We start from the raw sequence: 56,610 nt of genomic DNA on the forward strand, positions 1-56,610 counted from the left end.
GCGCTGTCCCGCCACCACCCCGACGTGGTCAAGCGCCAGCGCTGACCCGAGAGAACCAGTTTCGACCAGCACACCGACGTAGGGGATCCACGCGTGAGTTACCAGGCCGACCACAAGCCTCTGACCATCCTGATCGCCGCGGACACCTATCCGCCCAACGTGAACGGTGCAGCGCAGTTCGGGTACCGGCTCGCGAAGGGGATGACGGGTCGAGGCCACTCCGTCCATGTCCTCGCACCGGGCGTCTCCAACGGCAGGAGCTACACGGAACCCGGTGGCGACTGGACGGTGCACCGTCTCCGCTCGCACGGCGTACCGACGCACGACTACTGGCGTATCTGCTACCCCTGGGAGATCAAGCGGGACATCAGCCTGCTGTTCGACGAGGTCCAGCCCGACGTCGTCCACATCCAGTGCCACTACATGGTGGGGGAGTACACCCTCTACGAGGCGGTGAAGCGCGGCATCCGCGTGGTGGCGACGAACCACTTCATGCCGGAGAACCTCAACCCGTTCCTGCCGTTCCCCGCGTGGCTCAAACGGGTCATCGCCAGGAACTCGTGGAAGGACATGGGCAAGGTGATGGGCAAGGCCGCCGCGGTCACCACCCCCACGCCCCTCGCGGCCAAGGCCATGCACGACCACGCCTTCCTGCGCGAGGTCCTGGCTGTCAGCAACGGCATCGACTCCGCTGCCTACGAGGTGCAGCCGGGGGAGACGGTCCAGCCGCACGAGGATCCCACGGTCCTGTTCGTCGGCAGGCTCGCCGAGGAGAAGCACGTCGACGTCCTCATCGATGCCGTCGCGAAGACGCCGCAGCATCTCCGCGTGCGGTTGGAGATCGTCGGTGGGGGCGAGGTCAAGCCCGCGCTCCAGGCGCAGGCTGCTCGCCTCGGGATCAGCGATCGCGTCACCTTCCGGGGACTGATCGACGACGACGAACTGCGCCTGAGCTACATCCGCGCATCGCTCTTCTGCCAGCCGGGCACAGCCGAGCTGCAGTCACTCGTCACGCTCGAGGCGATGTCCGCTTCCACCCCCGTGCTCCTCGCGAATGCGATGGCGTTGCCCCATCTGGTGTCCGACGGTGAGAACGGGTACCTGTTCACCCCCGGTGATTCCGACGAGTTGGGCCGCCGCATCACCGAGATCCTCGAACAGTCGTCCGAGGACCAGCGGACGATGGGGGCGGCGAGCCGTGACCTCGTGCGCAGGCATGACATCACCACGACGCTCGAGACCTTCGAGGGCCTGTATTACGGCACCCTGTCGAGCGACCATCCCAGCGAGGCGCAACGCGCCGCCGCGGGATCCTGACCGGCGTCGCACCGGGACGGCTGCCGCCGTCTGTCTACAATGGGAGCCGCGACCGGGGTCCGGAGACGGCCCGACGGTCGCCACCAGGGGTGGACAGCCCCAGGGGGCTGTAGCTCAGCTGGTTAGAGCAGCGGACTCATAATCCGTTTGTCCTGGGTTCAAGCCCCAGCAGCCCTACGCATCGTCGGAGTGATCGGCGACCCCGACCCGAATGCGCCATCTCCGCGGAGGTGGCGCATTCTGCGTTGCGACGCCTCTTCCCTCCCTCGGATCCTTGCCTCAGGGGTACGTGCCTCCACTGGCGCCCTATGTTACTGGCGGGTAACATAGGGCTCGAGCGCAGCACGCGCCCACCACGCGGACAGCATGGTCGAGTGAGAGTGCCGGTCGCCGCCGACCGGAGTGAGGCGAATACCATGAGCAAGACGTCGATCGACATCAACAACCTGCCGTATGCGGACGGCGACTTCTACGCGTTCGAGGAGCTGCTGTCCGACAAGGAGCGCTCCCGGCTCGAGGAGATCCGGTCCTGGTTGACCGCCGAAGTCCGGCCGCACGCGGTGGAGTGGTGGAACCAGGGCTCCTTCCCCCAGCAGCTCATCCCGAGGATCGCCGAACTGGATCCCGTGAGCCCGGTGTACCGGCAGGGCTACTCCAACCTCTTCGCCGGGATCACCCACGCCGAGTTCACCCGCGCGGACACCTCGATCGCCACGTTCCTCGGCGTGCACGACGGTCTGTTCACCGGATCCATCGAAGCCCTGGCGTCGAAGGAGCAGCAGGAGGAGTGGCTGCCCGACATCTACGCGCTGAAGAAGATCGGCGCCTTCGGCCTGACGGAACCGCTCGGTGGATCCGATGTCGCGGGAGGAACCCGGACCACGGCACGCCGGGACGGGAACTCGTGGGTCCTCAACGGCGCCAAGCGCTGGATCGGTAACGCGACCTTCTCCGACTGGGTGGTCATCTATGCCCGCGACGTCGCGGACAACCAGGTCAAGGGGTTCCTGGTCGACACGAAGACACCGGGCTTCTCCTCGACGAAGATCGAGAACAAGATCGCCCTGCGGATCGTCGAGAACGCGGATATCGTGCTGGACGACGTCGTCATCTCCGACGACTTCCACCTCAAGGGCGCGAACAGTTTCAGGGACACCAACAAGGTGCTCAAAGTGACGAGGCTCGCGGTCGGCTGGCAGGCCGTCGGCCAGCAACTCGCCGCGTTCGACGTCGCCCGCCGGTACGCCGTCGAGCGCGAGCAGTTCGGCCGGCCCATCGCCAGTTTCCAGCTCATCCAGCAGCAACTCGTGCAGATCCTCGGTAACGCGATGAGTTCGATGGGGATGATGGTGCGTCTGTCGCAGCTGGAGGATGCGGGTCAGGCGAAGGACGAGCAGTCGGCGCTGGCGAAGGCGTTCACCACCGCCCGCATGCGCGAGAGTGTCGCGGCCGGCCGGAACATCCTCGGCGGGAACGGGATCGTGGCCGACTACGAGATGGCGAAGATCTTCTCCGACGCCGAAGCCGTCTACTCCTACGAGGGCACGCAGGAGATCAACACTCTCGTGGTCGGCAGGTCCATCACGGGGATCGCCGCCTTCGTCTGACACGACGCCGGGTCAGCCGTCGAGCGGCAGGAGGACGGACGGGCGGCGGTCCGTGACGAAGGCGAGCGGATCGACGTACTCCTCCTCGACGCGGACTCCCCAGTGGAGGCACGGTCCGCCGCAGTGGCTCCGGACCGTGCTACCCGGGATCGCCGCGGACCGGCTCAGAACCACCGTGGCCACCACCTCGCCCACGCCCACCGCCTGACCCTCGACCAGGGTGGTGTTCACCGGTTCGAAGCTGCTCCTCCGGCCATCGCCATGGTCGATCGTCAGGACGCCGCGGTCCACCACCGTCCCCGCGAAGGCCACGACACCGTCCGCCGGACTGCGCACCTCGGCCGGCAGGCCGCGCGTCGACAGGTCCACACCCCGGTGTCCGGGCTTCCAGTTCTGCGAAGGTTTCTCGAAGGGTCGCAGCACGGCGGGTACCGGAACGAGGGGCCACGACCAGGCGGCGACGAACGGGTCCCGTCCGACGTTCGCGACCACTGGGACTGATCGCGCGGCCGACCCGACCGACGGGACCGATCGAGCGACGTGTGCACCTGCAGGCGGCGGGACGGCGGACCGGACCGACGCGAATCGGACGGCGGTTGACCCGACCGACGCGAATGGGACGGCGGTTGGCCCGACCGACGCGAATGAGGGACCTGCCGACGCGACAGGCTGCGCAGGAGGGCAGACCGGGATCAGCGCCAGCAGGAAGAGGGGCAGCACCCGGCCCGCACGCCAGGCGGGTCCTCCCCCGGCCGTCCGGCGGTCTTGGGCGCGCTCACTCGGACCGGTGCCGGCTCGGGTCACGGGATGGGTTCCGGGGGAGTACTCGCTCATGGGACCAGCGTCCCTGCGCGGGGTGCCCGCAGGGACGCCGTGCCGCCATATGTGGACAACGCCGGGGAGGCCCGCCGGCCGTCGCGGGCGGGCTGCGATGGGGCTACTTGCCCGCACCGCGGCCCGTCGGTCGCCCTGGAGGGCTGTGCCGCTGTAGTACACTCGTACAAGCAGTCTGCTGCTCCGATCCCGTCATGCCTCTGGCTCCGCCGGGCTCTGGGAAACCGCAGGCTGACTACGCGTACCTGTTATCCGATGCTCTCCACGAGCGCGGAATGCCCACCCCGCGGTCCGGCTGAGTCCGGTGGGGGAGGGTGTGTCCCCGACGAACAGGTGCCAGGACGTGGTGTCCACCCCGGCCACCACCGAGATAACCGTCAACAAGCTTCAGGCGGCGCCCTGCGCCCGAGCCGGAGCTGAAGAAAGGCATGACATGCCAGTCGTCACCATGCGCCAGCTGCTCGACAGCGGCGTCCACTTCGGTCACCAGACCCGCCGTTGGAACCCGAAGATGAAGCGCTTCATCTTCACCGAGCGCAACGGCATCTACATCATCGATCTCCAGCAGTCGCTGGGCTACATCGACCGCGCCTACGAGTTCGTCAAGGCCACGGTCGCCCACGGCGGGACCGTCCTCTTCGTCGGCACGAAGAAGCAGGCGCAGGAAGCGATCGCCGACCAGGCGATGCGCGTGGGCCAGCCCTACGTCAACCAGCGCTGGCTCGGTGGCATGCTCACCAACTTCCAGACGGTCTCCAAGCGCATCCAGCGCATGAAGGAACTCGAGGAGATCGACTTCGAGGACGTCGCCGGTTCGGGTCACACCAAGAAGGAGCTCCTGCTCCTGAAGCGTGAGCTCACCAAGCTCCAGAGCAACCTCGGCGGTATCCGCAACCTGACCAAGGCTCCCTCGGTCGTCTGGGTCGTGGACACCAAGAAGGAGCACCTCGCGATCGACGAGGCGAAGAAGCTGAACATCCCCGTCGTCGCGATCCTGGACACCAACTGCGATCCAGACGAGGTCGACTTCCCGATCCCGGGCAACGACGACGCCATCCGCGCCGTCAACCTGCTGACCCGTGTCATCGCGGACGCCGTGGCCGAGGGCCTGATGGCTCGCCACAACCGCTCCGGCAACGGCGAAGCCACGGCTGACGAGCCCATGGCCGAGTGGGAGCGCGAGCTGCTCCAGGGCACTGCGGATGCGCCCGCTGCCGAGCCCGCAGCAGCCGAGGCCGCAGCGGCCGAGGCACCGGAGGCCGCAGCCCCCGAGGCGCCCGCCGGCCTGCAGGCGCCCATCGCGGAAGAGGTTCCCGACGCGGTCGCTCCCGCGACGGAAGCCGCCGTCGACACCAAGTAGTCCACGGTGCGGAAGGGGTGTGGGTCGAACCACGCCCCTTCCGCATGTTCGGCAGGTGTTCACCCCGTGGCACCTGTACGGCGGGCCGCGGCCCGCACAAGCTCTTCGTAGATCCACCTCACCCTAGGAGTGCACATGGCTAATTTCACAGCCGCTGACATCAAGGCCCTGCGCGAGCGCACCGGCGCCGGCATGATGGACGTCAAGAAGGCCCTCGACGAAGCCAACGGCGACGCCGACAAGGCCCTGGAACTGATCCGTATCAAGGGACTCAAGGGCGCCACCAAGCGCGAGGGCCGTTCCACCGCCGAGGGTCTTGTGGCCGCTCGCGTGGACGGCAACGTCGGCGTCATGGTCGAGGTCAACTGCGAGACCGACTTCGTCGCCAAGGCCGGCCCCTTCATCGACTTCTCGAACAAGGTGCTCGCCGCAGCGATCGAGTCCGGTGCCACGGACGTCGAGACCCTCCTGTCCTTCGAGCTCGACGGCAAGCCCGTCTCCGAGCACGTCATCGAGGCCGGTGCCCTCCTCGGCGAGAAGGTCGACGTCCGCCGCATCGCGCGCGTCGAAGGCCAGATCGTCGACGCGTACCTGCACAAGACGTCCAAGGACCTCCCCGCCCAGGTCGGCGTCCTGTTCGCCGTCGAGGGTTCCGGTGACGCCGCCGTGCAGACCGCGCACGACGTCGCCGTGCACATCGCCGCGTACTCGCCGACCTACCTGACCCGCGAGGACGTCCCCGCGGAACTCGTCGAGTCGGAGCGGCGCATCGCCGACGAGACCGCCCGTGCCGAGGGCAAGCCCGAGCAGGCCCTTGCCAAGATCGTCGAAGGCCGCCTCACCGGCTTCTTCAAGGAGGGTGTCCTGGTGGACCAGGCCTTCGCGAAGGACGCCAAGAAGTCCGTCGCCGCCGTCCTGACCGAAGCGAACGCCAAGGCCACGGCCTTCGCACGTTTCCGCGTCGGGGCCTGACCCCCAGGGCAGGCAGCAGCATCCCGGAAAGGGCGGCCGCCTTCGAGGTGGCCGCCCTTTCCTGCGCCCGGGGAGGCGCCCCGTATCCTGTAACGGGTCCGGCAACATCCCCACCCCCGCATCACCGGCCGTCCGACCAGGACCGGCCCCCAGTTCTACGCCCGGGAGGCACTTCATGGACACCACGTCAACCATCCGACCGGGTGGTACCGAGGGCCGGCGCCGGGTACTCCTGAAGCTCTCCGGCGAGGTCTTCGGCGGTGGCAAGCTCGGCGTCGACCCCGAGACCGTCCGCTCGGTCGCCCAGCAGATCGCGGCGACGGTGGGCGAGGTCGAGGTGGCCATCGTCGTCGGCGGCGGCAACTTCTTCCGCGGCGCGGAACTGTCCCAGAGCGGCATGGACCGCTCGCGGGCGGACTACATGGGCATGCTCGGCACGGTCATGAACTGCCTGGCCCTGCAGGACTTCCTCGAGCAGGCCGGGGTGGAGACCCGCGTGCAGAGCGCCATCACCATGGGGCAGGTCGCCGAGGCGTACATCCCGCGGCGCGCCATCCGCCACCTGGAGAAGGGCCGTGTGGTCATCTTCGGGGCGGGCGCAGGCCTCCCGTACTTCTCGACCGACACGGTCGCCGCCCAGCGCGCCCTCGAGGTGCACGCGGACGAGGTCCTCATGGCCAAGAGCGGCGTCGACGGTGTCTACACCGCCGACCCCCACAAGGACCCGACGGCGGAGAAGCTGGAGACGCTCTCCTACGACGAGGCCCTGCGGCGGGACATCCGTGTCATGGACCAGACGGCCATGACGATGTGCAAGGACAACGACCTGACCATGGTGGTGTTCGGCATGGAGGGCGAGGGCAACGTGACGCGGGCCATCCGTGGCGAGAAGCTCGGGACACTCGTCACCGCCTAGCGGTTCCGAGGGAAGAGGGCAACGGTGTCTGCGGCCCTGCCGGGCCGCGGGACGGCCGTGAACTAGGATTGACCACTGGAACGGTTGCCGTGCAGCCGACTGCGGAGCGAAGGAGACATTGTGATCGAAGAGACCTTGCTGGAAGCCACCGACAAGATGGACAAGGCCGTGGAGGTTGCAAAGGACGATTTCGCGACGGTCCGCACCGGACGCGCCAATGCCTCCCTGTTCTCCAAGGTGGTGGTGATGTACTACGGCGCTCCCACCCCGCTGCAGCAGCTCGCGTCCTTCCAGAACCCCGAGGCGCGCACCCTGCTCATCACGCCCTTCGACCGCGGAGCGCTGAACGACATCGAGCGCGCCCTGCGCGACTCGGACCTCGGCGCGAACCCGTCGAACGACGGCAACGTGATCCGCGTGGTCCTGCCCGAGCTCACGCAGGAGCGCCGCAAGGAGTACGTGAAGCTGGTCAAGACGAAGGCGGAGGACGCCAAGATCTCCATCCGCAACGTCCGACGGAAGGCGAAGGACGGCATCGACAAGGCCGTCAAGGACGGCGACGCCGGTGAGGACGAGGGCTCGCGCGCCGAGAAGGAACTCGACGCGACGACGAAGGCCCGCGTGGACCTCATCGACGAGCTGCTGAAGCGCAAGGAAGCTGAGCTGCTCGAGGTCTGATGGCAGATCTCGATCCTCCCGGCGCGGATCGCGCGCACGAGACCCGCTCCGCCGTCGGGACAGAAGAAAGCCGCACGGGCGGCGCGGTGTCGGCCCCGGCGCAGGGGCCGACCACCCATACCAGGGCACCGTCTCGCGCCGGTCGGTCCAGCCACGGACTCTTCCGTCGCCGCCGGCCCATCCGTGAGCCGGGCAAGCCGTCCCGTGCCGGGCGCAACCTTCCCGCCGCGATCGGTGTGGGCGCGGGTCTCCTGATCCCCGTCCTCGTGGGCCTCTTCTTCCCGATCGTCTTCGTCGGGATCGTCACCCTGTTCGCAGCGGTGGGCGTGTGGGAGATCAGCCGCGCCCTCGAACTGCGGCGGATCCACATCCCGCTGGTACCGACCATGGCGGGGACGATCGTCCTGCCGTTCTCGGCCTATCTCGGCGGCGCCGAGGGCCTCGCCGGAGCTGCGGTCGCAGCCGTCGTCGTCCTCTTCCTGTGGCGCGCGGCGAGCCCGGCGCCGGATGCCGCCAGGAGCCTGATGGCCGGTACCTTCACCGTGCTCTGGGTGCCCTTCATGCTCAGCTTCGCCATGCTGCTCATGAAGGTCGACGGCGGGAACCTCGTCATCGCGACACTCCTCCTGCTGGTCGTCGCGAACGACACCTTCGGGTACCTGATCGGCGCCTTCTTCGGCAAGCACGCCATGGCCCCGAAGATCAGTCCCAAGAAGTCCTGGGAGGGATTCGGCGGTTCGATCGGCGGCGCCCTCGTGGTCGGCGGGCTCTGCGCCGTCCTGCTTCTCGATCAGCCCGTCTGGATCGGGTTCGCCCTCGCGGTCGCCATCGTGGCGGCCGCGACCGCCGGCGACCTCGCGGAATCGATGATCAAGCGTGAGCTCGGCGTGAAGGACATGGGCACCATCCTGCCGGGCCACGGCGGAGTCATGGACCGCCTCGACTCGATCGTCTTCGCCTCCCCGGTGGCCTACCTGCTGTCCGCTACATTGATACCGGGGTTGCTGTAACCGCTGGTCGCGGACCGATCCCGGGGGGCGAAGGCCCAGCACGGTCTCGAGTATTTCAGCGCAAAGGACGTCAGACGATGGATGTGGCCCGGCCGAGCAGCTCCCCCTTCGCGCGGGTGGGGCGCCGGGAGGTCGGCTACGACACGGGCCAGGTGGACCGCTTCCTCACGAGGGCCCGCGGCGACTACAACGCCGACGACCCCGATTCCCGTTCCGTCACGAGCAGTGAGGTACGGGGCCAGTCCTTCCGCCCGACCCCGGGCGGCTACGAGCCCCAGTCGGTCGACGCCGCGCTGGACCGGCTCGAGGACGTCTTCGCCCGGCGGGAACGCGACCGGCTGATCGCCGCGCAGGGCGAGGACGCGTGGCTCCGGCAGATCGGACGCACCGCCGCGGTCCTGCGCGGGCGGCTGCACCGTCCGCACGGCGAACGCTTCCGCCGCCCGGCGAGGAAGAACGCCCCCAGCTACGTCGTCCAGGACGTCGACCGCCTCTGCGACGAGCTCCTGCGGTACCTCGAGCAGGATCTGCCCCTGAGCGTCGACGTCGTCCGCCGCGCCGTGTTCCGCGAGGCCCGTGGTGCGGACGGCTACGAGGAGAACCAGGTGGACGTGTTCCTGGACCGCGTCGTCGAGCTCATGGCGGGCATCGACTGACGCCTCCGGGTCACCCACGCCGTGGGCAGGAGCTCTCCGCAGCGGCGGGACGACGAGGCCAGGACGGTTCTCAGCCGCTCTGCGCCGGTGGCTCGGGCGTGTGCAGGCGGGCCAGCACGCGCGACGCCGACGCGGGCCTGCGTCCGGCCGTCGCCCTCGAGACGAGCACCATGGTGAGGAACGCGGTCGGGACCGTCCAGAGGGCGGGCTGGCCCAGCCAGACCCAGCGGTCGTCCGCTGCCGGCCCGAGGGCGGCCGTGACGGCGATCGCCCCGCCGCAGAGCACGGCGCCGACCAGCATCCCCGCGATCGCCCCGGCATCTGTCAGGCCCCGCCACCAGATGCCCAGCAGCAGCAGCGGGCAGATCGTGGAGGCGGTGAAGGCGAACACCGATCCCACGCTGCCCGCCAGTGCCAGGCTGTCCGTCAGCAGTGCGACCACGAGCGGGATGAGCGCCGAGAGCAGGGCTGCCCTGCGGAAGCCCCGCACGCTGCCCTGGAAGAACTCCTGGCTCACCACGCCGGCGAGCGAGACCACGAGTCCGCTGGTCGTCGACAGGAAGGCGGCGAACGCCCCGGCGGTCACCAGCGCGGACAGGAGGTCCCCGGTGGCACCGTCGAAGATCCGGCCCGGGAGCAGGAGCACCGTCGCGTCCGCGGCGCCCTCCGCCGCCAGCTCGGGCGTGTGGATGCGCCCGAGGATCCCGTAGACGGTCGGGAAGAGGTAGAAGACCGAGAGCAGGCCGAGCACGATCACCGTGGTCCGGCGGGCGGAGGCACCGTCGGGGTTCGTGTAGAAGCGGACGAGGACGTGCGGCAGGCCGAGCGTGCCGAAGAGCAGGGCGATGACCAGCGAGATGGTGCCGTAGAGGGATGCGTCCGCCGTCGTGTTCAGATCCGCGGTGAAGGCGCCGCCGCCCGCGGTGATCGGTCGGCCGTCCGCGCCGAGGCGGAAGAGGATGAAGGCCACCGGCACGGCGAGCGCCGTGAGCTTGAGCCAGTACTGGAAGGCCTGCACAAAGGTGATGGAGCGCATGCCCCCGGTGACCACGCTCAGGCACACCACGACGACGACCGCGAGCGGACCCACCCAGGACGGCAGTCCGGTGGTGATGCGCACGGTCAGGGCGGCGCCGTGCAGCTGCGGAACGATGTACAGCCACCCCACGACGACCACGAGCATGCTGGTCACCCGGCGGACGAGGAGGGAGTCCAGGCGCGCCTGGGCGAAGTCGGGGATGGTGTACGCGCCGGACCGTCGCAGCGGCGCGGCCACGAAGAGGAGCAGCATCAGGTAGCCGGCGGTGTAGCCGATGGGGAACCAGAGCGCATCGACGCCGGAGATGAGGATGAGGCCGGCGACGCCGAGGAAGCTCGCCGCCGAGAGGTACTCGCCGCCGATCGCGGAGGCGTTCCACCAGGGCCGCACGGTGCGCGAGGCCACGTAGAAGTCGCCCGTGGTGCGCGAGATCCGCAGGCCGTAGATGCCGATCAGCACCGTGCTGAGGGCCACGAGCACGAGCGCCGTGTACCCGACGGCGGGGCTGAGCTCGAGACTGCCGCTGTCCAGCGCGTCAGTCATCGTCCACCAGGTCCTGGAAGCGGCGCTCGTTGCGGGATGCACTGCGCACGTAGAGGACGGCGCACCCGATCACGAGCGGATAGATCCCGAGGCCCAGCAGGAGCCAGGGGATCGGCACGGTCAGGATGGTAGCCCCGGTGATGTCGGGGAAGACGGCGAGCAGCACGGGGATGCCGATCAGGATGACCAGGAACCCACCCGCCACCACCAGTGCGAGCCGCAGCTGCGAACGGATGAGGGAGGCGACGAACAGCTGGCCCACCTCCGACTGCTCGGCCATCTCCCGCGCCACGGGGAAGGTGGCGCCGGTGGCCCGGGCCGCGGTGCGCGGGGCGGTGACGCGGACCCGACGGGGAACCGTCGGCTGCTCGTCCGTCACCGTCTCAATGGCTCGGGCGGAGACGCGTCGCCTCGAGCTTCTCCCGGACGTCGGGGAGGTGGCGGCGGCTCACGGGCAGCTCGGCATCCCCGACGAACAGGCTGGCCCGGCCCGCCCCGATCCTGACCTTCCGCACCTGGTCCATCGCCACGAGATAGGAGCGGTGCGTGCGGAGGAAACCCGCGTCCGCCCACTGGCGTTCGAGGTCGTTGAGGGGGATGCGGATCAGGTAGCTCGCCTCCGAGGTGTGCAGTCGGGCGTAATCACCCTGCGCCTGCACGTATCGGACGTCGTCGCGCCTGATCATCCGGCTGATCCCGCCCTGGTCCACGGTGATGACCTCGGGCGCGGCCGTCGAACCCTCCATCAGTTCGCAGACGCGACGCACGGATTCCGCGAGGCGCTCGGTCCGCACGGGTTTCAGGAGATAGTCGACGGCGCGGAGTTCGAAGGCCTCGAGCGCACGGTCCTCGTCGGCCGTGACGAACACGACGGCGGGCGGGCGGCTGAAGCGCGAGATGACGCGGGCGATGTCCAGCCCGGAGAGGGCGGGCATGTGGATGTCGAGGAACAGGGCATCGACGCTGTGCTGCTCGAGCGCCCGCAGCGCCTCCGCGCCGCTCGACGCACGGTGGATGGTCCCGATCCGCGCGTCCTTGCCGAGCAGGAAGGCCAGCTCCTCGACGGCGGGGAGTTCGTCGTCGGCGACGATGACATTGACCATGTATCCTAGGTTACGCGCCTCAGGCCCGGTGATCCGGCTGCGACTTCGGCACGCGCAGGGTGATGAGGGTACCCGCGCCGGGTGCCGTGTCGATGACCAGTCCGTGGTCGTCGCCGTACACCTGGCGCAACCGTGAGTCGACGTTCCGCAGCCCCACGTGGACGTCCTCGGTGTGGCCGGCGAGGACGGAGCGCAGGTGGTCGGGATCGATCCCCACACCGTCGTCCTCGATGGTGACCTCCGCGTACGGCCCGTCGTCGTGGGCCGTGATGGTGATGTTCCCGACGCCGTCCTTGGAGTCGAGCCCGTGGCGCACCGCGTTCTCGACGAGGGGCTGCAGGCTGAGGAACGGGATGACCGTGCTCAGCACCTCCGGTCCGATCTCGAGGGTCACCTTGAGCCGGTCGCCGAACCGCGCACGCTCCAGCAGCAGGTAGCGGTCGATGCTCCGCAGTTCCTCGGCCACGGTGGTGAAGTCGCCGTGGCGGCGGAAGGAGTAGCGCGTGAAGTCGGCGAACTCGACCACCAGCTCACGGGCACGCTGGGGGTCGGTGTTGATGAAGGACGCGATGGCGTTGAGCGAGTTGTAGATGAAGTGCGGGCTGATCTGCGCCCGCAGCGCACGGACCTCCGCCTCGGCGAGCAGGCGCCGGGAGGAGCCGAGTTCGGCGAGTTGCACCTGCGTGGACACCCAGCCGGCCAGCTCGTTGGTGGCCCGGACGAGTCCGGCGTTGACGTCCCCGGCGAAGGCCCCGACGGTGCCGACCACGCGGTCGTCGACCCGCACGGGGGACAGGACGAGCTCCCCGAGGTCGGTCAGTCCCGCGGCGTCGAGCCGCTGCCGCCGGAAGATCTGGGTCCGCCCGCTCTCGAGGACCTGCCGGACGAGGGGCATGACGTCCGGGGCCGGCCCGCGGCCGCCGTCCCACGCCAGCACGCCGGCGTCGTCGCTCATCATCAGGACGTCGCAGCGCAGGAGGCCGCGCAGGTGCCGGCTCGCCTTGGAGGCGCCGGACGCCGTCAGCCCCTCGCGCAGGTGCTCGGAGGCGAGTGCCGCGGTGTGGAGGGTGGCGTACGTGGCGCGGTCGGCATCGGAACCGAGGTCACGGGAGGAGCGGGAGAGGCGGAAACCGAGCGAGGCGACGACGGCGAGGGTGATGACGGCGACCGCGCACACCAGGGCGGTGTCGACGGCGGCGCTGAACATGGCACCACAGTAGCGTCCGTGGCACGGACGGCCTCGACCGTTCGGCGCGCCCTGCAACCGTTCACCGCACCTCGCCGCTCACTCACCGACGCGTCCGCGCGGTTCGCTGGTGGGGCCCGACGACGTCGTCCACAGTGATGGGTGTCACACCGACGTGCCTCCCTGCGCGGCAAGGATGCCGCCGTCGCGGTCGGTGGGGCGACCGAGAAGGAGGAACCATGGGTTCGCACCCAGTAGAGCCGGACGCCGGTTCCGGTGCTGCCGTCGACTTCACCGAAGTCCAGCAGACCGAGCAGTTCAAGGAACTGCGCAAGCGCCACCGCAGCTTCGTCTTCCCCATGGCAGTGTTCTTCCTGCTCTGGTACTTCGCCTACGTGCTGCTGGCCGACTACGCCCACGAGTTCATGGCCACGCCCGTGTTCGGCAACATCAACGTGGGCATCATCCTGGGCCTGCTGCAGTTCGTCAGTACGTTCGCCATCACCATGTGGTACGTGAGCTACGCCAACCGCCGCCTCGACCCCATCGCCGCGAACCTGCGGCATGAACTCGAGGAAGCAGCCCCCGAGGTATTCGTCGACCCGTCAGGTGGAAAGAAATGAGCACCATCACCGCCGGGGGCATCCACGTCCCCCTGCAGACCGCCGAGGTCACCACCGTCGGCTCGCCGGTCCTGAACATCGCCATCTTCGGCCTCTTCGTCGCGATCACGCTCGTGATCGTGCTCCGGGCGAGCCGCAACAACAAGACCGCGGCCGACTACTATGCCGCCGGACGCTCGTTCACGGGTGGCCAGAACGGTACGGCCATCGCCGGTGACTACCTCTCGGCGGCGTCCTTCCTCGGGATCGTCGGAGCGATCGCCATCAACGGGTACGACGGCTTCCTCTATTCGATCGGCTTCCTCGTCGCCTGGCTGGTGGCCCTGCTCCTCGTCGCGGAACTGCTCCGCAACACGGGCAAGTTCACCATGGCCGACGTCCTGTCCTTCCGGCTCAAGCAGCGTCCCGTGCGCATCGCGGCGGCGATCACCACGCTCGCGGTCTGCTTCTTCTACCTGCTGGCCCAGATGGCCGGTGCCGGTGGGCTCGTGTCGCTGCTCCTCGGCATCAACGACCGTCTCGGCCAGTCGATCGTCATCACGGTCGTGGGCGTCCTCATGATCATGTACGTGCTGATCGGCGGCATGAAGGGCACCACCTGGGTGCAGATCATCAAGGCCTGCCTCCTGATCGCCGGTGCGTTCATCATGACCATCTGGGTCCTCGCGCTGCACGGCTTCAACCTGTCCACCCTGCTGGGTGCGGCGATCGAGACCTCGGGCAACGCAGCGATCACGAGCCCCGGCCTGCAGTACGGGCTGACGTCGATCACGCGCCTCGACTTCCTGTCCCTGGCGCTCGCGCTGGTCCTCGGCACCGCCGCCCTCCCGCACGTGCTCATGCGCTTCTACACCGTCCCCACGGCGAAGGAGGCCCGACGCTCGGTGGTCTGGGCCATCTGGCTCATCGGCGCGTTCTACCTCTTCACGCTGATCCTCGGCTACGGCGCCAGCGCGCTGATCGGCTCCGAGCGGATCCTCGGCGCCCCGGGCGGGGTGAACTCGGCGGCACCGCTGCTGGCGTACGAGCTCGGCGGGTCGATCCTCCTCGGACTCATCTCGGCCGTCGCCTTCGCGACCATCCTGGCGGTGGTCGCAGGTCTCACCATCACCGCCGCTGCATCGTTCGCGCACGACATCTACGCCAGCGTCATCCGCAAGGACAGGGTCGATCCGGACGGCGAGGTCAAGGTGGCGCGCCGCACGGTGGTCGTGATCGGTCTCGTCTCGATCGCGGGTGGAATCGGGGCGCAGGGTCAGAACGTGGCGTTCCTCGTGGCCCTCGCCTTCGCGGTGGCGGCCAGCGCGAACCTGCCGACCATCCTCTACTCGCTGTTCTGGAAGCGGTTCAACACCCAGGGCGCCATCTGGAGCATGTACGGCGGCCTCGGCTCGGCCATCCTGCTGATCGCCCTCTCGCCCGTCGTCTCCGGTGGCGAGAAGTCGATGATCCAGGGTGCCGACTTCTCCGTCTTCCCGCTCAGCAATCCCGGGATCGTCTCGATCCCGCTGGCCTTCTTCCTCGGCTGGCTCGGGACGGTCCTCTCCCGCACCACGGAGGACCCGATGAAGCAGGCGGAGATGGAGGTCCGCTCGCTGACCGGCGTCGGAGCCGAGAAGGCCACCGACCACTAGGCACGCGACGCGTAGGACCGACGAGGCCGCCCCACCTGCTGGTGGGGCGGCCTCGTCCGTCCGGTGATCCCGCGCTTTCAGGGGCAGGCGGGGCCGGGCGGGACACGAGGGGGTCCTGACGGGCGTGGAGGCCGGAGGTCGGCCCGTGTCTCCTCACCCCAGCGCATCGCCGAGGCACTGCAGCCAGGTCCGGAAGTGCTCGGGACCGTCGAAGTGGGAGCCCGGCACCGCCGCGACCTCCGGTGCCGCGTCGGCTCCGTCGACGACGAGGCAGTGGCCGCCGGCGGCGGCCGCCGCTGCGAAGGCGGGCAGGTCGCCCCGGTCGTCGCCGGCGTAGGCCACGACGACCAGACCATGCCGCCGGATGATCGACCGCAGGGCGGTGCCCTTGTCCTGGTCCACGGGCATGCGGAGTTCCTCGACCATCTTCCCGGGCTCACGCCTCAACCCGAAGGTCTCCGTCGCCCGACGGAGGACGGGCGTGATGCGGCTGATCGCAGCTTCCTGGTCCGGGGCGCGCCGCCAGTGGACGGCGACGGCGAGGGACTTGTCCTCGACGTGGATGCCCTCGATGCCGTCGAACTCCTCGTGCAGGAGCGCGGTGGCCTGCGCCACGGCGTCGTTCCACCGATCCGCCTCCGGCACCTGCTCGACGCCGCCGGCCGTCAGGCGCTCGAGGCCGTAGGAGCCGTGGAGCTCCACGCCGGGGATGCCTGCACGGTCCGCGAGGAAACGCACGGGCCGGCCGGAGAGCAGGGCGACGAGGGGGAGTCTCGTGGCGAGATGCGCGAGGATGGCCGCTGTGTCCGGCAGGAGGTCACTCGCTGCGGGATCATCGGTGATGGGGGAGAGGACCCCGTCGAAATCCATCACCAGCCCGGCCTTCGGTCCGCTCGTCAGTGCGCTGATGACCTGGTTCGCTGATTCCATGCATCGACCCTAGCGGGACGTGCGAGGCAGCGGTCGGCGTCGTGTGCGACCGGTGCGCCCCACGCCGTCGCCGCACCGGGCGCGCCCGTGCCGCCGGCGTCGGCCGCGCCGATGCCTCCCGGTCAGGATGCCTGCTGCGGTCCGCGCGCGAGGAGGGGCTCCACCCGGAAGGGGATGAGCTCGCCCATCGCCAGGGACGTGTCGCAGCGCTCCACGCCGTCGCAGGCCAGGATCTTGCCGTTGATGCGGAAGAGGTCCTCGGCATCGACGGCGACCACGCGCACCAGGATGTCCGCCTGGCCCGTCACGCCGAAGGCCTCGATGACCTCGGGCACGGCCGCGATGCTCCGCGTGATGGCTGCCAGCTTCTGCTGCTGGACGTGCACGTGGATGAAGGCGGTCAGCGGGTAGCCCAGCGACACCGTGTTGATACGCCGCTCGAAGGACAGGAAGACGGACTTCTTCTCGAGCTGCGCCATCCTCGCCTGCACCGTGTTGCGCGAGAGCCCGAGCTTCTGGGCGAGCGCGACGACGGTGCGCCGGGGGTCCTTCGCCATGGCCTGCAGGAGGCGCGTGTCGGTGAGGTCGAGGGGTTGCATAGTGCGCAACGCTAACACGGCCGCTGCGCCCGGAATAGTGCACTCTGCTCAGTCGATCAGGAATCGGTTGTGCCTCCTGTGCTGTGTGAGTAGGGTCACAACCACTCCGGGTAAAGGCGCCCGGAGCCCTTCCATCTGCTGATCGCGGGGGGAGGGTCTGTCTGCCAACGCGGAGGTAGCGTGCAATGACCGAGGACTCCACGCAGCCGGGAGCAGGACCCGACAGCGGGTCCGACCCGCAGGGGGCGGCGCCGTCGGGTACCGGCGGAACGGTCCATCCGGGACCGGGCCGCGAGGGTGCGGACGACCTCGTCCGGCTGGTCGACCACCACGGCGTGCGCCACCCGGACCGCCACTACGACGCGCTCGTCGCGGACGTCGACGGCGCCGCGCTGCAGAAACTCTACGAGGACATGGTGGTGGTGCGGCGCATCGACGCCGAGGCCACGGCCCTGCAGCGCCAGGGCGAACTCGCGCTCTGGCCGCCGCTGCTCGGCCAGGAGGCCGCGCAGATCGGCTCGGGGCGTGCGCTCCGCTCCGACGACTTCGTGTTCTCCAGCTACCGGGAGAACGCCGTCGCCTACTGCCGCGGCGTGGACCTCGCCGACATCCTGCGCGTCTGGCGGGGCAACGCGTCCTCGGGGTGGGACCCCTACACGATCAACATGGCCACCCCGCAGGTCATCATCGGTGCGCAGACGCTGCATGCCACCGGCTATGCGATGGGCATCATCAACGACGGCGCCGATTCCGTGGCCGTCACCTACTTCGGCGACGGCGCCACGAGCCAGGGCGACGTCAACGAGGCCATGGTGTTCGCCGCCAGCTACCAGGCGCCCGTCATCTTCTTCTGCCAGAACAACCACTGGGCCATCTCCGAACCGGTGGGACTGCAGGCCCACGTGCCGATCGCCCGGCGGGCGCCCGGGTTCGGCATCCCCTCGGTCCGGGTGGACGGCAACGACGTCCTCGCCTGCCTCGCCGTCACGCGCGAGGCGCTGGCGCGGGCCCGTTCCGGCGGAGGCCCCACCTTCATCGAGGCCGTGACCTACCGGATGGGCCCGCACACGACGGCCGATGATCCGACCCGCTACCGCGACGCCAACGAGCTCGAGGACTGGGCGGCCCGCGACCCGCTGGCCAGGATCGCCACGCTGCTCGACTCGCTCGGACTGCTCGGTGCGGATTACTCGGACGCGGTGAAGGCGAAGGCCGACGCCGTCGCCGCCGAACTGCGCGAGGGGTGCCTGTCCATGCCGGAACCGGCGCCGTCGGACGTCTTCCGGCACGTCTACAGCGAACCGAACTCCTGGCTGGAGCGCCAGCAGGACCACTACGAGCGCTACCTCGCCTCCTTCGCCCCGGCACCCCAGGAAGGGACCCGCTGATGTCCACCATGACCTTCGGCCGCGCGATCAACGCCGGCCTCCGCCGTGCCATGGACGAGGACCCGAAGGTGATCCTCATGGGGGAGGACATCGGCAAGCTCGGCGGTGTCTTCCGCATCACCGACGGCCTGCAGAAGGACTTCGGGGCCCACCGGGTCCTCGACAGCCCGCTGGCCGAGGCGGCCATCATGGGTACCGCCGTCGGGATGGCCTACCGGGGGTACCGGCCGGTCGTGGAGATCCAGTTCGACGGCTTCATCTACCCGGCCTTCGACCAGATCGTCTGCCAGGTGGCGAAGCTGCACTACCGCACGCAGGGCGCCGTCAGGATGCCCATCACCATCCGCGTGCCCTTCGGGGGTGGCATCGGTTCGCCCGAGCACCACTCGGAGTCGCCCGAGGCCTACTTCACGCACACCTCCGGTCTGCGGGTCGTCAGCGTCTCGAACCCGCAGGACGCCTACACGATGATCCAGCAGGCCATCCGGTCCGACGACCCCGTCCTGTACTTCGAGCCCAAGAGGCGCTACCACGTCAAGGGCGAGGTGGACGAGGCGGTCGATCCGGCGTCGTCGGACATGGGCGCGGCGCACGTGGTGACCCGCGGGACCGACGTCACCCTCGTGACCTACGGCCCGCTCGTGCCCACCGCGCGTGACGCCGCGATCGCGGCGTCCGACGACGGCGTCTCCATCGAGGTCATCGACCTGCGGTCCCTGGCGCCCATCGACTTCGCGACGGTCGAGGCGTCGGTGCGCAGGACCGGCCGCCTGGTGGTCACGCACGAGGCGGCGCAGTCCGGCGGGCTCGGCGCGGAGATCGCCGCGAGCATCACGGAGCGCTGCTTCGACTTCCTCGAGCACGCACCCGTCCGCGTCACCGGATTCGACATCCCGTACCCCTACTCGAAGCTCGAGTTCCACCACCTCCCGGACCTCGACCGGATCCTCGACGGCGTGGACCGGGTGCTCCGCCGACCGAACTCCCTGAGCGGACCCGCAACCGAAGGGGCGGCACTGTGAGCGCACCCGCGACCGACGCGTCGCCGACCACCGTCCGGGAGTTCCGGCTACCCGACCTCGGGGAGGGGCTGACCGAGTCCGAGATCGTGCAGTGGCACGTCACCGAGGGTGACACGGTGGAACTCAACCAGATCATCGCGGACGTCGAGACCGCCAAGGCCGTCGTCGAGCTGCCGTCGCCGTACGCGGGCGTCGTCGTCCGCCTGCACGAGCCCGCGGGCACCGTGGTGGACGTCGGAGCGCCGATCGTCTCGTTCCGGATCGCCGGTGAGCCCGAGGCCGTCGTCCGTCCGGTTCCCGAGGACGAGGTCCCGGCCCGGCGTGAACCCAACCTCGTGGGGTACGGGGCCGCTGTCGAGAAGGGCGGACGGCCGCAGCGGCGGAGCCGATCGACCGTTCCTGCCGCGGGTGCCCCGGTCCCGCAGGTGCCGGCGCTCGAGGCGACCGTCCTCCCCGCGACCGTCCTCCCCGCAGCGATCCCTGCGCCGACCTCGGCCCCGGAGCGAAGGCCGGCCCCTGTCCAGACCCCCGCGCAGGCCCGGACCGCGGTTCCCAGTGCGGCCCTCGCGCCCGGCCGGCCGCACCCGGCCGTTCACGACGTGTCCGTGGCGTCGTCGCGGACGGTCGTCGCACCCACCGACGAGCGGCCGCGCTCCACTCCGCCCGTGCGGAAGCTCGCACGGGACCTCGGGATCGCACTCGAGGACCTCGCGGGAACCGGTCCGGGAGCACTCATCACCCGGGCGGATGTGCTGGCCGCGCTCGCAGGCGCAGCCGGGCCCGCCGCGGCAGTGCTCGATGCGGGCACGGCACCCGTCGGTTCCCCCGAGCCGGCGCGGGCCGAGCGAGCGGCGGCGGCGCCGGGGGAGATCCGCACACCCATCAAGGGGATGCGGAAGCACACCGCGGCGGCCATGGTGGCCAGTGCCTTCACCGCGCCGCACGTCACGGAGTTCCTCACCATCGACGTCACGCCGACCATGGAGCTGCTGGCGGAGCTCAAGGGTTCCAGGGCGTTCGAGGGTACGAAGGTGACGCCGCTGACCCTGGTGGCCAAGGCCGTGTGCATCGCGGTGGCACGCAACCCCACCCTGAACTCGTCGTGGGACGAGGCGGCGCAGGAGATCGTGCAGTACTCCGCGGTGAATCTCGGCATCGCGGCGGCGACGCCGCGTGGCCTGCTCGTGCCGAACATCAAGGGCGCCCAGGGGCTTGCCCTGGTCGAGCTCGCCCGCGCGCTCAACGGCCTGACCGAGACGGCCCGTGCGGGCCGGACCCCACCGGCGGATCTTGCGGGCGGCACCCTCTCGATCACCAACATCGGTGTGTTCGGGATCGATGCGGGGACGCCGATCCTGAACCCGGGGGAGGCGGCGATCCTCGCGATGGGCGCAGTGCGCAGCATGCCCTGGGAGTACCAGGGCACGGTGGCCCTGCGGTCCGTCATGACGCTCAGCCTGTCCTTCGACCACCGGTTGGTGGACGGTGAGCAGGGCTCGCGCTTCCTGGCCGACGTCGGCACCATCCTCCGGAACCCGGCGATGGTCCTGACCATGGTGTAGCAGGAGGTCCGGGACTCCGGGACGTCCCGCTCGGACGTGTCGGGCGGTCCGACCGGTTGCCCGCCCTGCCGGATGTATCAGGGCGGGTGCCTCGCGGTCGGCGGCGGCGGTCAGACCAGTTCGAGGATGAGTTCCCGGACCACGGCGCCGCGCGCGGGTGCGAAACCCTGTGCCTCGCCGACCTGCTGGAAACCCCACCGCTCCAGGATGCGGATGGAGCTCACGTTGTCCGCGACGGCCCGGGCGCGGATCGGCCGCTCGGTCATCTCGTTCAGGAACTGCCCGACGGCGGCCGTGGTGATGCCCTGACCCCAGCGTGACCGGTCGATCCAGTAGCTGATCTCCGGGGCGTCACCGTCGTTGTACGCGAGGATGCTGCCCACCACCTGGCCGTCGGACAGGATGGTCCGCACCGTGATCCTCGAGTCGTTCAGGATGTCCTGCCAGTGGTGGTCGAAGACGCCGCGATCCGACGGGTTCTTCGCGCCGAAGGCCGCCATGTGGTTGGCGCTGGGGTCCAGCTGGTGCGAGAAGAACTCGTCGAGGTCGGTGGCTTCCACGGGACGTAGCGTGATCACGGCGGTACTTTCAGTTGTGGGCGACCCCGGCCGCTCCGCGCGACCGGGACTTCTCGTGGTTCAGCGTACTAGGCGGCCGGGCCGGCCGCTGGGCACAGCTGCGCTGCCCCGGCCCGGTGTCCTGCCCGGACGTCAGACGGTCAGCGCGGCCCACGCCATGTCCTGCAGCAGCTCCCGCAGGGCGCCGAGTTCGCGGCCCGTCCCCGTGCCGTGCGCCGTGTGGGGGGTCGAGTTGATGAGTCCGAACACGGCGTGGACCCGGCGGCGCAGCAGCGACCGCTCGGAGTCCGGCCGGTACGCGGCGAGCTCGTCCACCCAGACCTGGACGTAGCTGCGCTGGAGCGACCGCACGGCGCGTTCGTCGTCGTGGGCCAGTGAGCCGAGATCACGGTCCTGGACCCTGATGACGTCCGCGTGCCTGAGGGCGAACTCGACCTGGAAACGGATCAGTCCCCGCAGCGCCTCCTCGTGCGAGGGGGAGGAGTCGGCGACGGCCCTGCCTCCCTCGAGGAGGTCCTCGCTCACCCCGGTGAGCAGGGACGAGAGCACGGAGGGCTTGCCGGTGAAATGCCGGTAGACGGCCGGACCGCTGACGCCCGCGGCGGCGCCGAGGTCCTCGATGGACACGCCGTTGTAGCCGCGTTCCGCGAACAGCTGCGCCGCTGCGTCGAGCAGGGCTGCGCGTCGGGTGGCCTTCGCGATGCTCCGGCCGGTCACGCGGTCCTCGGTGGGCAGTGCCTCCATGCATTCCTCATCATCCCGGGGGTCTTCCCCTCATTCTGATGGACATTCAGGTTAATGACCACTAACCTGATCCCGGTTAGCGAATGCTAACTGAACACTGCGCGAGGAAGTAGTCGATGGAGACACTGACGTCGAAGGTCGACCCGCTCTCACCGGTCTTCGCGGCCAACGCCGCCGCGCAGCGGGAGCTCGTCGCCGATCTCCGCTCCCGCCTCGCCACCGCGGCCATCGGCGGCCCCGAGCGCTCCCGTGAGCGGCATGTGGCCCGCGGCAAGCTGCTTCCGCGCGAGCGCATCGACCAGCTGCTCGACGACGGCAGCCCCTTCCTCGAGATCGCACCCCTGGCGGCGAACGGCATGTACGACGACGAGTGCCCGGGTGCCGGGGTGATCGCAGGCATCGGCCTGGTGCACGGGCGCCACGTCCTCGTCATCTCCAACGATGCCACCGTCAAGGGCGGCACCTACTACCCGATGACCGTGAAGAAGCACCTGCGTGCGCAGGAGATCGCCCTCGAGAACAACCTGCCGTGCGTGTACCTCGTCGACTCCGGCGGTGCGTTCCTCCCGCGGCAGGACGAGGTGTTCCCGGACCGGGACCACTTCGGCCGTATCTTCTACAACCAGGCCTCCATGTCCGCCCGCAGGATCCCGCAGATCGCCGCGGTCCTGGGCAGTTGCACCGCCGGTGGCGCCTACGTGCCGGCGATGAGCGACGAGACCGTGATCGTCCGCAACCAGGGCACCATCTTCCTCGGCGGACCGCCCCTGGTGAAGGCCGCGATCGGCGAGGTGGTCACGGCCGAGGAGCTCGGGGGCGGCGACGTCCACTCCCGCGTCTCCGGCGTCACCGACCACCTCGCCGAGAACGACCAGCACGCCCTCGAGATCGTCCGGGACATCATCGCCACCCTGCCGCCGGCCCCGCACGCGGACGTGCCGAAGGTGGCGGAAGCCGCGGAGCCCGCCGAGCCAGCCGTCGCCCCCGACGAGCTCTACGGCGCCGTGCCCACCGACGTGAACGCCGCCTACGACGCGCGGGAGGTGATCGCGCGGATCGTCGACGGTTCGCTCTTCCACGAGTTCAAGCGCGAGTACGGCACCACGCTGGTCACGGGCTTCGCGACGATCCACGGGCACCGGGTCGGCATCGTCGCCAACAACGGCGTGCTGTTCAGCGAGTCGGCGCTGAAGGGCGCGCACTTCATCGAACTCTGCGACCAGCGGGGCATCCCGCTCGTGTTCCTGCAGAACCTCTCGGGCTTCATGGTCGGCAAGGACTACGAGGCGGGGGGCATCGCGAAGAACGGCGCCAAGATGGTGACCGCGGTCGCCACGTGCCGCGTCCCCAAGCTGACCGTCGTGATCGGTGGATCCTTCGGCGCGGGGAACTACTCGATGTGCGGCCGGGCCTACTCGCCGCGGTTCCTCTGGATGTGGCCCGCGAGCCGGATCTCGGTGATGGGCGGCAACCAGGCCTCGTCGGTCCTCGCGACGGTCAAGCGCGACCAGCTCGAGGGTCGGGGCGAGGAGTGGCCCACGGCGGCCGAGGAAGCCTTCCGTGCGCCGATCCGCGACCAGTACGAGGCACAGGGCAACCCCTACTACTCCACGGCGCGCCTGTGGGACGACGGCGTGATCGACCCCGCCGACACCCGGACCGTCCTCGGGCTTGCCCTGGACGTGTGCGCCGGTGTGCCCCTGCCCGACTCCTCCTTCGGCCTCTTCCGGATGTGACCCGATGACCCTCTCCTCCCACACACCCAGCGTCCCCGCGGCAGACGACTCCACCGGCGTTTCGGACCGGCCCTTCGACACGGTCCTCGTCGCCAACCGCGGCGAGATCGCCTGCCGCGTGATCCGGTCGGTCCGCGCCCTGGGTCTGCATTCCGTCGCGGTCTACAGCGACGCCGACGCCGGAGCACGCCACGTGCTCGAGGCCGACGCCGCCGTGCGCATCGGGGGAGCAGCGCCCTCCGAGAGCTACCTCTCCATCCCCGCCGTCGTCGAGGCCTGCCGGCGCACGGGCGCGGGCGCCGTCCACCCCGGCTACGGCTTCCTCAGCGAGAACGCGGCCTTCGCCGAGGCACTCCAGGAGGCGGGGATCGTCTTCATCGGACCGTCCGTGCACGCACTCGGGATCATGGGTGACAAGATCCGCTCCAAGAACCACGTCGCCGGCTTCCAGGTGCCGATCGTGCCCGGGATCGCCGAGCCCGGACTCACCGACGAGGCACTCCTCTCCGCCGCGGACGACGTCGGTTTCCCCCTGCTGATCAAGCCCTCCGCAGGCGGTGGCGGCAAGGGCATGCACGCCGTCCACCGCTCCGAGGACCTCCCCGAGGTGCTCGTCACGGCGCGCCGTGTCGCCGCCCGTGCCTTCGGGGACGACACCCTGTTCCTCGAGCGGCTGATCGAACGCCCCCGCCACATCGAGGTGCAGGTCCTCGCGGACGGCCACGGCAACGTCATCCACCTCGGCGAACGCGAGTGCTCCCTGCAGCGCAGGCACCAGAAGGTCATCGAGGAAGCGCCCTCCGCGCTGCTCGACGCCGCGACGCGACACCGCATCGGCGAGGCGGCCTGCAACGCCGCCCGCAGTGTCGACTACACGGGGGCCGGCACGGTCGAGTTCCTCGTCTCCGACGCCGCCCCCGACGAGTTCTTCTTCATGGAGATGAACACGCGGCTCCAGGTGGAGCACCCCGTCACGGAGCTGGTCACCGGGGTGGACCTCGTCGCGTGGCAGATCCGCATCGCCGCCGGTGAGGAGCTGTCCCTCAGGCAGGAGGACATCGTGCTCACCGGACATGCCGTCGAGGCACGGGTCTACGCGGAGGACCCCGAGGCCGGCTTCCTGCCCTCCACCGGCACCGTCGTCGCGCTCGGCGAGCCGACGGGAGAGGGCATCCGGGTGGACAGTTCGCTCCTGCCCGGCGGGACCGTCTCGTCGTCGTACGACCCGATGCTCGCCAAGGTCATCGCCTGGGGCACGGACCGGCGCGAGGCGCTCGACCGCCTCGACGCCGCGCTCGCGGACACCGTGGTGCTCGGGGTGGACACCAACATCGAGTACCTGCGCCTGCTGGTCACGGACGACGACGTCCGCGCCGGACGGCTCGACACCACGATGATCGAGCGGAAGCTCCCTGACCTCACCTTCCGGCGCGTCGCGCGCGCGGAGCTCGCGCTCGCCGCCGTCCTCCTCGTCGAGGCGGAGCCCGTCATCCCGGGTGGCTCGCCGTGGCATCGCGCCGACGGCTTCCGCCTCGGCACCCCGAGGCCCCGCGCCGTCACGCTCGAGGTCGGGAGCGTCACGGAGACCGTCCTGCTGCAGCGAGCCGAGCACGGCTGGATCGCGACGGTCGGGGAGACCCGCGTCCACCTCGAGGTCGTGGGGAACGGGGTGATCCTCGACGGGATCCGCTCACCACGGTCCTTCGCCGTCGACGGCGACACCGTGTGGCTGGGCGACGCCGGCTGGTCCGCCCGCATGCGGCGTCCCTCGCGCGGGGAGCTGCTGGATGCCGCCCTCGCCCGCATCAGCCGCGAGGACGGTGCGGCGGACCCGCTCGTCCGCAGCCCCATGCCCGGCACGGTCGTGTCCGTGTCGGTGGAGGACGGCGCATCCGTGCAGGTCGGCGACGTCCTGCTCACCGTCGAGGCCATGAAGATGGAGCACCAGCTCACCGCCGCAGTCGCCGGCGTCGTCCGCCTGTCCCTGAAACCCGGGGACCTCGTCAGGGCGCAGCAGGTCGTCGCGAGCATCGACGCCGCCGACGCGGCACCCGATCAGACAGCCAGTCCCGCAGAACACCCCACGGAAGGGAACGCAGCATGAATTTCGAACTGAGCGAGGAGTACCAGGACCTCGTCGACACCGTCCGCGAGTTCGCGGACGAGGTCGTGGCCCCGGTGTCCGCCAAGCACGACGCCGAGCACAGCTTCCCCTACGAGGTCGTCAAGCAGATGGGCGACATGGGCCTCTTCGGCCTGCCGTTCCCCGAGGAGTACGGGGGAATGGGCGGCGACTACTTCGCCCTGTGCCTCGCGCTCGAGCAGCTGGCCCGCGTGGACCAGTCCGTGGCGATCACCCTCGAGGCCGGGGTGTCCCTCGGCGCCATGCCCGTCTACCGCTTCGGGACCGAGGAGCAGAAGCAGCAGTGGCTGCCCTCCCTCGCCTCCGGTGCGGCGCTCGGCGGCTTCGGCCTCACGGAGTCCGAGGCCGGTTCCGACGCCTCGGGGACCAAGACGACGGCGAAGCTCGAGGACGGCGCCGGCGGATCCGAGTGGGTCATCAACGGCACCAAGGAGTTCATCACCAACTCCGGCACCGACATCACCTCGCTCGTGACGGTCACCGCGGTGACCGGGACGAGCGAGCGCCCGGACGGCACGGTGAAGAAGGAGATCTCCACCCTCCTCGTCCCGTCCGACACGCCGGGCTTCACCGCCGAGAAGGCCTACAACAAGGTGGGCTGGAACGCCTCGGACACGCATCCGCTGACGCTCAAGGACGTCCGGGTCCCCGAGGCGAACCTCCTCGGCACCCGCGGTCGCGGCTACGCCAACTTCCTGCAGATCCTCGACGAGGGCCGCATCGCCATCGCCGCGCTCGCCACGGGCGCCGCCCAGGGCTGTGTCGAGCAGTCCGTCCGGTACGCGGGGGAGCGCATGGCCTTCGGCAGCACCATCGGCGCCTACCAGGCCATCCAGTTCAAGATCGCCCGCATGCAGGTCCGTGCCCATACCGCGCGCCTGGCCTACTACGACGCCGCCGCGCGGATGCTCGCCGGGAAGCCCTTCAAGACCCAGGCCTCGATCGCGAAGCTCGTCGCGGGTGAGGCGGCCATGGACAACGCCCGGGACGCGACACAGATCTTCGGCGGCTACGGGTTCATCAACGAGTTCGTGGTGTCCAGGCACTACCGTGACTCCAAGATCCTCGAGATCGGCGAGGGGACCACGGAGGTCCAGCTCATGCTCATCGCGAGGGACCTCGGACTCTGACCGCAGCGCGGACGGCGACGGCGACGTGAAGGAGAAGCAGTGATCAACAAGGTGGTCGGCAGTGCGGCGGAGGCCGTGGCGGACATCCCGGACGGCGCCTCGCTCGCCGTCGGCGGGTTCGGTCTGTGCGGGATCCCGGTGACGCTCATCGATGCCCTGCACGCGCAGGGGACGGCGGAGCTCGAGACGGTCAGCAACAACTGCGGCGTGGACGGCTGGGGCCTCGGGATCCTCCTGTCCGATCACCGCATCCGACGGACCATCAGCTCCTACGTCGGCGAGAACAAGGAGTTCGCGCGCCAGTACCTCTCGGGCGAGCTCGAGGTGGAGCTGACGCCGCAGGGCACGCTCGCCGAGAAGCTCCGGGCGGGCGGCGCGGGCATCCCCGCCTTCTACACGACGGCGGGGGTCGGCACGCAGGTCAGCGAGGGCGGCCTGCCGCAGCGGTACGACGCCGAGGGGAACATCGCCGTCGCCTCCCAGGCCAAGGAGGTGCGGTCCTTCGACGGCGTCGACTACGTGCTGGAGGAGTCGCTGCGGCCCGACTACGCCCTGGTGCACGCCTGGAAGGGGGACCGGCACGGCAACCTCGTCTTCCACGCGACCGCGATGAACTTCAACCCGCTCTGCGCGCAGGCCGGGCGGATCACCATCGCGGAGGTCGAGGAACTCGTCGAGCCGGGCGAGCTGGACCCCGCACAGGTCCACACACCCGGTATCTTCGTGCAGCGCGTCGTCGTCGCCGGCGATGTTCAGAAGCGCGTCGAGAAGCGGACCGTCTCGATCGCCGGCAGCCCCGATCCGCAGGCCGGCCTCAACGCACCCGAAGGAGCATGACGATGGCGCTCACCCGCAACGACCTCGCCGCGAGGGTCGCCCTGGAGCTCGAGAACGGCCAGTACGTCAATCTCGGCATCGGCATGCCCACGCTCATCCCGAACTACATCCCCGACGGCGTCGAGGTGGTGCTGCACTCGGAGAACGGCATCCTCGGCGTGGGACCCTACCCCGCGGAGGACGCCGTCGATCCCGACCTCATCAACGCCGGCAAGGAGACCGTCACCGCGAACGCCGGTGCCGCCTACTTCGACTCGGCCGCGTCCTTCGGCATGATCCGCGGTGGCCACGTGGACGTCGCCGTGCTCGGCGCGATGGAGGTCGCCCGGAACGGCGACCTCGCGAACTGGATGGTGCCGGGGAAGATGGTCAAGGGCATGGGCGGTGCCATGGATCTCGTGTTCGGCGCCAAGCGGGTGATCGTCATGATGGAGCACGTCGACCGTGCCGGACGCCCCAAGATCGTCGAGGCGTGCTCCCTCCCGCTGACGGGCAAGGGCTGCGTGAACCGCATCGTCACCGACCTCGCCGTGATCGACGTCGAGGCGGACGGCCTCGTGCTGCGCGAGACGGCGCCCGGTGTCACGGTCGACGACGTGGTGGCGGCGACGGGCGCACCGCTGCGGATCGCCCTCACGGACGCCGCGGCGTGACCGCTCCCGCCGCCCCGTCGGGCGACACCGACGGGACAGCCCCCGACCGCCGCGTCATCGAGCAGCGTGGTCTCTACCTCGACGAGCTCGAGGTGGGTGCCGTCTACGCCCACCGGCCGGGCCGCACCCTCACCGAGGCGGACAACGTCCTGTTCACGACCCTCACCATGAACACCCAGGCCCTGCACCTCGACGCCGCCTGGTCCGAGGGCCAGCCGTTCGGCCAGCGGCTCGTCAACTCGATGCTGACCCTCGCGACGCTCGTCGGCCAGTCGGTCTCGCAGCTGACGCAGGGCACCATCGTGGCGCAGCTGGGCCTGACCGACGTCGCCTTCCCGAAGCCGCTCTTCCACGGGGACACCCTGTACACGGAGACGGAGGTCACCGGTGTCCGCGCGTCCTCGTCCCGCCCCGGCCAGGGCATCGCGACCATGACCCACACCGGACGCAACCAGCACGGCGACGTCGTCGCCACCGCCACCCGCTCGGTGCTCATGTGGTCCTCGGCGGCGGCCCCGACCACAGCACGGACGACGGCCCCGACCACAGCACGGACGACGGTACGGACGACAGCACCGACGACGGTCGCGCAGGAGCGATCATGAGCGGCATCCAGCTCGGACCCGCACTCCTCTTCTGCCCGGCCGATCGCCCCGAGCGCTACGCGAAGGCGGCCGAGCGGTCGGACACGGTCATCCTCGACCTCGAGGACGCCGTCGCTCCCGCCGCGAAGCCGGCCGCCCGGCAGGTGCTCGCCGCCTCGTCGCTCGATCCCGCCCGGACCGTCGTCCGCCTGAACGCCGTCGGTACGGCCGACTTCGCGCTCGACTGCGAGGCCGTCCGCGGCACGCCGTACCGGACGGTCATGCTGGCCAAGACGGAATCACCGGAGGACGTCGACGCCGTCCGCTCGGCCCTCGGCGACGTCGACGTCATCGCCCTCTGCGAGACCGCGCGCGGCGTCGTGAACGCCGTGGGGATCGCCCGCGCGAAGGGTGTCACCGCCCTCATGTGGGGGGCGGAGGACCTGGTGGCGTCCCTCGGCGGCACGTCGAGCCGCTCGCCGGACGGCATGTACCGCGCCGTGGCCCTGCACGCGCGCTCGCAGGTGCTGCTCGCCGCCGGGTCGGCGGGCTGCACCGCCATCGACGCCGTGTACGTGGACATCGCCGATGCCCGCGGCTTGGGCCTGGAGGCGGAGGATGCCGTCGCCTCGGGCTTCGGCGCCAAGGCCTGCATCCATCCGGGCCAGGTCGCAGCCGTGCGCACGGCGTTCGCGCCGGCCGCCGCCGACGTCGAGCACGCGCGGGCGCTGCTCGCCGCCGCCGAGCACGAGCGCGGGGTCTTCACCCACGAGGGGCGCATGGTCGACGAGCCCATCCTCCGGCACGCCCGGAGCGTGCTGGCCAGGGCCCGCGCCTGACGGTCGGGCTCCTGCGGGATACTGGTCCCATGGATTTCAGCAACCCGACCCGGGAGCACCGGCGCGTCACCATCCTCGGTTCCACCGGCTCCATCGGCACGCAGGCCCTCGACGTCATCGCCGCCGCACCGGACCGGTTCAGCGTCGCCGGGATCAGCGCGGGCGGGCGGGATCCGGAGCTCCTCGCACGCCAGGCCGTCGCCGTCCGGGCCCCGGCGGTCGGCGTCGCCACCGGCAGCGAGGCCGCGCTCGAGCAGGCCATCGGCACGGCAGCGGACGAGGCCGGCGTGTCCGGCTACGCACCCCGGCTCTTCGTGGGGGACCGGGCGGCCTCGGACGTCGCGGCGTGGCCCGACGCGGACGTCGTCCTCAACGGCATCACCGGGTCCATCGGCCTGGAGCCGACGCTGGCGGCGCTGGGTGCCGGGCACCTCCTCGCGCTCGCCAACAAGGAATCGCTGATCGCCGGGGGAGCCCTCGTGCGCGCGGCGGCCGCCCCCGGCCAGCTCGTCCCCGTGGACTCCGAGCACTCCGCCATCGCGCAGGCCCTGCGCGGCGGGACGGCGGACGAGGTGGACCGGCTCGTGCTGACGGCGTCCGGCGGTCCGTTCCGCGGCATGACGCGGGCACAGCTGCAGGACGTCACGCCGGCGCAGGCCGTCGCCCACCCCACCTGGGACATGGGCCGCGTGATCAGCACCAACTCCGCGTCGATGGTGAACAAGGCCCTCGAGGTCATCGAGGCGCACCTGCTGTTCGACATCCCGCTCGAGCGCATCGACGTCGTCGTGCACCGGCAGTCCATGATCCACTCCATGGTCCAGTTCATCGACGGATCCACGCTCGCCCAGGCATCGCCGCCGGACATGCGCCTGCCCATCGCCCTCGGCATCGGCTGGCCGTTCCGCGTGGCCGGGTCCGCCCGCGCCTGCGACTGGAGCCGCCCGTCGGAGTGGACGTTCGAGCCGCTCGACGAGCAGGCCTTCCCCGCGATCGTGGAGGCCAAGCGGGCGGCAGCCGAGGGCGGCACGCGCATGGCGGTGTTCAACGCCGCGAACGAGGAGGCCGTCGAGGCGTTCCACCAGGGAGCCATCGGCTTCACGGACATCGTGGACATCGTGTCCGCCGTCGTCGACGAGCAGCGCCGCCTGGACGCGGATGCAGGAACTGCGCTGACCCTGGCTGCCGTGCTCGAGGCGGAGCGCTGGGCACGTAGGCGGGCGCGGATCCGTTGTGGGGTGGTGGAACCAGCGGCCGGGGCGGCCGCTGCCGAAGACCTGAAGGACACGTTGTGACCGTTCTGCTGTTCATCGCCGGCGTCCTCGTCGTCGTCGTCGGCATCGCCGCGTCGATCGCCCTGCACGAGGTGGGGCACCTGGTCCCCGCGAAGCTGTTCCGGGTCCGGGTCACGCAGTACATGGTGGGGTTCGGGCCGACCGTCTGGTCCCGCCGCCGCGGGGAGACCGAGTACGGGTTCAAGGCCATCCCGGCAGGCGGCTACGTCTCGATGGTGGGCATGTTCCCGCCTGCCTCGACGGCGGCCGGAGCCGTGCGGCGGTCCAGCACGGGCGTCTTCCAGCAGCTCACCGACGACGCGCGCCAGGCGGCCGCCGAGCAGCTGCAGCCCGGCGACGAGGACCGCGTGTTCTACAAGCTGCCCATCTGGAAGCGCATCATCATCATGCTCGGTGGTCCCCTGATGAACCTGCTGATCGGGACCGTGCTGTTCGCCGTCCTGATCATGGGCTTCGGCACCGCGCAGCCGACCACCACGCTGTCCTCCGTCTCCGAGTGCGTCGTCCCCGCGAGCCAGCAGGCCGCCACGGGCCAGACCGAGTGCACGCCGGCCGACCCGGCCGCTCCCGGCTCCGAGGCGGGCCTGCTGCCCGGGGACCGGATCGTCGCCTTCGACGGCCGGGAGGTCGCCGACTGGGACTCCTTCTCGGGCTGGATCCGCGAGGCCGCGGGCCGCGAGGTGTCCATCAGCTACGTGCGCGACGGCGAGACCATCGAGTCGACCATCACGCCCCTCCTTACGGAGCGGCCCGTCGCCTCGGAGGACGGCACGCCTCTGGTGGACGACGACGGCGTGGCGGTGACGCAGGAGGTGGGCTTCCTCGGCGTCGGGTCCACGCAGGAGCTCGTCCCGCAGCCCGCGGGTGAGGTGCTGCCCGCCGTGGGCGATTCCCTCGCCCGGGTGGCCGGGGTGGTGCTCAACCTGCCGCAGCGTGTCGTCGAGGTCGGTCAGGCAGCGTTCTCCGACGCGCCGCGTGATCCCGAGGGGCCCATCAGCGTGGTGGGTGTCGGGCGGATCGCCGGCGAGATCTCGGCGATGGAGGAGATCCCGGTGGCGTCCCGGACCGCGACGCTCATCGGCCTGGTGGCCGGCGTGAACCTGGCCCTGTTCGTCTTCAACCTGATCCCCCTTCTCCCGCTCGACGGCGGACATGTGGCGGGCGCCCTGTGGGAGGGACTGAGGAGGACGTTCGCCCGCCTGGTCCGGCGTCCCGATCCGGGGCCGTTCGACATGGCGAAGCTCCTCCCGCTCACCTATGCGGTGGCGATCCTGCTGATGGGCATGGGCGTGCTCCTGATCTACGCCGACATCGTGAAGCCGGTCGACTTGTTCGGCTGATCGGTTGTAAATTGCATTTCAACCCCATACGGTTGATAAATGTTCGTCCTCACCATCGACCAGATCGGCAGCCGGAGCTCGACCGACCGGATTCCCGGGCTGCTCGCGCTCCTCCGTCCGGTCCCCACGGTCCTGCCGTGGGAGCGATCGGTCGGCGACGAGGCCCAGGGCGTCCTCGCCGGGTCATCCGACGTCGTCCAGGCCGTGCTCCTGTGCCTCCGCGCGGGCGGCTGGTACATCGGTATCGGCGTCGGGGAGATCGACACGCCGCTGCCCGCCTCCCCCCGGGAGGGACGCGGCTCGGCCTTCGTCCACGCCCGCGCCGCCGTCGACCGTGCGAAGAAGACGGGGGAGCGCGCGCCGCTCGCGGTCGAGGGGCCCGACGGCGCAGCCGAGGCGGAGGGCGTCCTGGCTCTCCTCGGACGCCACGTCCTGGCGCGGTCGGAGGCCGAGTGGCGCATCCTCGACCTCCTCGAACCGGGAGTGCGCGGCACGCAGACCGCCGTCGCCCGGACGCTGGGCATCACGCCGCAGGCCGTGAGCAAGGCCGCCGCCAGGGCGGCCTGGCACGAGGAGCAGGCGGTGCGACCCGCGGCGGCGCGGCTGCTGACGTGGGTGGACCGTGACGCGGTGACGCCGTGACGAGGTGACGCCGTGACGAGGTGACGCCGTGACGAGGTGACGCGGTGACGCCTGTCCCGCGGGCGGGGCGCAGCGGTGGCCGCGATCGTGGGTGCCGTGCGGTAGACATGGAGCAGGACGGTCGGGCCGGGCGTCCGGCCGGTCGCGGAAGGGGAATCGATGGAGGCTCTGTGGATCGTCGTGGCCCTGCTCGCCGCGGGCGGCGTCGGACTGCCCGTGACCATGCTGGTGCTGCGCCTGGCCCGGTCGGTCGACACCGCGGAGCGCCGCCGCGCAGAACCGCCCGAGCCCGCCGACCAGCCCCAGTTCGAGCTGCCGGCACCGCCCGCCGAGCCTCCGAGGGCGCCGGTGGACGCCCTGCCGCCGGGCGTCCTGCGCGGCGGGCTGGTGATCGGGGTGCTCGAGCGCCTCGCGGTCACCGTGGCGATCCTCGGCGGGCAGCCGGTCGCGATCGCCTACGTCGTGGCGGTGAAGGCCCTGGGCAGGTACGCGGAGCTGAAGGAGTCACCCGCGGCCTCCGAGCGCTTCATCATCGGGACCCTGGCCTCCATGCTGTGGGCCGCCGGTGTCGCGTCGGTCGTCAAGGTCTACCTGCTGTGATTCACGTAGGGTGAGGCCATGAGTATCTTCGCCGTCGAATACGTGTACAACCCCGATCACGAGGAGCTCCGCGCGGAGCACCGCCCCGCGCACCGCCAGTGGCTCGAGGAGCTCGTCGGGCAGGGCCGCGTCCTCGCCGCAGGGCCCTTCACGGACGGAAGCGGCGCGCTCCTGATGTTCTCCGCCGAGACGGAGGCGGACCTCAACCAGCTCGTCAGCGAGGACCCCTTCGCGCGGGTCGGTGCCATCTCGGCCGTGCAGACCACGGAGTGGAACCCGGTCATCGGGGCGTTCCGCGACCGCGTGTGAGCACCGTGTGAGATGGATCGCGGGCGGCCCGCGAAGCCCCGGGTCGGGTGGATAATGAAATCAGGAATCTCGTCACACGAGCGGTTCAGGCCGCCAGCATGGAGGATGTTTTGACCTCGGTCAGCCTAGGAATGCCAGCAGCACCGCCGCCCGTCCTCGCCCCCCGGCGCAAGACCCGCCAGATCAAGGTCGGATCGGTGGGTGTGGGCTCGGATTCGCCGATCAGCATCCAGTCGATGACCACCACGCCGACCACGGACATCAACGGGACGCTGCAGCAGATCGCGGAGCTCACGGCCACGGGCTGCGACATCGTCCGTGTCGCCTGCCCCTCCGCCGACGACGCCGCGGCGCTGCCCATCATCGCGAAGAAGTCGCAGATCCCCGTGATCGCGGACATCCACTTCCAGCCCAAGTACGTGTTCGCCGCGATCGACGCCGGCTGCGCCGCCGTCCGCGTCAACCCGGGCAACATCCGCAAGTTCGACGACCAGGTCAAGCAGATCGCCGCGGCGGCGAAGGCCGCCGGGACCTCGATCCGCATCGGCGTCAACGCCGGCTCGCTCGATCCCCGGCTGATGGAGAAGTACGGCAAGGCGACGCCCGAGGCCCTCGTCGAGTCCGCCGTGTGGGAGGCATCCCTCTTCGAGGAGCACGACTTCCACGACTTCAAGATCTCCGTGAAGCACAACGACCCCGTCATCATGGTGCGGGCCTACGAGCTCCTCGCCGAGCGCGGCGACTGGCCGCTGCACCTCGGCGTCACCGAGGCCGGCCCCGCCTTCCAGGGCACCATCAAGTCCGCCACGGCCTTCGGCGCCCTGCTCTCCAAGGGGATCGGCGACACCATCCGCGTCTCGCTCTCCGCCCCGCCGGTCGAGGAGGTCAAGGTCGGCAACCAGATCCTGCAGTCCCTGAACCTCCGCCCCCGCAAGCTGGAGATCGTCTCCTGCCCGTCGTGCGGCCGCGCCCAGGTGGACGTCTACACGCTCGCCGAGGAGGTCACCGCCGGCCTCGAGGGCATGGAGGTGCCCCTCCGCGTCGCGGTGATGGGGTGCGTCGTGAACGGTCCTGGAGAGGCCCGCGAGGCCGACCTCGGCGTCGCGTCCGGCAACGGCAAGGGACAGATCTTCGTTCGGGGAGAGGTCATCAAGACCGTCCCCGAGGACCAGATCGTGGAGACACTCATCGAGGAAGCGATGCGGCTCGCAGAGGAGATGGGTGAGGCTGATGGCGAAACTGCTGGCCAGGGTGGCCCCATGGTTACCGTTAGCTAGACCCCAGGCCGATCCCGAAGGACCGTGGTCCTTCCGCGTCCTCGGCGAACAGGACACCCGGGACCTCTGGGCGATCGTCAACGACGACCCGGTGGCGAACGTGTTCGTGGCGTCGCACCTCGAGTCGAGGGGGAGTGCCGCGCCGTCGCTCGCGGGCGGGGAGATCATCGGCATGTTCCGGCACAACGAGCTGCGCGCCGCCTGCTGGGCGGGCGTGAACCTCGTACCGGTCGGCGTCACGGACGAGACCGGGGCCATCTTCGGCGACCATCTCGGGCGCTCCGGCCGCACCTTCTCCTCCATCTTCGGACTCTCCGAGGGCGTCATGGACCTCTGGTCCACCCTCGAGGACTACAGCGGAGAACCCTTCGACGTGCGCCCCACCCAGCCGCTCATGGCGATCCACTCGGACCCGCTCATCGCACCGGCCGAGGACCTGCGCTTCACCCGGCCCGAGGAGCTCGACCGGCTCCTGCCCGCCTGTGCGGCGATGTTCGAGGAGGAGGTGGGCTACTCACCGTTCATCGGCGGATCGGACCACTACCGCCGCCGTGTCGCCTCCCTCATCGGACGGAAGCACTCCCTGGCGGCGTTCGACGACGGCGGCACGGTGGTCTTCAAGGCCGAACTGGGCACCGTGTCCTCCCAGGCCGTCCAGGTGCAGGGCGTGTGGATGAACCCCGACCACCGGGGCGAGGGACGCAGCGCGGCCTACATGGCCGCAGTCGTCGTCGCCGCCCGCTCCCTGGCACCGACGGTGAGCCTCTACGTGAACTCGTACAACGCGCGCGCCATCGCCGCGTACAAGCGCGTGGGGTTCGATCAGGTGGACACCTTCGCGACCATCCTCTTCTGAGGAGCCGCCAGCGGGGCGCCCGTCGCGTGCCCGTCCCGGCGGGCCGACCCGCTAGATTGGTACCTGTTGTCTCCCGCCGGACGGCGGTGGGACCGATGGCAGCGCACCACCCAGACGAACGGACACCCGCGTGGTCTTACGACTCTCGACCCTCTTCCTGCGCACCCTGCGCGAGGATCCCGCCGACGCCGAGGTGGCGAGCCACCGCCTGCTCCTCCGCGCGGGCTACATCCGGCGAGCGGCCCCCGGGATCTACAGCTGGCTGCCGCTGGGACTGAAGGTGCTGGCGCGCGTCGAGGCGATCGTCCGCGAGGAGATGGAGGCGATCGGAGCGCAGGAGGTCCACTTCCCGGCGCTGCTCCCCAAGGAGCCCTACGAGGCCACCAACCGCTGGACCGAGTACGGCGACGGCATCTTCCGCCTCCAGGACCGCAAGGGCGCGGACTACCTCCTGGCGCCCACGCACGAGGAGATGTTCACGCTGCTGGTGAAGGACCTGTACACCTCCTACAAGGACCTTCCCGTCAGCCTGTTCCAGATCCAGACCAAGTACCGCGACGAGGCGAGGCCCCGCGCGGGACTCCTCCGCGGCCGCGAGTTCATCATGAAGGACTCCTACTCCTTCGACATCGACGACGAGGGCCTCGAGGCGAGCTACCAGCTGCACCGGGGAGCCTACCTGCGGATCTTCGAGCGTCTCGGGCTCGACGTCGTCCCCGTCACCGCGACGGCCGGGGCCATGGGCGGGTCCAGGAGCGAGGAGTTCCTCCACCCCACCCCGATCGGCGAGGACACCTTCGTGCGCTCCGCCGGCGGCTACACCGCCAACGTGGAGGCCGTGACCACGGTGGTCCCGGAGCCCGTGGACTTCTCCGCCGCCCCCGCGGCCGAGGTGCGGGACACGCCCGACACCCCCACCATCGACACGCTCGTGGCCCATGCCAACGCCTCGGCACCGCGTGAGGACCGTGCCTGGACGGCGGCGGACACGCTGAAGAACGTGGTGCTCGCCGCTGTGCTGCCGACCGGCGAGCGGGAGATCGTCGTCGTCGGCGTTCCCGGTGACCGGTCCGTGGACCTCAAGCGCATCGAGGCGACCATCGCCGGCCACCTCGAGACGGGCGGGGAAGTGACCGTTGAGGCTGCGAACGAGGACGACCTGAAGAAGAACCCCGGACTGGTCAAGGGCTACATCGGCCCCGGCCTCACCCCCGGGGACGCCGTGCTCGGGGCCGACGCGTCGACGGGCCTGCGCTACCTCGTGGACCCACGGATCGTCAGCGGTACCGCCTGGATCACCGGCGCCAACGAGCAGGGCAGGCACGTGTTCGGACTGGTGGCCGGCCGCGACTTCACCTGGGACGGCACCATCGAGGCCGTGGAGGTGCGCGAGGGCGACGAGGCCCCCGACGGATCCGGCCCGCTGGTGGCCGCCCGCGGCATCGAGATGGGCCACATCTTCCAGCTCGGCCGGAAGTACGCGGAGGCCCTCGGCCTCAAGGTCCTGGACCGGAACGGGAAGCTCGCCACCGTGACCATGGGCTCCTACGGGGTGGGTGTCACCCGCGCCATCGCGGCCCTCGCGGAGGCCAACCACGACGATCGGGGACTGATCTGGCCCCGCCACGTCGCCCCCGCCGATGTCCACGTCGTGGCGACGGGCAAGGGCGCCGAGATCTTCGAGGCGGCCGAGAAGCTCGCCGTCGATCTCGAGGCGGCCGGTCTGACGGTGCTCTACGACGACCGTCCGAAGGTCTCTCCCGGCGTGAAGTTCGGAGATGCGGAGCTCATCGGCGTCCCGACGATCGTCGTCGTGGGCCGTGGGCTCGCCGAGGGGGTCCTCGAGGTCAAGGACCGCCGCACGGGCGAGGCGCAGAACGTCGCGGTGGCCGACGCCGTCGCGCTGGTGCGCGGCATCGCCGCAGACTAGCGGCGATGTTCCCCGTGGGCTCGGGACTCGAGGAACTGCACCTCGCGACCATCCTGCTGGTCCTCGTCGCGGGATTCGCAGCGGGCTGGGTCGATGCCGTCGTGGGCGGCGGAGGCCTACTGCAGCTCCCGGCTCTGCTGCTGGTGCCCGGCATCACGCCCGTCGAGGCCCTCGCCACGAACAAGCTGGGCTCCATCTTCGGGACGACGACGAGCGCCGTCACGTACTACCGGCGCGCGCATCCCGACCTGCGGACGGCGCTGCCCATGGCGGCGATCGCCCTCGGAGGCAGCTTCGGCGGCGCCATCCTGGCCGCGTCGCTGCCGTCGTCGGTCTTCAAGCCGATCATCGTGGCCGCCCTCGTCGCCGTCGCGATCTTCACCGCGCTGAAGCCGTCCGTGGGGACCCTCACGCAGCTGCGCCACCACGGCGCACGCCACTACGGCACGGCGGCCGGCATCGGACTCGTCATCGGGTTCTACGACGGGCTGATCGGCCCGGGCACGGGATCCTTCCTCATCATCGCGATGGTCACGCTGCTGGGGTACAACTTCCTCGGCGCCAGCGCGAAGGCGAAGATCGTGAACATGGCGACCAACTTCGGTGCCCTCATGTTCTTCCTGCCCAACGGGTCCATCCTGTGGGGCCTCGGCCTGCTGCTCGGCGTCGCGAACATGGCCGGTGGCTACACGGGCTCCCGCATGGCGATCAGCCAGGGCAGCAGGTTCATCCGGATCGTGTTCCTCGCGGTCGTCGGCGCGCTGATCGTCAAGCTGGGCTACGACGTGTGGGTGGAGAACATCCGACCGCTGATGGCGTCCGACTAGTCCCTGCCGGGTGGTCCCTGCCGGGTGGTCCCTGCCGGGTGATTCCCTCCGGCCGCTCCTGGCGGGCGCCGCCTACAGGGCGGGCAGGTCGCCCACCGCAGGCAGGCCGTCGAGGGTCCTGCCGAGCACCGAACTGGCGACCCAGAGCGAGCGCTCGGCATCGCCGGTCCGCCCGTGACCGAGGTAGGAGAGTGCGTTCCTGACCTCCCGCACCACCGTCCAGCCGCGCGCCAGCTCCCCGTCGAAGCCCGCTGCCGCGGCGAGGGCGGAGCAGTGTGCCCGGAGATGGCCGGCCGGATCCGTCCCGTCGAGCTCGCCGAGCCTGTTCCACAGCATGGGCGCGACGGCGTACTCCGCGTCACCGAGGACGGGTTTGGGGTCGATCGCGGTGAAGTCGCGCAGCTGTCCCGGTGTCGACGGCAGGAGATTCCCGTAGTGCAGGTCGGTGTGCACCAGCACGTCCCGCTCTGACCGCCGGCCGAGCACCCCCCGCGACTGGCACACCTCGAGGGCGGACTCCATCAGCCACCGCGGGAAGGGTTCGCCGAGTTCGTCCCAGCGTGCCGGCAGCGTGTCCGTCCACTGCTCGGCCTCGGAGGCCAGATGCGGGAAGGACGCCCAGAGCGGGCTGTCGCCCGGCGTGATGGACAGCCGGCGGACCACATCGGCCCAGGGCCCCGGGGTCTCGTCGAGGGGTACGTCACGCAGGGACCGGTCGCCGTCGAGCCGGTCGAGCAGCAGGGTGAAGTCAGGGCGTGAGGCCGCGAGCAGGGTCACCGCGCCGTGCCCGTCCCACAGCTCCAGCGCGTCCGGCTCGGGACGGGCCTCCTCGTGCGGGATCGTGATCTTGAGGACCGCAGCCGCGGGGCCGGTCGCCCTCCGGCGGGTCACCGGCACGACGACGGCGCACTGTCCGGCCCAGGCGGGCTGCCCCGGCGGCAGATCGAGCTCCAGGTCCCAGGCGGCGAGACGATCCATCAGGACGGTGCTCCACTCCCGCATCCACCGTGCACCACCCTCGATGGTGCGGGCGCTGGCCACGAGCTGCGGGGGCAGGTCCGGCGGCCCGGCGACGGACTGTCGAGGCGGATGACCGTGCTCAGCCATCACCGGGCTCCGGTGCGACGGAGGGTGCAGTGGTGCCGGGTGCGGCGCCGCCGGCCGGATCCGCGGCATCCTCCAGGCCGGGGAGCGCCGTCAGCGGCGTCCCGGCGTCGAGACTGCGCTGCGCGGCCGCGTTGTACGAGGTGACGGCCCAGGCGCGAGCCTCGGGTCCGACGGTGGCGAGGAGGTCGACGTAGAAGACGGCGTGGTCCTGCTCGAGCTCCCTCACGGCGCCGGCGGGATCGGCGCGGAACCCCGTACCCAGCGCGTGACCGGCAGGGGCGGGGCCGGCCGGTGCGCAGAGCAGGGCCAGGCGCTCGGCTGCGGCGTCTGCCGCAGCCCGGTGGACACCCGACCGCGCCAGGGCGTCGCCCGGTTCCGGGAGCAGGGCGGCTGCGACGTCGTAGGCGTAGGCGGCGCGCTCCTCGGCGGCCTTGGCCTCCAGCAGGGCTGCGCGATCCGCGTCCGGGCCCAGGGGAGTGTCCGTGCACTCGACATCGGGGTCCACCGTGCCCGCTCCGCCGGGACGCGCCCCCGACGGACCGGGGCCGGCTCCGGGCGCCCCCGTCGGCGGGATCGCGGTGGCCGGACCGGACGGCACGGAAGGAGGGGATGAGGGGCCGTCCGGTCCGCCGGGCAGCCCGGAGAAGAGACCGGTCCCGGCCGCGAGATCGGTCGCGGGGACGGCATCGGCCGGGGGGAGACCGGGGTCGGCGCCGAGGAGCACGGACAGCAGCACGGCGTTCCGCCACTGGTTCGCCCCGGCTGCGGCGAGCACGCGGCCCGGACCCGGCTCGGCCTGCGCGGCATCATGGAGGCTTCGGAGCGCACTCTCCCGGAGCCCGGCGAGGACCGCACGGCCGTCGGCCGTCACCGCCGGGCCGGGCGTCGAGGACGCTTCCGGAGACGGCAGGAGGGGTTCCGATCCCTCGGGGTCCTGCGTCGGCGCTGCGGGAGAGCGCGGCAGCGCGACGGCGTCCGCCTGCACCTCGAGGTCCTCGGCGAGGGCGGTGAGGACGTCCGCGGCGGCCGGATCGAGGGCCGCGGCAGACCGCGCGTCCGCCGCCAGCGCGGTGTAGCCCGCCTCGGCGTCGAGCTGTGCCTGTTCGGTGGGGGAGGAGGACGGCCCGTCGGGTTCGGGCGGCCGCACGCCCAGGCCGAGGCCGACGACGAGGAGCACGGCGACGAACAGGCCGACCAGCCGGACGGCCCAGCCGGCGGCCCGACGCAGGCCGGAGGTCCGGCGCCCTTCGCGCGCCCGATCGCCGCCCTTCCGCCCCCGCACAGTCACAGTCCCCGATGATGCCACGGAGGGCCGCGTTCCCCCCGGTCACACACCGGGCGCCACGGAATGTCGGTACTCTTGGTGGACAACATCATCGAGTGGGAGGCAGCCATGGCGGTCCGGTCCGGGAACGAAAATCAAGCCTCGACCCGCAAGACGGCCGTCGAGGCCGAACTGCAGGCCGAGGCACAGCGCCTGCGGACCAGGCTGCAACCCGTGGTGGAGCAGCACAACCTCTATCTGGAGGATGTGGACATCAAGGTCGCCGGCTCGCACCGCACCGTCCACGTGGTCGTCGACCTCCCCGAGGAAGCCTCCGGCAGCGTCGGCCTCGATGTGATCTCCGCCATCTCCACCGACCTCTCCGCCGCCATGGACAGCGACCCGGACGACGACGACCGCCCGTACAGCCTCGAGATCTCCTCGCCCGGTGTCTCGCGGCCCCTCACGGAACCGCGGCACTGGCGACGCAATGTCGGGCGCCTGGTGGAGGTCAAGCCGGTCACCGGCGACGTCGTGGTCGGCAGGCTGCAGGAGGTCACCGCCTCCGGTATCCGGCTCCTCCCGCAACTGCCCGTCAAGAAGGGCATGAAGCCGAAGCAGGGCGACCCCCTCGCGCTCGAGTTCGCCAAGATCCGCACGGGGACCGTGCAGGTCGAATTCGCGCATCTCGATGATGAACACACCGACCACACCGATGGGGCCGAACCGGATTCCTCCGGCGCCGAGCACCACGCGTAAGGAGATCTACATGGACATCGACATGAGCGCCCTGAGGCTGCTCGAGCGCGAGCGGGAGATCCCGCTCGACAAGCTCGTCCCGACGATCGAGCAGGCACTGCTCATCGCCTATCACCGCTCCCCGGGGGCGCAGGAGACCGCACGCGCGGAGCTCGATCGCCGCAACGGCCACGTCACCATCTGGGCGACGGAGAAGAACGACGACGGCGAGAGCGTCGGCGAGTTCGACGACACCCCGAGCGGCTTCGGCCGTATCGCGGCGAGCACGGCGCGCCAGATCATCCTGCAGCGGCTGCGTGACGCGGAGGACGAGAACATCCTCGGCGAGTTCCGCGGCAAGGAGGGCGAACTCGTCGCCGGCATGATCCAGCAGGGCAATAACCCGCACATGATCCAGGTGAACCTCGGGTCCGTCGAGGCCGTCCTGCCGCCGCCCGAGCAGGTCCCCGGCGAGAAGTACCTGCACGGCACCCGGCTCCGTGCCTTCGTCGTCGATGTCCACCGTGGGATGAAGGGCCCCTCGATCACGCTGTCGCGGTCCCACCCCGGCCTGGTCAGGAAGCTCTTCGAGCTGGAGGTGCCGGAGATCGCGGACAGGACCGTCGAGATCGTTGCCCTGGCACGCGAGGCGGGTCACCGGACGAAGATCGCGGTCAAGGCCAACGTCCCGGGCGTCAACGCCAAGGGTGCATGCATCGGGGAGATGGGGACGCGGGTCCGTGCGGTCATGAACGAGCTCAACGACGAGAAGATCGACATCGTGGACTACAACGACGACGCCGCAGCCTTCATCGCCAGCTCGCTGTCGCCGTCGCGCGTCACCTCCGTCACGATCACGGACGAGGCCACGCGCTCCGCCCGCGTCGTCGTGCCCGACTACCAGCTGTCCCTGGCCATCGGCAAGGAGGGCCAGAACGCGCGCCTCGCGGCGAAGCTGACCGGGTGGCGGATCGACATCGTGTCCGATGCCGCGCAGCCCGCGCAGGCGGCGAAAGCCTGATCCGTCCGGTCTCCCGGAACGGTCGGAAGGGGTAGAATGGAACGGACTGCTGTCGAGTCGCGCCCGGACGACGTCGGTTCACGACGAGGATCCGGGCACCATCCGGCGGATGCCCATCCCGTACGCACCTGCGTGGGATGCCGCCGGCGGGACCGCCAGTCACACGTGATGCGGGTCGTTGCACGACCGATGGACGGACAGATGGTCGCCGTCATCGATGAGCGGCGCCGGCTATCCGGACGGGGTGCTTGGCTGCACCCCGACCCGGCATGCATGGACACGGCCATCAAGCGGAGGGCCTTCAGCAGGGCCTTCCGCGGGCCGGTCGACACTGCGCAGTTGGCAGTGGACTTCCAGGCATACCTGGGGCGTCTGAACCGAGGCCCCGATTCACCACCGTCCTCCCTGAAAGCGGGTCAGAACCCTCATGGAAACCCGATGAGAACCCAGCGATGAGTGCGCAACGATGACCCATCCGTTGCGCTCTGCATTCGATCTGCCAGCCGCCCTCGCGACTGGGATCAGCAGTAGGAAATAGACGGTTCGTGCCTGACTCGGTACGGACCGAGACAGGAGAAATGTGGCCAAGGTCCGCGTACACGAGCTCGCGAAAGAGCTCGGTATAACCTCGAAAGACGCAGTCGCAAAACTGCAGGAACTGGGCGAATTCGTCCGTTCAGCCTCGTCCACCATCGAGGCCCCCGTCGTGAAGAAGCTTCGCGGCGCATTCCCCGATGCCGGTGGCGCCAAGACCGCCCCGGCACCCGCACCCTCACGTCCCTCGGCGCCCACGCCGTCGGGCCCGAAGCCGGGAGCTGCCCAGGCGGCACCCGAAGCGCCAGCACCCGCAGCGCCGGCAGCACCCGTTGCGCCGGCAGCAGCCCCGGCCGCTCCGCAGGCATCGCCGTTCTCGAACGGTGCCGCGCCCGCTGACGTCCCCGCCCCCGCCGCCCAGGCGACTCCCGCGCCGACCCAGCAGGGTTCGCAGGAGGAACCGGGCCGTCCCGGCCCCCGTCCGGCCACGCCGCCCGCGGCGCCGTCCGCAGGGACGACGCGTCCGTCGGGAGCCCGTCCCGGTGGCGCTCCCCGCCCGGGCAACAACCCGTTCGCGCCCTCGCAGGGCATGGGTGCGCGCCGCGGCGACACCGACCGTCCCGAGCGCACCTCGCGTCCGGGCAACAACCCGTTCGCGCCCTCGCAGGGGATGCCGCGCCCGGGCCGTCGTGACGATGCGCAGCAGCGCCCCGCCGCCGGTCCCGGTGGACCCCGTCCCGCAGCCGGTGCGGGCGGACCCCGTCCCGCGGCAGGTGCCGGCGGTCCCCGTCCGGGCGCACCCCGTCCCGGCGCCCCCCGTCCCGGTGGCGCACCCGGATCACGCCCCACCCCTGGCATGATGCCCAACCGCACCGAGCGTCCCGCTGCCCCCGGCCGCGGAGCACCCGGAGCGGGAGCCGGTCCGCGCCGCGGTCCCGGTGGAGCCCCCAACAGCCCGAGCGGTGCACCCGCCGGCGGCGGCTTCGGCAAGGGCGGCCGCGGACGCGGCGGCACCGCCGGTGCCTTCGGCAAGGGCGGCGCCGGTCGCGGCAAGCAGCGCAAGTCGAAGCGTGCGAAGCGGCAGGAACTCGAGCAGATGTCGGCTCCCTCGCTGGGCGGCGTCAGCGTACCCCGTGGGGACGGCAACACCGTCGTCACGATGCGCCGTGGCTCGTCCATCACGGACTTCGCCGACAAGATCGAGGCGAACCCCGCAGCACTGGTGACCGTGCTCTTCCACCTCGGCGAGATGGCCACGGCCACCCAGTCGCTGGACGAGGACACCTTCGAGGTCCTGGGAACCGAGCTCGGCTACAAGATCCAGGTCGTGTCCCCCGAGGACGAGGAGCGCGAACTCCTCAGCAGCTTCGACATCGACTTCGATGCGGAGCTCGAGGCCGAGGGTGACGATGACCTGGAGGCCCGCCCGCCGGTCGTCACGGTCATGGGCCACGTCGACCACGGTAAGACGCGACTGCTCGACGCCGTCCGCAACACCAAGGTCGTCGAGGGCGAGCACGGTGGCATCACCCAGCACATCGGTGCCTACCAGATCCAGCACGTCCACGAGGACTCCACGCGGGCCATCACCTTCATCGACACCCCCGGTCACGAGGCGTTCACCGCCATGCGTGCCCGTGGTGCGAAGGTCACGGACATCGCCGTGCTCGTCGTGGCCGCCGACGACGGCGTCATGCCGCAGACCGTCGAGGCGCTGAACCACGCCCAGGCAGCCAACGTGCCGATCGTCGTCGCCGTCAACAAGATGGACAAGGAAGGCGCGAACCCGGACAAGGTCAAGGGCCAGCTCACCGAGTACGGCCTGGTCCCCGAGGAATACGGTGGCGACACCATGTTCGTCCACGTCTCCGCGCTCCAGGGCATGGGGATCGACGAGCTCCTCGAGGCCGTCCTGCTCACGGCCGATGCCGCGCTGGACATGCGGGCCAACCCGAACAAGGACGCCCGCGGTATCGCGATCGAGGCCAACCTCGACCGCGGCCGGGGTGCTGTCGCGACGGTGCTCGTGCAGTCCGGAACGTTGAACGTCGGCGACACGATCGTGGCCGGTACGGCTCACGGCCGTGTGCGCGCGATGTTCGACGAGAACGGCGACGTCGTCACGAAGGCCGAGCCGTCCCGCCCGGTCCAGGTGCTGGGCCTGTCCAACGTGCCCCGCGCCGGTGACACGTTCTTCGTCACGGACGACGAGCGCACCGCCCGTCAGATCGCCGAGAAGCGTGAGGCAGCGGACCGCAATGCGGCCCTCGCCAAGCGCCGCAAGCGCATCAGCCTCGAGGACTTCGACCAGGCCGTCGCCGACGGCAAGGTCGACACCCTCAACCTCATCCTCAAGGGTGACGTCTCGGGTGCCGTGGAGGCCCTGGAGGACTCGCTGCTCAAGATCGACGTCGGCGAGGGCGTGCAGCTGCGCGTCATCCACCGCGGCGTCGGTGCGATCACGCAGAACGACGTCAACCTGGCGACGGTCGACAACGCGATCATCATCGGCTTCAACGTCAAGCCGGCCGAGCGCGTCGCCGACCTGGCCGAGCGTGAGGGCGTCGACATGCGCTTCTACTCGGTCATCTACGCCGCGATCGACGATATCGAGCTCGCCCTCAAGGGCATGCTCAAGCCGGAGTACGAGGAGGTGCAGCTCGGTACCGCAGAGGTCCGCGAGGTGTTCCGTTCCTCCAAGTTCGGCAACATCGCCGGTTCGATCGTCCGGTCGGGCATCATCCGGCGGAACTCGCGGGCCCGTGTCCTGCGCGACGGCAAGGTCATCGGGGACAACCTCTCCGTGGACTCGCTCAAGCGCTTCAAGGACGATGCCACCGAGGTCCGGACGGACTTCGAGTGCGGTATCGGCCTGGGGTCGTTCAACGACGTCAAGGAAGGCGACACCATCGAGACCTTCGAGATGCGGGAGAAGCCCCGCGTCTAGGCCGTAGGTCAGCACAGGCGCTCCGGTCCTCCGGGGCGCCTGTGCCTGTCGCACCACCGGGACCCGCCGGCCGGGTCCCCCCACCAGACCAGCTTCAGTAGGAGTATCAGCAATGGCAGATCCGGCCCGCGCCGCGCGGCTCGCGCAGCGCATCAAAGTCATCGTCGCCGAGGCGCTCCGGCGTCGCGTGAAGGATCCCCGGCTGGAAGCCGTGACCATCACCGACGCGCGCGTCACGAACGACCTCCAGCACGCCACGCTGTACTACACGGTGCTGGGCGATCCGGAGGAGCAGCAGGCAACGCGCATGGCGCTCGAATCCGCCCGGGGCGTCCTTCGCTCGGAGGTCGGCAAGAACATCACCGCCCGGCTGACGCCCACGCTGGAGTTCGTCCCCGACGAGGTGCCGGTCAACGCCAGCCACCTCGAGGAATTGCTGCAGAAGGCGCGGGAGCGTGACGCGGAGGTGGCCGCCATCGCCCAGGGCGCGGACTTCGCCGGGGACGCGGACCCGTACCGCACCTCGGAGGACGACGAGGCGGCCCGCTAGGCTCCTCCTCCCGTCCGTTCCACGGATGGCCTGTACGACAACGGCAGCCGACCTCCGGGTCGGCTGCCGTTGTCGTATCCGGGGCGTCGGAGCTCGTCCGGAACCGCTTCGGACGTCGCCGGCGGGAGCCGGGGGACCGTCTGTTCCCCTACCCGAGGAGGGCTGACCCTGCGGGCAGCACGGCGTCGGCCGGATCAGGACCGACGCGGCGGTGCGGGCAGCCTGGACAGGCCCTCGACGAGATCCGCGGTCCGTCCGCAGAGGGCGATCCGCACCCAGCCCTCACCCATCGAACCGAAGGCCGTACCCGGTGCGAGGGCCACTCCGTGCTCGGCGAGGAAGGACCGCGTCCAGGCGCGGACATCCCCGCCCGTCGCGTGGCGGAGGTCCGCCCACAGATAGAAGGCGCCCCGGGCGTCGAGGTAGTCGATGCCCAGCCGGTCCAGCACGGCGGTCGCCTCGTCGCGATTGGCCCGGTAGTGATCCAGGGCGGTCCTGACGTAGTCCTGCGGACCCGTGAGCGCGGCGAGCCCGGCGTACTGGGAGGCGGCCGAGACGCAGGAGACCGTGGCTTCCATGACGTTGCTGAGGACGGCCTCCATCCCGGGCGGAACCACGAGGGCGCCGATGCGCAGCCCGGTGAGTCCGTAGGTCTTCGAGAGGGTGAGGGAGGTGATGACCCTGGCCTCCGTGGCCTCGGCGACGGCCTCGGGGCCCCCGGCGTCGAACCGCGCGGGGCTGACGTGCGGCACGTCGTAGGTGAAGGCCTCGTAGCATTCGTCGGAGATGATCCAGAGATCGTTCCGATGCGCGAACCGGACGAGCGCGCGCGTCAGGTCGTGGCTGAACACCGAGCCGAGCGGGTTCGACGGGGAGTTGAGCATGAGCACGCGTGTCGTCGGCGTCACGAGGCCCTGCAGATCCTCGATGCGCGGCTGGAAGCCGTGGCCCGGCACCAGGGGATAGGGCACCGGCCGGCCGCCCAGGAGTCCGACCGTCATCGCGAAGGTCGGGTACCCGGGATCGGGGACGAGGACCTCGTCCCCCTCGCCGATGAGGGTACTGAGCGCCAGGTGGAGGCCCTGCTGAGCTCCGGCGACGACGAAGATGCGTGACGGGTCGTCGTCCACGCCCGCGAGGCTCGCGAACCTGGACGCGAAGGCCGCACGGACCGGGCCGATGCCCGCGTTGGGTGTGTAGTTGGTGTCGTCCCGGTCGAGGGCGGCCATACCGGCCTCCAGGATGTGGCGGGCGACGGGGAAGGCCGGTTCGCCGATGCTCAGGACGATCGAGTCCGGGACCGCCCAGGCCGCCTGCGTGATCTCGCGGATCTGGTTGACCGGGACATTCGCCACGCGGGCGGGAGCGGAGGGCATAGGCAGTAGGGTATCGCGGCGGGCTGCGGGAGTCCGGGCAGGCGTCCCGGGTCGGCGACGACAGCAGGGACCGCACTGCCGCGCCCATATACTGGGAGGCGTGAATGCAGGGCAGGTCCACTCAGGGCTCATCATCGTGGACAAGCCACAGGGCTGGACCAGTCATGACGTCGTCGGCCGGATGCGACGGCTCGCCGGCACCCGCAAGGTGGGCCACGCGGGCACCCTCGACCCGATGGCCACCGGGGTGCTCGTGATCGGCATCAACCGCGCGACGCGGCTCCTCACCTACATCGTCGGCACGACCAAGACCTACACGGCGACGATCCGTCTGGGCCAGTCCACGATCACCGACGACGCCGAGGGCGAGATCACCGGTGGCAGCATCGCGGCGGCCGTGACCGAGGACGAGATCCGGTCCGCGATCGCGGATCTCACGGGCGACATCGAGCAGGTGCCGAGCAGCGTCAGTGCCATCAAGGTCAAGGGCGAGAGGTCCTACGCCCGCGTCCGGGCCGGCGAGGACGTCGACCTGCCGTCCCGACCGGTCACCATCCACCGCTTCGACGTCCATTCGATCCGCCGCGTGAACAACGGGCGGCTCCAGGACGTCGACGTGACGGTCGAGTGCAGTTCCGGCACGTACATCCGCGCCCTCGCCCGCGACCTCGGCTCCGCGCTCTCCGTCGGCGGGCACCTGACGGCGCTCCGCCGCACCCGCGTCGGCCCCTACTCCATCGAGCAGGCACGCACGCTCGAGCAACTCGCGGAAGACCTCTCCGTCCTCCCGCTCGACGACGCGGGCCGGGCGCTCTTCCCCGTCCGGGACCTGTCCGAGGCCGAGACCGCGGACGTGTCCCACGGGCGGAGGATCGAGCCCAGTGCCCGGCCCGACGTCCCCGTCGCGGCGTTCGCCCCCGATGGCACCCTCGTGGCGCTGCTCGAGAACCGCGGTGGTGCTGCACGGACCGTGCTGGTCTTCGCGCCCGGCGGGAAGGAGTGACCATGGACCCGTTCTTCCTCGTCGGCGTCATCGTCTGCGCTGTCGCTGCCCTCCTGTGCATCGGTGCCGGCCTCCTGCGCCAGCCCCCGAACGACATCACCATCCTGTCCACCGCGGCCGTCGAACTGTTCCTGCTCGCGTACACGGTGGGTGCGGTGATCCGGCAGGTGACGGGGGAACCGGTGCTCGGTGAGGCCTGGGAGTTCTGGGGCTACCTGCTGACCGCGCTCCTCGTGCCCGTCGGCGCCTTCTGGTGGTCCATCCTCGAGAAGACCCGCTGGAGCAACTTCGTGCTCGCGGCCTCCGCGCTCACGGTGTTCGTCATGCTCTTCCGCATGGAGCAGATCTGGGACGGGGTGGCAGGACTGTGACCGACGATCGGAACCATGAGGACCGCGCAGGCGGCCTGGACCCCTCGCGTCCGCCACGGGGCTCCGGCGCCGGGAGGTCGGCGGCAGCATCAGGCGCGCCCGGGCCCGCGCCGGTGACCGGTCGCGCCACCGGTCCCGGACGGCTGCTGGTGGCCGTGTACGGCGTCTTCGCACTCGCCGCGACCGCGCGGGCCGTGTTCCAGATCGCGACCAAGTTCGAGGAGGCGCCGATCGCCTATCTGCTCTCCGCGGTCGCCGCGGTGGTCTACATCGTCGCCACGGTGTCGCTGGCCCGGCCTGGCATCCGCGCCTACCGCCTGTCGGTCGTCGCCGTCACCACCGAACTGGTGGGCGTCCTGGTCGTGGGCCTGCTCAGCATCGTCGACGCGCAGGCCTTCCCGCACGAGACCGTCTGGTCCGGATTCGGGCGCGGGTACGGGTTCGTCCCGTTGTTCCTTCCCGTGCTGGGGCTCCTCTGGCTGCGGCGCACCCGCCCGGACCGCGCGGTGCGCTGACCGGTCCGCGTCGGCGGATCGGAACGGCCGGTGCGCTCCGCCAGGTCCCGCCCGGGTCCTGACCGGAGTACGTCCGCCCGGGCCCGGGCGACTGCTCACGCCGGGCCGGCATCCGACCGTCCCGGTCGCGCGGCATCGTGAGACGATGGCGCTAGGTATCAACCAGCACCTAGGAGCGACATGACCAGCAACAGCCCCGATCACGACGGACCCTCCGTGCCGGGCCGCCGCCCGACGTCGGGCGAGCCCCTCCGCGCCGGGGGCAGCGATGGTCGGCTCTCGCCGGACAGCGCGCGGTCCTCCGCCGTCGATGGCCCGGCACCGATGAGCGCGCCGCGGGGCGCGGACGAGGCTCGCGCATCGGCAGGGGAAGCCACAGAAGCCACGAAGGCCGGACAGGGCACTCCCGGGAAGAAGGCCGGCGCAGCCAGGACATCGGGGAAGAAGGCGTCGGGCGGGGACTGGAACGTCTTCCGCACCGTCGTCGTCCTCGTCGGCCTGGTCATCGCGGGCTTCGGCGCCTACTACCTGATCCTCGGCACCGCGGGCTTGCCGGACACCGAGGGCACGCCGGTCAACCCGACGCTGGAGAACCAGTTCCGTTTCTTCTCCGCCATGATGGTCGGCGTCGGCGCCGCCTTCATCACGATCGCCATCAAGTTCCAGTGGGCCAACATGCTCTGGCTCGTCTGCCTCATGGTGTTCGTCGGCGGCATCGGCCGGGTGCTGTCCTGGGCCTTCTCCGGCACACCGAACTACATCATGATCATCCTCATGGTCGTCGAGCTCGCCTTCCCGCCGGCCCTGCTCGTGTGGCACAAGTACATCGCCAAGACGAGCCAGATGCGCCAAGAGTTCGCGCAGCGCGGCTAGGAGTCCGGGGGGGCGGCGCATCCACGAGGATGCGGTGACTGGATCCCGCAGGCAGCACGTCCACACCGACGGGTCGGAGGACGGACCCGGGGGAGCTGTGGCCGTCGGTCCGGGGCTTCGGCGATGGCGGGAGCGGGGGGTGCGGTCGGCCATAATGGGAGCGGCGCACAACCCGCCGGGCGACGTCCGAGGTCGCGGGACGCAGCCGGATCACAGAGGAGATGCGTGTTCTACTGGAGAGACCTGGACAGCGTGCCCGAGGACTTCGGGCCCTCCGTCCTGACGCTGGGCAACTTCGACGGCGTCCACCGGGGCCACCAGCGCGTCCTGCAGCAGGTCGTCGAAGCCGCCCGGCAGCGCTCGGCCGCCGCCGTCGTCGTCTCCTTCGACCCGCACCCCGCGCAGGTCCACCGTCCGGACTCCGCGCCGGAACTGATCATGGGCCTCGCCGACCGCGTCGAGACGCTCGCCGAGACCGGTATCGACGCCCTCCTGATGATGCACTACACGCTCGATCTCGCCGCGAACTCGCCGGAGGAGTTCGTGGAGCGCGTCTTCGTCCGGGCGCTGAAGGCGAAGGCCGTCGTCATCGGCCACGACGTCCGCTTCGGGGCCGGCAACAGCGGCGACCTGGACACCATGCGCGAGCTCGGCCGGAAGCTCGGTTTCGAGGTCATCGCGATCGACGATTTCGGCGCCAGCTTCCCCATGGACGCCACGGACGACGACGGCGACCGCCGGTGCTCCTCGACCTGGGTGCGCGAGGCCCTGGAGTCGGGGGAGGTCGGCACCGCCGCCAGGGTGCTCGGACGCCACCACCGCATGCGCGGAGACGTCGTGCACGGGGCGGCGCGCGGACGTGAGCTCGGCTACCCCACGGCGAATCTCGCGGCGTCCTCACAGGGCTACATCCCCGCGGACGGAATCTACGCCGGATGGCTCGTGGACGAAGCCGGGACGCGGTGGCCCGCCGCCATCTCGGTCGGCTCGAACCCCACGTTCGACGGCGTGGACCGGCAGGTCGAGGCGCACGTCATCAACCGCCCGCCGGAGCGCGTGCAGGACTTCGACCTGTACGGCCAGGCGGTCGTCGTCGAGTTCGTCGAGCGGCTCCGCGGGCAGGTCACCTACCGTGGGCCCGAAGCGCTCATCGAGCAGATGAAGCTCGACGTGGAGCAGGCCCGCGGCGTGCTTTCGACAGAACAACAGCCCAGACGCTAAACTTCAGGGAGATCCGGCTGCAGTCCGTGGTGGCTGGATTTTTCTGTGTCGTCGCGCAAGCGACGCTCAGCACCTGTTCACGGTACAACTCTAGGAGTTACTCGTGGCCCTTGACGCCGCCATCAAGCAGGAAATCATCAAGGAATACGCTCTCGCCGAAGGTGACACCGGTTCACCCGAGGTGCAGATCGCGATGCTTTCCCGTCGAATCCTCGACCTGACCGAGCACCTGAAGATGCACAAGCACGACCACCACACGCGTCGTGGCCTGCTTCTTCTCGTCGGTCGCCGTCGTCGCCTGCTGGACTACCTGCGGGACACCGACATCTCGCGGTACCGGTCGCTCATCGAGCGCCTCGGCCTGCGTCGATAAGCAGTACCTGAAGGCGGCACCTTCTCCACGGAGAGGGCGTCGCCTTCTCGCACTGACGGACCCCGTCCGGCCGTGCGACGCACGACAGCACCACCCTGCACCAGCAGGGGCAAAGACCGCACAACGATGGAGTCAACCGGCACCGCGCATTCGCGGTCCTCGGTAGTGATCCCCGGAAAGCGCCGGACCGGCGCCTCCGTGGATCTCGATCGAAGACCGGGTGCTGTGGCCGTCCAGGACGGACGAGACCACGACGGGTGCCGGCTGCCTCCGATACTCCTACAGACACAGAAACGGAGGTGACTCTCTTGGAGGGTCCCGAAATTCAGTTCGCCGAAGCAGTGATCGACAACGGTCGCTTCGGAACACGCACCATCCGGTTCGAGACCGGGCGCGTCGCCCAGCAGGCCGCAGGGTCCGCCATGGTCTACATCGACGAGGACACCGCGCTGCTCTCGGCCACCACGGCCGGCAAGCACCCGCGCGAGGGCTTCGACTTCTTCCCGCTGACCGTCGACGTCGAGGAGCGCATGTACGCCGCGGGCCGCATCCCCGGCTCGTTCTTCCGTCGCGAGGGCCGCCCCTCGACCGAGGCGATCCTCGCCTGCCGCCTGATGGACCGCCCCCTGCGTCCGGCCTTCGTCAACGGACTGCGCAACGAGGTCCAGGTCGTCGTGACCATCCTCGCGATCAACCCGGACGTCCGCTACGACGTCGTCGCCATCAACGCGGCCTCGATGTCCACGCAGCTCTCCGGCCTGCCCTTCTCGGGTCCGATCGGCGGCGTCCGTGTCGCGCTCGTGTCCGACGGCAGCGGCAATGACCAGTGGATCGCCTTCCCGAAGCACTCCGAGCTCGAGAACTCGGTCTTCGACATGGTCGTCGCCGGCCGCATCGCCGGTGACGACGTCGCGATCATGATGGTCGAGGCCGAGGCCACCGACAACTCCTGGAACCTCATCAAGGAGAACGGTGCCACCGCGCCCACCGAGGAGATCGTCGCCGACGGCCTCGAGGCGGCCAAGCCCTTCATCCGGGCCCTGTGCGAGGCGCAGTCGGACCTCGCGGGCCGCGCGGCCAAGCCGACCGTCGAGTTCCCCGTCTTCCTCGACTACCAGGACGACGTCTACTCCGCCGTGGAGTCCGCGGGCTCCGACAAGCTCGCGCAGGTCTTCCAGATCGCCGACAAGCAGGAGCGCGAGAGCGCGTCCGACGCCCTCAAGGCAGAGCTGATGGAATCCCTCGGGGCCCAGTTCGAGGGTCGCGAGAAGGAGCTGTCCGCAGCGTTCCGCTCGCTCACCAAGGCCGTCGTCCGCCAGCGCATCCTGAAGGACCAGGTCCGCATCGACGGCCGCGGCCTCAGCGACATCCGCAAGCTGACCGCCGAGGTCGAGGTGCTGCCGCGCGTGCACGGTTCGGCGATCTTCGAGCGCGGCGAGACCCAGATCCTGGGTGTCACCACGCTGAACATGCTCAAGATGGAGCAGCAGATCGACTCGCTGTCGCCCGTCACGCGCAAGCGCTACATGCACAACTACAACTTCCCGCCGTACTCCACCGGTGAGACCGGCCGCGTCGGTTCGCCGAAGCGCCGCGAGATCGGCCACGGAGCACTCGCCGAGCGCGCCCTCGTGCCCGTGCTGCCCACGCGCGAGGAGTTCCCCTACGCGATCCGCCAGGTGTCCGAGGCACTGAGCTCCAACGGCTCGACGTCTATGGGTTCGGTCTGCGCCTCGACGCTGTCGCTGCTCAACGCGGGTGTGCCGCTGCGCGCACCGGTCGCGGGCATCGCCATGGGCCTCGTGTCCGACGTCGTCGACGGCCAGACGCGCTACGCGGCGCTGACGGACATCCTCGGCGCCGAGGATGCCTTCGGCGACATGGACTTCAAGGTCGCCGGTACGTCCGAGTTCGTCACGGCCATCCAGCTGGACACGAAGCTCGACGGCATCCCCGCGTCGGTCCTCGCGGCCGCCCTGAAGCAGGCCCGTGAAGCACGCCTGCACATCCTCGGCGTCCTGCAGGCCGCGATCGACACCCCGGACGAGCTCTCCGAGTTCGCGCCGAGGATCATCTCGGTCAAGATCCCCGTGGACAAGATCGGCGAGGTCATCGGCCCCAAGGGCAAGATGATCAACCAGATCCAGGAGGACACCGGCGCCGACATCTCGATCGAGGACGACGGAACCGTCCTCATCGGTGCGACCAACGGTGAGTCGGCCGAGGCTGCGCGTGCCGCGGTCAACGCCATCGCGAACCCGCAGGTCCCCGAGATCGGCGAGCGCTACCTGGGCACGGTCGTCAAGACCACGACCTTCGGCGCCTTCGTCTCGCTGACCCCGGGCAAGGACGGCCTGCTGCACATCTCCGAGCTGCGCAAGCTCGCCGGTGGCAAGCGCGTCGACAACGTCGACGAGGTCGTCTCCGTGGGCCAGAAGGTCCAGGTCGAGATCACCAAGATCGACGACCGCGGAAAGCTCTCGCTCTCACCCGTCGTGGCGGACGAGGCCGGGGACTCCTCCGAGGATGCCGGCATCGAGCTGCCCGAGGCAGCAGACGCCGAGTAGCCGCATGCCCCGCTCCTCCTGAGCGACGTACGGCCCCGGCGCCCACCGATCACCTCGGTCGGCGCCGGGGCCGTCTGCCTTTCCCGAACAGCTCGAGAAGAAAGACCAGGATGTCCCTGTCCTCCGTAGTGTCCCTGCCCCTGCTGCCCACGCCGCGTGACGGCGGTGGCTCCGACCACTCGTTCGTGGCGGGCGACCCGGGCGGTAACGTCGTCCGGCGCAGCGTCCTGCCCGGCGGGGTCCGCGTGCTCACGGAGGCCATGCCCGGCCAGCGGTCCGCCACGATCGGCTTCTGGGTGGGCGTCGGCTCCCGCGACGAAGCCGAGGGCCAGCACGGCAGCACGCACTTCCTGGAGCACCTGCTCTTCAAGGGCACGGCGCGCCGGAGCGCCATGGACATCGCGTCCGCCTTCGACGAGGTGGGCGGCGAGTCCAACGCGGCGACCGCGAAGGAGAACACCTGCTACTACGCGCGGGTGCTCGACTCCGACCTGCCCATGGCCATCGACGTCATCGCCGACATGGTGACCTCCGCCGTGCTGGACCCCGAGGAGCTCGAGCAGGAGCGCGATGTCATCCTCGAGGAGATCGCGATGGACAGCGACGATCCCGGGGACGTGGCGCACGAGAAGTTCGTGGAGCTCGTGCTGGGGGACCACCCGCTCGGCCGCCCCATCGGCGGGACCCCGGAGGCCATCATGGCCGTCCCCCGGGACTCCGTGCTCGCACACTACCGGCGCTACTACGTCCCCTCGGAGATCGTCGTCACCGCGGCGGGCGGTCTCGACCACGACGTCGTCTGCCGGCTCGTGCAGGAGGCGCTCGAGACGGCGGGCTGGTCCCTGGCCGAG

General features: G+C 70.3%; 55 protein-coding genes and 1 tRNA gene (2 of these 56 cut by a window edge). 44 read left to right on the plus strand and 12 right to left on the minus strand.

The window, feature by feature from the left end:
* The 4 genes from NVV32_RS05135 to NVV32_RS05150 all read left to right on the plus strand — a co-directional run.
* Positions 1–45: the 3' end of a DMT family transporter gene (locus NVV32_RS05135; protein WP_422391602.1), read on the plus strand. The gene continues 831 nt to the left of window position 1, outside the view; the window shows 45 of its 876 coding nt (coding positions 832–876); its start codon lies beyond the left edge, outside the window; it ends in the stop codon at positions 43–45.
* A gap of 48 nt (positions 46–93) precedes the next feature.
* A complete protein-coding gene (locus NVV32_RS05140) occupies positions 94–1,317 on the plus strand; it encodes a glycosyltransferase (protein ID WP_422391603.1) in 1,224 nt (407 codons plus the stop codon).
* 103 nt (positions 1,318–1,420) lie between these two features.
* A tRNA-Ile gene (locus tag NVV32_RS05145) sits at positions 1,421–1,494 on the plus strand.
* Between the two features lie 239 nt (positions 1,495–1,733).
* Positions 1,734–2,924, plus strand: coding sequence for an acyl-CoA dehydrogenase family protein (locus NVV32_RS05150; protein WP_055772839.1), 1,191 nt, complete (start codon positions 1,734–1,736; stop codon positions 2,922–2,924).
* 12 nt (positions 2,925–2,936) lie between these two features.
* Here NVV32_RS05150 and NVV32_RS05155 read toward each other — a convergent pair whose 3' ends face one another.
* A complete protein-coding gene (locus NVV32_RS05155; protein ID WP_422391604.1) occupies positions 2,937–3,416 on the minus strand; it encodes a M23 family metallopeptidase in 480 nt (159 codons plus the stop codon).
* Between the two features lie 775 nt (positions 3,417–4,191).
* On the opposite strand from NVV32_RS05155, the gene rpsB reads away from it, so the two are divergent.
* The 6 genes from rpsB (at position 4,192) to NVV32_RS05185 (ending at position 9,350) form a co-directional block, all read left to right on the plus strand.
* Complete coding sequence (gene rpsB / locus NVV32_RS05160; protein ID WP_422391605.1) at positions 4,192–5,118, plus strand: 30S ribosomal protein S2; 927 nt, start codon at positions 4,192–4,194, stop codon at positions 5,116–5,118.
* Between the two features lie 135 nt (positions 5,119–5,253).
* Positions 5,254–6,090 carry a translation elongation factor Ts gene (gene tsf, locus NVV32_RS05165; RefSeq protein WP_055772657.1) on the plus strand — a complete coding sequence of 279 codons (837 nt, stop codon included), beginning with the start codon at positions 5,254–5,256 and terminating at the stop codon, positions 6,088–6,090.
* A 175-nt stretch (positions 6,091–6,265) separates the two neighbouring features.
* Complete coding sequence (gene pyrH, locus NVV32_RS05170; protein WP_422391606.1) at positions 6,266–7,006, plus strand: UMP kinase; 741 nt, start codon at positions 6,266–6,268, stop codon at positions 7,004–7,006.
* A 120-nt stretch (positions 7,007–7,126) separates the two neighbouring features.
* Complete coding sequence (gene frr / locus NVV32_RS05175) at positions 7,127–7,684, plus strand: ribosome recycling factor (RefSeq protein WP_055772650.1); 558 nt, start codon at positions 7,127–7,129, stop codon at positions 7,682–7,684.
* Entirely contained in the window at positions 7,684–8,694 is a 1,011-nt protein-coding gene (locus NVV32_RS05180; RefSeq protein WP_422391607.1) for a phosphatidate cytidylyltransferase, read from the plus strand. Before frr ends, NVV32_RS05180 begins: the two co-directional genes overlap by 1 nt.
* A 77-nt stretch (positions 8,695–8,771) precedes the next feature.
* Positions 8,772–9,350 carry a DivIVA domain-containing protein gene (locus NVV32_RS05185; protein WP_422391608.1) on the plus strand — a complete coding sequence of 193 codons (579 nt, stop codon included), beginning with the start codon at positions 8,772–8,774 and terminating at the stop codon, positions 9,348–9,350.
* Between the two features lie 70 nt (positions 9,351–9,420).
* On the opposite strand, the gene NVV32_RS05190 is transcribed toward NVV32_RS05185, so the two are convergent.
* From NVV32_RS05190 to NVV32_RS05205, 4 genes are read right to left on the minus strand one after another with little or no spacing between them, the layout of a single operon-like run.
* Positions 9,421–10,932: a cation acetate symporter gene (locus tag NVV32_RS05190; RefSeq protein WP_055772644.1), complete on the minus strand. Its 1,512-nt coding sequence runs from the start codon at positions 10,930–10,932 to the stop codon at positions 9,421–9,423.
* A complete protein-coding gene (locus NVV32_RS05195; RefSeq protein WP_055772641.1) occupies positions 10,925–11,311 on the minus strand; it encodes a hypothetical protein in 387 nt (128 codons plus the stop codon). The genes NVV32_RS05190 and NVV32_RS05195 overlap by 8 nt, the downstream gene beginning before the upstream one ends.
* Positions 11,312–11,315: 4 nt before the next feature.
* Positions 11,316–12,035 carry a LytR/AlgR family response regulator transcription factor gene (locus NVV32_RS05200; protein WP_055772638.1) on the minus strand — a complete coding sequence of 240 codons (720 nt, stop codon included), beginning with the start codon at positions 12,033–12,035 and terminating at the stop codon, positions 11,316–11,318.
* A 19-nt stretch (positions 12,036–12,054) separates the two neighbouring features.
* A complete protein-coding gene (locus tag NVV32_RS05205) occupies positions 12,055–13,242 on the minus strand; it encodes a sensor histidine kinase (protein WP_055772636.1) in 1,188 nt (395 codons plus the stop codon).
* 218 nt (positions 13,243–13,460) lie between these two features.
* On the opposite strand from NVV32_RS05205, the gene NVV32_RS05210 reads away from it, so the two are divergent.
* Together NVV32_RS05210 and NVV32_RS05215 are read left to right on the plus strand one after the other, a co-directional pair.
* Entirely contained in the window at positions 13,461–13,844 is a 384-nt protein-coding gene (locus NVV32_RS05210; RefSeq protein WP_055772633.1) for a DUF485 domain-containing protein, read from the plus strand.
* A complete protein-coding gene (locus tag NVV32_RS05215) occupies positions 13,841–15,478 on the plus strand; it encodes a solute symporter family protein (protein ID WP_082471596.1) in 1,638 nt (545 codons plus the stop codon). The genes NVV32_RS05210 and NVV32_RS05215 overlap by 4 nt, the downstream gene beginning before the upstream one ends.
* 153 nt (positions 15,479–15,631) lie before the next feature.
* Here NVV32_RS05215 and otsB read toward each other — a convergent pair whose 3' ends face one another.
* Both otsB and NVV32_RS05225 read right to left on the minus strand, forming a co-directional pair.
* A complete protein-coding gene (otsB, locus tag NVV32_RS05220; RefSeq protein WP_055772630.1) occupies positions 15,632–16,408 on the minus strand; it encodes a trehalose-phosphatase in 777 nt (258 codons plus the stop codon).
* A 122-nt stretch (positions 16,409–16,530) separates the two neighbouring features.
* Positions 16,531–17,007: an Lrp/AsnC family transcriptional regulator gene (locus NVV32_RS05225; RefSeq protein WP_055772626.1), complete on the minus strand. Its 477-nt coding sequence runs from the start codon at positions 17,005–17,007 to the stop codon at positions 16,531–16,533.
* Between the two features lie 185 nt (positions 17,008–17,192).
* On the opposite strand from NVV32_RS05225, the gene pdhA reads away from it, so the two are divergent.
* From pdhA to NVV32_RS05240, 3 genes are read left to right on the plus strand one after another with little or no spacing between them, the layout of a single operon-like run.
* Entirely contained in the window at positions 17,193–18,395 is a 1,203-nt protein-coding gene (gene pdhA / locus NVV32_RS05230; RefSeq protein ID WP_422391609.1) for a pyruvate dehydrogenase (acetyl-transferring) E1 component subunit alpha, read from the plus strand.
* Entirely contained in the window at positions 18,395–19,417 is a 1,023-nt protein-coding gene (locus NVV32_RS05235) for an alpha-ketoacid dehydrogenase subunit beta (RefSeq protein WP_422391610.1), read from the plus strand. Before pdhA ends, NVV32_RS05235 begins: the two co-directional genes overlap by 1 nt.
* Complete coding sequence (locus NVV32_RS05240) at positions 19,414–20,979, plus strand: 2-oxo acid dehydrogenase subunit E2 (protein WP_422391611.1); 1,566 nt, start codon at positions 19,414–19,416, stop codon at positions 20,977–20,979. Before NVV32_RS05235 ends, NVV32_RS05240 begins: the two co-directional genes overlap by 4 nt.
* Before the next feature lie 110 nt (positions 20,980–21,089).
* Here NVV32_RS05240 and NVV32_RS05245 read toward each other — a convergent pair whose 3' ends face one another.
* A complete protein-coding gene (locus tag NVV32_RS05245) occupies positions 21,090–21,557 on the minus strand; it encodes a GNAT family N-acetyltransferase (protein WP_422391612.1) in 468 nt (155 codons plus the stop codon).
* 132 nt (positions 21,558–21,689) lie between these two features.
* Complete coding sequence (locus NVV32_RS05250; RefSeq protein WP_422391613.1) at positions 21,690–22,301, minus strand: TetR/AcrR family transcriptional regulator; 612 nt, start codon at positions 22,299–22,301, stop codon at positions 21,690–21,692.
* Positions 22,302–22,417: 116 nt separating this feature from the next.
* On the opposite strand from NVV32_RS05250, the gene NVV32_RS05255 reads away from it, so the two are divergent.
* The 16 genes from NVV32_RS05255 (at position 22,418) to NVV32_RS05330 (ending at position 39,299) form a co-directional block, all read left to right on the plus strand.
* Complete coding sequence (locus tag NVV32_RS05255) at positions 22,418–24,037, plus strand: carboxyl transferase domain-containing protein (RefSeq protein ID WP_422391614.1); 1,620 nt, start codon at positions 22,418–22,420, stop codon at positions 24,035–24,037.
* Between the two features lie 4 nt (positions 24,038–24,041).
* Positions 24,042–26,141, plus strand: coding sequence for an acetyl/propionyl/methylcrotonyl-CoA carboxylase subunit alpha (locus NVV32_RS05260; protein WP_422391615.1), 2,100 nt, complete (start codon positions 24,042–24,044; stop codon positions 26,139–26,141).
* The gene (locus NVV32_RS05265; protein ID WP_055772607.1) at positions 26,138–27,310 is read left to right on the plus strand and encodes an acyl-CoA dehydrogenase family protein; all 1,173 of its coding nucleotides are present in this window, start codon (positions 26,138–26,140) and stop codon (positions 27,308–27,310) included. The genes NVV32_RS05260 and NVV32_RS05265 overlap by 4 nt, the downstream gene beginning before the upstream one ends.
* 39 nt (positions 27,311–27,349) lie before the next feature.
* Positions 27,350–28,147, plus strand: a complete 798-nt coding sequence (locus NVV32_RS05270) for a CoA transferase subunit A (protein ID WP_055772605.1) — start codon at positions 27,350–27,352, stop codon at positions 28,145–28,147.
* Between the two features lie 2 nt (positions 28,148–28,149).
* A complete protein-coding gene (locus NVV32_RS05275; protein WP_055772603.1) occupies positions 28,150–28,800 on the plus strand; it encodes a CoA transferase subunit B in 651 nt (216 codons plus the stop codon).
* Positions 28,797–29,405 (plus strand): MaoC family dehydratase, encoded by a 609-nt coding sequence (locus NVV32_RS05280; protein ID WP_082471593.1) that lies wholly within the window; start codon positions 28,797–28,799, stop codon positions 29,403–29,405. The genes NVV32_RS05275 and NVV32_RS05280 overlap by 4 nt, the downstream gene beginning before the upstream one ends.
* Positions 29,402–30,223, plus strand: coding sequence for an HpcH/HpaI aldolase/citrate lyase family protein (locus tag NVV32_RS05285; RefSeq protein WP_422391616.1), 822 nt, complete (start codon positions 29,402–29,404; stop codon positions 30,221–30,223). Before NVV32_RS05280 ends, NVV32_RS05285 begins: the two co-directional genes overlap by 4 nt.
* Positions 30,224–30,252: 29 nt before the next feature.
* Positions 30,253–31,518, plus strand: a complete 1,266-nt coding sequence (dxr, locus tag NVV32_RS05290) for a 1-deoxy-D-xylulose-5-phosphate reductoisomerase (RefSeq protein ID WP_422391617.1) — start codon at positions 30,253–30,255, stop codon at positions 31,516–31,518.
* A complete protein-coding gene (locus NVV32_RS05295; protein ID WP_055772593.1) occupies positions 31,515–32,858 on the plus strand; it encodes a M50 family metallopeptidase in 1,344 nt (447 codons plus the stop codon). Before dxr ends, NVV32_RS05295 begins: the two co-directional genes overlap by 4 nt.
* A 39-nt stretch (positions 32,859–32,897) precedes the next feature.
* The gene (locus tag NVV32_RS05300; protein ID WP_422391618.1) at positions 32,898–33,500 is read left to right on the plus strand and encodes a MarR family transcriptional regulator; all 603 of its coding nucleotides are present in this window, start codon (positions 32,898–32,900) and stop codon (positions 33,498–33,500) included.
* 159 nt (positions 33,501–33,659) lie between these two features.
* A complete protein-coding gene (locus NVV32_RS05305; protein ID WP_422391619.1) occupies positions 33,660–34,100 on the plus strand; it encodes a hypothetical protein in 441 nt (146 codons plus the stop codon).
* 18 nt (positions 34,101–34,118) lie between these two features.
* Positions 34,119–34,409, plus strand: a complete 291-nt coding sequence (locus NVV32_RS05310; RefSeq protein WP_055772584.1) for a YciI family protein — start codon at positions 34,119–34,121, stop codon at positions 34,407–34,409.
* Positions 34,410–34,519: 110 nt separating this feature from the next.
* Positions 34,520–35,686, plus strand: a complete 1,167-nt coding sequence (gene ispG, locus NVV32_RS05315) for a flavodoxin-dependent (E)-4-hydroxy-3-methylbut-2-enyl-diphosphate synthase (RefSeq protein WP_055772581.1) — start codon at positions 34,520–34,522, stop codon at positions 35,684–35,686.
* Positions 35,640–36,542: a GNAT family N-acetyltransferase gene (locus tag NVV32_RS05320; RefSeq protein WP_055772578.1), complete on the plus strand. Its 903-nt coding sequence runs from the start codon at positions 35,640–35,642 to the stop codon at positions 36,540–36,542. The genes ispG and NVV32_RS05320 overlap by 47 nt, the downstream gene beginning before the upstream one ends.
* A 130-nt stretch (positions 36,543–36,672) precedes the next feature.
* Positions 36,673–38,472 (plus strand): proline--tRNA ligase, encoded by a 1,800-nt coding sequence (locus NVV32_RS05325; protein ID WP_422391620.1) that lies wholly within the window; start codon positions 36,673–36,675, stop codon positions 38,470–38,472.
* A gap of 14 nt (positions 38,473–38,486) precedes the next feature.
* Positions 38,487–39,299: a sulfite exporter TauE/SafE family protein gene (locus NVV32_RS05330; protein ID WP_422392000.1), complete on the plus strand. Its 813-nt coding sequence runs from the start codon at positions 38,487–38,489 to the stop codon at positions 39,297–39,299.
* A 72-nt stretch (positions 39,300–39,371) separates the two neighbouring features.
* On the opposite strand, the gene NVV32_RS05335 is transcribed toward NVV32_RS05330, so the two are convergent.
* Positions 39,372–40,406, minus strand: coding sequence for an aminoglycoside phosphotransferase family protein (locus NVV32_RS05335; protein ID WP_055772572.1), 1,035 nt, complete (start codon positions 40,404–40,406; stop codon positions 39,372–39,374).
* Positions 40,399–41,694, minus strand: coding sequence for a DUF4439 domain-containing protein (locus NVV32_RS05340; protein WP_422391621.1), 1,296 nt, complete (start codon positions 41,692–41,694; stop codon positions 40,399–40,401). The genes NVV32_RS05335 and NVV32_RS05340 overlap by 8 nt, the downstream gene beginning before the upstream one ends.
* Positions 41,695–41,799: 105 nt before the next feature.
* Here NVV32_RS05340 and rimP point away from each other — a divergent pair, with 105 nt between their 5' ends.
* From rimP to rbfA, 5 genes are all read left to right on the plus strand, one after another.
* Positions 41,800–42,429, plus strand: a complete 630-nt coding sequence (rimP, locus tag NVV32_RS05345; protein WP_422392001.1) for a ribosome maturation factor RimP — start codon at positions 41,800–41,802, stop codon at positions 42,427–42,429.
* 10 nt (positions 42,430–42,439) lie between these two features.
* Positions 42,440–43,429: a transcription termination factor NusA gene (nusA, locus tag NVV32_RS05350; RefSeq protein WP_055772566.1), complete on the plus strand. Its 990-nt coding sequence runs from the start codon at positions 42,440–42,442 to the stop codon at positions 43,427–43,429.
* A 168-nt stretch (positions 43,430–43,597) separates the two neighbouring features.
* Complete coding sequence (locus NVV32_RS05355) at positions 43,598–43,885, plus strand: YlxR family protein (RefSeq protein WP_422391622.1); 288 nt, start codon at positions 43,598–43,600, stop codon at positions 43,883–43,885.
* A gap of 124 nt (positions 43,886–44,009) precedes the next feature.
* Entirely contained in the window at positions 44,010–46,910 is a 2,901-nt protein-coding gene (infB, locus tag NVV32_RS05360) for a translation initiation factor IF-2 (RefSeq protein ID WP_422391623.1), read from the plus strand.
* 112 nt (positions 46,911–47,022) lie between these two features.
* A complete protein-coding gene (gene rbfA / locus NVV32_RS05365) occupies positions 47,023–47,460 on the plus strand; it encodes a 30S ribosome-binding factor RbfA (protein ID WP_055772560.1) in 438 nt (145 codons plus the stop codon).
* Positions 47,461–47,654: 194 nt separating this feature from the next.
* Here rbfA and NVV32_RS05370 read toward each other — a convergent pair whose 3' ends face one another.
* Positions 47,655–48,836, minus strand: a complete 1,182-nt coding sequence (locus tag NVV32_RS05370) for a pyridoxal phosphate-dependent aminotransferase (protein ID WP_422391624.1) — start codon at positions 48,834–48,836, stop codon at positions 47,655–47,657.
* Positions 48,837–49,017: 181 nt separating this feature from the next.
* Between NVV32_RS05370 and truB the strand changes: the two genes are divergently transcribed.
* From truB to NVV32_RS05410, 8 genes are all read left to right on the plus strand, one after another.
* Positions 49,018–49,839: a tRNA pseudouridine(55) synthase TruB gene (gene truB / locus NVV32_RS05375; RefSeq protein ID WP_422392002.1), complete on the plus strand. Its 822-nt coding sequence runs from the start codon at positions 49,018–49,020 to the stop codon at positions 49,837–49,839.
* Positions 49,840–49,841: 2 nt separating this feature from the next.
* Complete coding sequence (locus tag NVV32_RS05380; RefSeq protein ID WP_055772554.1) at positions 49,842–50,210, plus strand: hypothetical protein; 369 nt, start codon at positions 49,842–49,844, stop codon at positions 50,208–50,210.
* A 113-nt stretch (positions 50,211–50,323) separates the two neighbouring features.
* Positions 50,324–50,725 carry a hypothetical protein gene (locus NVV32_RS05385; RefSeq protein WP_422392003.1) on the plus strand — a complete coding sequence of 134 codons (402 nt, stop codon included), beginning with the start codon at positions 50,324–50,326 and terminating at the stop codon, positions 50,723–50,725.
* Positions 50,726–50,905: 180 nt separating this feature from the next.
* Positions 50,906–51,598, plus strand: coding sequence for a DUF4345 domain-containing protein (locus tag NVV32_RS05390; RefSeq protein WP_422391625.1), 693 nt, complete (start codon positions 50,906–50,908; stop codon positions 51,596–51,598).
* A gap of 225 nt (positions 51,599–51,823) precedes the next feature.
* A complete protein-coding gene (locus NVV32_RS05395) occupies positions 51,824–52,819 on the plus strand; it encodes a bifunctional riboflavin kinase/FAD synthetase (protein WP_055772548.1) in 996 nt (331 codons plus the stop codon).
* 103 nt (positions 52,820–52,922) lie between these two features.
* The gene (gene rpsO / locus NVV32_RS05400) at positions 52,923–53,192 is read left to right on the plus strand and encodes a 30S ribosomal protein S15 (protein WP_055772546.1); all 270 of its coding nucleotides are present in this window, start codon (positions 52,923–52,925) and stop codon (positions 53,190–53,192) included.
* A gap of 308 nt (positions 53,193–53,500) precedes the next feature.
* Entirely contained in the window at positions 53,501–55,759 is a 2,259-nt protein-coding gene (locus NVV32_RS05405) for a polyribonucleotide nucleotidyltransferase (RefSeq protein WP_422392004.1), read from the plus strand.
* Positions 55,760–55,869: 110 nt separating this feature from the next.
* Positions 55,870–56,610: the 5' portion of a M16 family metallopeptidase gene (locus tag NVV32_RS05410; RefSeq protein WP_422391626.1), read on the plus strand. It continues 636 nt past the right edge of the window; the window shows 741 of its 1,377 coding nt (coding positions 1–741); its start codon is at positions 55,870–55,872; its stop codon lies off the right edge, out of view.

It is taken from the genome of Arthrobacter sp. N1 (assembly GCF_048288285.1).
In the GTDB taxonomy this organism is placed as follows: domain Bacteria; phylum Actinomycetota; class Actinomycetes; order Actinomycetales; family Micrococcaceae; genus Arthrobacter_D.

Excerpts from the sequence above, each read along its gene's own strand:
- NVV32_RS05370 (WP_422391624.1), bottom strand. The coding sequence starts at position 48,836 with ATGCCCTCCGCTCCCGCCCGCGTGGCGAATGTCCCGGTCAACCAGATC.
- NVV32_RS05200 (WP_055772638.1), bottom strand. The coding sequence starts at position 12,035 with ATGGTCAATGTCATCGTCGCCGACGACGAACTCCCCGCCGTCGAGGAG.
- NVV32_RS05150 (WP_055772839.1), top strand. The coding sequence starts at position 1,734 with ATGAGCAAGACGTCGATCGACATCAACAACCTGCCGTATGCGGACGGC.
- NVV32_RS05390 (WP_422391625.1), top strand. The coding sequence starts at position 50,906 with ATGACCAGCAACAGCCCCGATCACGACGGACCCTCCGTGCCGGGCCGC.
- NVV32_RS05225 (WP_055772626.1), bottom strand. The coding sequence starts at position 17,007 with ATGCAACCCCTCGACCTCACCGACACGCGCCTCCTGCAGGCCATGGCG.
- NVV32_RS05185 (WP_422391608.1), top strand. The coding sequence starts at position 8,772 with ATGGATGTGGCCCGGCCGAGCAGCTCCCCCTTCGCGCGGGTGGGGCGC.
- NVV32_RS05335 (WP_055772572.1), bottom strand. The coding sequence starts at position 40,406 with ATGGCTGAGCACGGTCATCCGCCTCGACAGTCCGTCGCCGGGCCGCCG.
- pyrH (WP_422391606.1), top strand. The coding sequence starts at position 6,266 with ATGGACACCACGTCAACCATCCGACCGGGTGGTACCGAGGGCCGGCGC.
- rbfA (WP_055772560.1), top strand. The coding sequence starts at position 47,023 with ATGGCAGATCCGGCCCGCGCCGCGCGGCTCGCGCAGCGCATCAAAGTC.
- otsB (WP_055772630.1), bottom strand. The coding sequence starts at position 16,408 with ATGGAATCAGCGAACCAGGTCATCAGCGCACTGACGAGCGGACCGAAG.
- rpsB (WP_422391605.1), top strand. The coding sequence starts at position 4,192 with ATGCCAGTCGTCACCATGCGCCAGCTGCTCGACAGCGGCGTCCACTTC.
- NVV32_RS05305 (WP_422391619.1), top strand. The coding sequence starts at position 33,660 with ATGGAGGCTCTGTGGATCGTCGTGGCCCTGCTCGCCGCGGGCGGCGTC.
- NVV32_RS05180 (WP_422391607.1), top strand. The coding sequence starts at position 7,684 with ATGGCAGATCTCGATCCTCCCGGCGCGGATCGCGCGCACGAGACCCGC.
- NVV32_RS05310 (WP_055772584.1), top strand. The coding sequence starts at position 34,119 with ATGAGTATCTTCGCCGTCGAATACGTGTACAACCCCGATCACGAGGAG.
- NVV32_RS05250 (WP_422391613.1), bottom strand. The coding sequence starts at position 22,301 with ATGGAGGCACTGCCCACCGAGGACCGCGTGACCGGCCGGAGCATCGCG.
- NVV32_RS05285 (WP_422391616.1), top strand. The coding sequence starts at position 29,402 with ATGAGCGGCATCCAGCTCGGACCCGCACTCCTCTTCTGCCCGGCCGAT.
- NVV32_RS05320 (WP_055772578.1), top strand. The coding sequence starts at position 35,640 with ATGGCGAAACTGCTGGCCAGGGTGGCCCCATGGTTACCGTTAGCTAGA.
- NVV32_RS05190 (WP_055772644.1), bottom strand. The coding sequence starts at position 10,932 with ATGACTGACGCGCTGGACAGCGGCAGTCTCGAGCTCAGCCCCGCCGTC.
- nusA (WP_055772566.1), top strand. The coding sequence starts at position 42,440 with ATGGACATCGACATGAGCGCCCTGAGGCTGCTCGAGCGCGAGCGGGAG.
- NVV32_RS05255 (WP_422391614.1), top strand. The coding sequence starts at position 22,418 with ATGGAGACACTGACGTCGAAGGTCGACCCGCTCTCACCGGTCTTCGCG.
- NVV32_RS05235 (WP_422391610.1), top strand. The coding sequence starts at position 18,395 with ATGTCCACCATGACCTTCGGCCGCGCGATCAACGCCGGCCTCCGCCGT.
- dxr (WP_422391617.1), top strand. The coding sequence starts at position 30,253 with ATGGATTTCAGCAACCCGACCCGGGAGCACCGGCGCGTCACCATCCTC.
- NVV32_RS05210 (WP_055772633.1), top strand. The coding sequence starts at position 13,461 with ATGGGTTCGCACCCAGTAGAGCCGGACGCCGGTTCCGGTGCTGCCGTC.
- NVV32_RS05380 (WP_055772554.1), top strand. The coding sequence starts at position 49,842 with ATGGACCCGTTCTTCCTCGTCGGCGTCATCGTCTGCGCTGTCGCTGCC.
- NVV32_RS05205 (WP_055772636.1), bottom strand. The coding sequence starts at position 13,242 with ATGTTCAGCGCCGCCGTCGACACCGCCCTGGTGTGCGCGGTCGCCGTC.
- NVV32_RS05355 (WP_422391622.1), top strand. The coding sequence starts at position 43,598 with ATGCGGGTCGTTGCACGACCGATGGACGGACAGATGGTCGCCGTCATC.
- NVV32_RS05275 (WP_055772603.1), top strand. The coding sequence starts at position 28,150 with ATGGCGCTCACCCGCAACGACCTCGCCGCGAGGGTCGCCCTGGAGCTC.
- NVV32_RS05215 (WP_082471596.1), top strand. The coding sequence starts at position 13,841 with ATGAGCACCATCACCGCCGGGGGCATCCACGTCCCCCTGCAGACCGCC.
- truB (WP_422392002.1), top strand. The coding sequence starts at position 49,018 with ATGCGACGGCTCGCCGGCACCCGCAAGGTGGGCCACGCGGGCACCCTC.
- NVV32_RS05260 (WP_422391615.1), top strand. The coding sequence starts at position 24,042 with ATGACCCTCTCCTCCCACACACCCAGCGTCCCCGCGGCAGACGACTCC.
- pdhA (WP_422391609.1), top strand. The coding sequence starts at position 17,193 with ATGACCGAGGACTCCACGCAGCCGGGAGCAGGACCCGACAGCGGGTCC.
- rimP (WP_422392001.1), top strand. The coding sequence starts at position 41,800 with ATGGCGGTCCGGTCCGGGAACGAAAATCAAGCCTCGACCCGCAAGACG.
- NVV32_RS05300 (WP_422391618.1), top strand. The coding sequence starts at position 32,898 with ATGTTCGTCCTCACCATCGACCAGATCGGCAGCCGGAGCTCGACCGAC.
- NVV32_RS05265 (WP_055772607.1), top strand. The coding sequence starts at position 26,138 with ATGAATTTCGAACTGAGCGAGGAGTACCAGGACCTCGTCGACACCGTC.
- tsf (WP_055772657.1), top strand. The coding sequence starts at position 5,254 with ATGGCTAATTTCACAGCCGCTGACATCAAGGCCCTGCGCGAGCGCACC.